General features: G+C 69.6%; 44 protein-coding genes and 1 pseudogene (1 of these 45 running past the window's edge). 20 read left to right on the top strand and 25 right to left on the bottom strand.

Going from position 1 to position 57,671, the window contains the following annotated elements; all coding sequences use genetic code 11:
• On the bottom strand, positions 1–572 hold the 5' portion of the coding sequence (locus AB0M47_RS01840; protein ID WP_363406721.1) for a hypothetical protein. 331 nt of this gene lie to the left of the window's left edge; 572 of the gene's 903 nt are visible here — the first part of the coding sequence; it begins with the start codon at positions 570–572; its stop codon lies beyond the left edge, outside the window.
• Between the two features lie 208 nt (positions 573–780).
• Here AB0M47_RS01840 and AB0M47_RS01835 point away from each other — a divergent pair, with 208 nt between their 5' ends.
• The 3 genes from AB0M47_RS01835 to AB0M47_RS01825 all read left to right on the top strand — a co-directional run bounded on the left by AB0M47_RS01835 (position 781) and on the right by AB0M47_RS01825 (position 4,731).
• The gene (locus AB0M47_RS01835) at positions 781–2,940 is read left to right on the top strand and encodes a metallophosphoesterase (protein ID WP_363406718.1); all 2,160 of its coding nucleotides are present in this window, start codon (positions 781–783) and stop codon (positions 2,938–2,940) included.
• A 61-nt stretch (positions 2,941–3,001) separates the two neighbouring features.
• On the top strand, positions 3,002–3,943 hold the full coding sequence (locus AB0M47_RS01830) for a hypothetical protein (RefSeq protein WP_363406715.1): 942 nt from the start codon (positions 3,002–3,004) through the stop codon (positions 3,941–3,943).
• A gap of 104 nt (positions 3,944–4,047) precedes the next feature.
• The gene (locus AB0M47_RS01825; protein ID WP_363406712.1) at positions 4,048–4,731 is read left to right on the top strand and encodes a hypothetical protein; all 684 of its coding nucleotides are present in this window, start codon (positions 4,048–4,050) and stop codon (positions 4,729–4,731) included.
• Positions 4,732–4,735: 4 nt separating this feature from the next.
• On the opposite strand, the gene AB0M47_RS01820 is transcribed toward AB0M47_RS01825, so the two are convergent.
• The 3 genes from AB0M47_RS01820 to AB0M47_RS01810 all read right to left on the bottom strand — a co-directional run bounded on the left by AB0M47_RS01820 (position 4,736) and on the right by AB0M47_RS01810 (position 7,059).
• Entirely contained in the window at positions 4,736–5,278 is a 543-nt protein-coding gene (locus tag AB0M47_RS01820; RefSeq protein WP_363406709.1) for a hypothetical protein, read from the bottom strand.
• A 76-nt stretch (positions 5,279–5,354) separates the two neighbouring features.
• Positions 5,355–6,152: a methyltransferase domain-containing protein gene (locus tag AB0M47_RS01815; protein ID WP_363406706.1), complete on the bottom strand. Its 798-nt coding sequence runs from the start codon at positions 6,150–6,152 to the stop codon at positions 5,355–5,357.
• A gap of 67 nt (positions 6,153–6,219) precedes the next feature.
• Positions 6,220–7,059 (bottom strand): LysR family transcriptional regulator, encoded by an 840-nt coding sequence (locus tag AB0M47_RS01810; protein ID WP_363406703.1) that lies wholly within the window; start codon positions 7,057–7,059, stop codon positions 6,220–6,222.
• A gap of 105 nt (positions 7,060–7,164) precedes the next feature.
• Here AB0M47_RS01810 and AB0M47_RS01805 point away from each other — a divergent pair, with 105 nt between their 5' ends.
• On the top strand, positions 7,165–7,890 hold the full coding sequence (locus AB0M47_RS01805) for an SDR family oxidoreductase (protein WP_363406700.1): 726 nt from the start codon (positions 7,165–7,167) through the stop codon (positions 7,888–7,890).
• 12 nt (positions 7,891–7,902) lie between these two features.
• Here AB0M47_RS01805 and AB0M47_RS01800 read toward each other — a convergent pair whose 3' ends face one another.
• Both AB0M47_RS01800 and AB0M47_RS01795 read right to left on the bottom strand, forming a co-directional pair.
• Positions 7,903–8,319 carry a hypothetical protein gene (locus tag AB0M47_RS01800; protein WP_363406697.1) on the bottom strand — a complete coding sequence of 139 codons (417 nt, stop codon included), beginning with the start codon at positions 8,317–8,319 and terminating at the stop codon, positions 7,903–7,905.
• 64 nt (positions 8,320–8,383) lie between these two features.
• A complete protein-coding gene (locus AB0M47_RS01795; protein ID WP_363406694.1) occupies positions 8,384–8,854 on the bottom strand; it encodes a hypothetical protein in 471 nt (156 codons plus the stop codon).
• Positions 8,855–8,946: 92 nt separating this feature from the next.
• On the opposite strand from AB0M47_RS01795, the gene AB0M47_RS01790 reads away from it, so the two are divergent.
• A complete protein-coding gene (locus tag AB0M47_RS01790) occupies positions 8,947–10,209 on the top strand; it encodes a vanadium-dependent haloperoxidase (RefSeq protein ID WP_363406691.1) in 1,263 nt (420 codons plus the stop codon).
• A 12-nt stretch (positions 10,210–10,221) separates the two neighbouring features.
• Here AB0M47_RS01790 and AB0M47_RS01785 read toward each other — a convergent pair whose 3' ends face one another.
• Positions 10,222–10,695: a hypothetical protein gene (locus tag AB0M47_RS01785; protein ID WP_363406688.1), complete on the bottom strand. Its 474-nt coding sequence runs from the start codon at positions 10,693–10,695 to the stop codon at positions 10,222–10,224.
• A gap of 103 nt (positions 10,696–10,798) precedes the next feature.
• Between AB0M47_RS01785 and AB0M47_RS01780 the strand changes: the two genes are divergently transcribed.
• The 3 genes from AB0M47_RS01780 (at position 10,799) to AB0M47_RS01770 (ending at position 13,365) form a co-directional block, all read left to right on the top strand.
• Positions 10,799–11,515, top strand: coding sequence for a response regulator transcription factor (locus AB0M47_RS01780; RefSeq protein ID WP_363406685.1), 717 nt, complete (start codon positions 10,799–10,801; stop codon positions 11,513–11,515).
• Positions 11,512–12,792 (top strand): HAMP domain-containing sensor histidine kinase, encoded by a 1,281-nt coding sequence (locus tag AB0M47_RS01775; protein ID WP_363406682.1) that lies wholly within the window; start codon positions 11,512–11,514, stop codon positions 12,790–12,792. The genes AB0M47_RS01780 and AB0M47_RS01775 overlap by 4 nt, the downstream gene beginning before the upstream one ends.
• A 78-nt stretch (positions 12,793–12,870) precedes the next feature.
• Positions 12,871–13,365: a PepSY domain-containing protein gene (locus tag AB0M47_RS01770; RefSeq protein ID WP_363406679.1), complete on the top strand. Its 495-nt coding sequence runs from the start codon at positions 12,871–12,873 to the stop codon at positions 13,363–13,365.
• Positions 13,366–13,459: 94 nt separating this feature from the next.
• On the opposite strand, the gene AB0M47_RS01765 is transcribed toward AB0M47_RS01770, so the two are convergent.
• Positions 13,460–14,074 carry a TetR/AcrR family transcriptional regulator gene (locus tag AB0M47_RS01765; RefSeq protein ID WP_363406676.1) on the bottom strand — a complete coding sequence of 205 codons (615 nt, stop codon included), beginning with the start codon at positions 14,072–14,074 and terminating at the stop codon, positions 13,460–13,462.
• 57 nt (positions 14,075–14,131) lie between these two features.
• Here AB0M47_RS01765 and AB0M47_RS01760 point away from each other — a divergent pair, with 57 nt between their 5' ends.
• Entirely contained in the window at positions 14,132–15,010 is an 879-nt protein-coding gene (locus tag AB0M47_RS01760; RefSeq protein ID WP_363406673.1) for an alpha/beta hydrolase, read from the top strand.
• Positions 15,011–15,093: 83 nt separating this feature from the next.
• Here AB0M47_RS01760 and AB0M47_RS01755 read toward each other — a convergent pair whose 3' ends face one another.
• Positions 15,094–16,131, bottom strand: coding sequence for a hypothetical protein (locus AB0M47_RS01755; protein ID WP_363406670.1), 1,038 nt, complete (start codon positions 16,129–16,131; stop codon positions 15,094–15,096).
• Between the two features lie 58 nt (positions 16,132–16,189).
• On the opposite strand from AB0M47_RS01755, the gene AB0M47_RS01750 reads away from it, so the two are divergent.
• Entirely contained in the window at positions 16,190–16,786 is a 597-nt protein-coding gene (locus AB0M47_RS01750) for a TetR/AcrR family transcriptional regulator (RefSeq protein WP_363406667.1), read from the top strand.
• A 181-nt stretch (positions 16,787–16,967) separates the two neighbouring features.
• Here AB0M47_RS01750 and AB0M47_RS01745 read toward each other — a convergent pair whose 3' ends face one another.
• Positions 16,968–17,660, bottom strand: a complete 693-nt coding sequence (locus AB0M47_RS01745; RefSeq protein ID WP_363406664.1) for a hypothetical protein — start codon at positions 17,658–17,660, stop codon at positions 16,968–16,970.
• A 291-nt stretch (positions 17,661–17,951) separates the two neighbouring features.
• Complete coding sequence (locus tag AB0M47_RS01740; protein WP_363406661.1) at positions 17,952–18,170, bottom strand: hypothetical protein; 219 nt, start codon at positions 18,168–18,170, stop codon at positions 17,952–17,954.
• A 165-nt stretch (positions 18,171–18,335) separates the two neighbouring features.
• Here AB0M47_RS01740 and AB0M47_RS01735 point away from each other — a divergent pair.
• A pseudogene (locus tag AB0M47_RS01735) lies at positions 18,336–20,927 on the top strand (BTAD domain-containing putative transcriptional regulator); the annotation flags it as partial.
• 209 nt (positions 20,928–21,136) lie between these two features.
• Here the strand turns inward: AB0M47_RS01735 and AB0M47_RS01730 are convergent.
• Genes AB0M47_RS01730 through AB0M47_RS01720 form a run of 3 tightly spaced genes read right to left on the bottom strand, consistent with a single transcriptional unit; the run spans position 21,137 to position 24,047 of the window.
• Complete coding sequence (locus AB0M47_RS01730; protein WP_363406658.1) at positions 21,137–21,652, bottom strand: S26 family signal peptidase; 516 nt, start codon at positions 21,650–21,652, stop codon at positions 21,137–21,139.
• Positions 21,649–23,508 carry an ABC transporter ATP-binding protein gene (locus AB0M47_RS01725; protein ID WP_363406655.1) on the bottom strand — a complete coding sequence of 620 codons (1,860 nt, stop codon included), beginning with the start codon at positions 23,506–23,508 and terminating at the stop codon, positions 21,649–21,651. The genes AB0M47_RS01730 and AB0M47_RS01725 overlap by 4 nt, the downstream gene beginning before the upstream one ends.
• On the bottom strand, positions 23,505–24,047 hold the full coding sequence (locus AB0M47_RS01720) for a TlpA disulfide reductase family protein (RefSeq protein WP_363406652.1): 543 nt from the start codon (positions 24,045–24,047) through the stop codon (positions 23,505–23,507). Before AB0M47_RS01720 ends, AB0M47_RS01725 begins: the two co-directional genes overlap by 4 nt.
• Positions 24,048–24,404: 357 nt before the next feature.
• Between AB0M47_RS01720 and AB0M47_RS01715 the strand changes: the two genes are divergently transcribed.
• From AB0M47_RS01715 to AB0M47_RS01700, 4 genes are all read left to right on the top strand, one after another.
• Positions 24,405–33,758: a carboxypeptidase regulatory-like domain-containing protein gene (locus AB0M47_RS01715; protein WP_363406650.1), complete on the top strand. Its 9,354-nt coding sequence runs from the start codon at positions 24,405–24,407 to the stop codon at positions 33,756–33,758.
• 150 nt (positions 33,759–33,908) lie between these two features.
• Positions 33,909–34,118 (top strand): hypothetical protein, encoded by a 210-nt coding sequence (locus tag AB0M47_RS01710; RefSeq protein WP_363406647.1) that lies wholly within the window; start codon positions 33,909–33,911, stop codon positions 34,116–34,118.
• Between the two features lie 63 nt (positions 34,119–34,181).
• Positions 34,182–34,412 carry a hypothetical protein gene (locus tag AB0M47_RS01705; protein WP_363406644.1) on the top strand — a complete coding sequence of 77 codons (231 nt, stop codon included), beginning with the start codon at positions 34,182–34,184 and terminating at the stop codon, positions 34,410–34,412.
• Positions 34,413–34,562: 150 nt separating this feature from the next.
• Positions 34,563–35,336 carry a hypothetical protein gene (locus AB0M47_RS01700; RefSeq protein WP_363406641.1) on the top strand — a complete coding sequence of 258 codons (774 nt, stop codon included), beginning with the start codon at positions 34,563–34,565 and terminating at the stop codon, positions 35,334–35,336.
• A gap of 7 nt (positions 35,337–35,343) precedes the next feature.
• Here the strand turns inward: AB0M47_RS01700 and AB0M47_RS01695 are convergent, their stop codons facing one another.
• Entirely contained in the window at positions 35,344–35,820 is a 477-nt protein-coding gene (locus tag AB0M47_RS01695; protein WP_363406638.1) for a MarR family transcriptional regulator, read from the bottom strand.
• 41 nt (positions 35,821–35,861) lie between these two features.
• On the opposite strand from AB0M47_RS01695, the gene AB0M47_RS01690 reads away from it, so the two are divergent.
• Together AB0M47_RS01690 and AB0M47_RS01685 are read left to right on the top strand one after the other, a co-directional pair.
• Positions 35,862–36,785 carry an alpha/beta hydrolase gene (locus AB0M47_RS01690; protein WP_363406635.1) on the top strand — a complete coding sequence of 308 codons (924 nt, stop codon included), beginning with the start codon at positions 35,862–35,864 and terminating at the stop codon, positions 36,783–36,785.
• A gap of 71 nt (positions 36,786–36,856) precedes the next feature.
• A complete protein-coding gene (locus AB0M47_RS01685) occupies positions 36,857–37,561 on the top strand; it encodes a hypothetical protein (RefSeq protein ID WP_363406632.1) in 705 nt (234 codons plus the stop codon).
• Positions 37,562–37,615: 54 nt separating this feature from the next.
• Here AB0M47_RS01685 and AB0M47_RS01680 read toward each other — a convergent pair whose 3' ends face one another.
• From AB0M47_RS01680 to AB0M47_RS01650, 7 genes are all read right to left on the bottom strand, one after another.
• The gene (locus AB0M47_RS01680; RefSeq protein WP_363406629.1) at positions 37,616–37,966 is read right to left on the bottom strand and encodes a hypothetical protein; all 351 of its coding nucleotides are present in this window, start codon (positions 37,964–37,966) and stop codon (positions 37,616–37,618) included.
• A 111-nt stretch (positions 37,967–38,077) separates the two neighbouring features.
• Positions 38,078–38,617 carry a GNAT family N-acetyltransferase gene (locus tag AB0M47_RS01675; RefSeq protein ID WP_363406626.1) on the bottom strand — a complete coding sequence of 180 codons (540 nt, stop codon included), beginning with the start codon at positions 38,615–38,617 and terminating at the stop codon, positions 38,078–38,080.
• 62 nt (positions 38,618–38,679) lie between these two features.
• Positions 38,680–39,861, bottom strand: a complete 1,182-nt coding sequence (locus tag AB0M47_RS01670; RefSeq protein WP_363406931.1) for a sigma-70 family RNA polymerase sigma factor — start codon at positions 39,859–39,861, stop codon at positions 38,680–38,682.
• Positions 39,862–39,905: 44 nt separating this feature from the next.
• Positions 39,906–40,256, bottom strand: a complete 351-nt coding sequence (locus AB0M47_RS01665) for a YciI family protein (RefSeq protein ID WP_253761976.1) — start codon at positions 40,254–40,256, stop codon at positions 39,906–39,908.
• Between the two features lie 167 nt (positions 40,257–40,423).
• A complete protein-coding gene (locus AB0M47_RS01660; RefSeq protein WP_363406623.1) occupies positions 40,424–40,813 on the bottom strand; it encodes a hypothetical protein in 390 nt (129 codons plus the stop codon).
• Positions 40,814–40,884: 71 nt separating this feature from the next.
• Entirely contained in the window at positions 40,885–45,474 is a 4,590-nt protein-coding gene (locus AB0M47_RS01655; protein WP_363406620.1) for a carboxypeptidase regulatory-like domain-containing protein, read from the bottom strand.
• Positions 45,471–48,050, bottom strand: coding sequence for a M4 family metallopeptidase (locus AB0M47_RS01650; protein WP_363406618.1), 2,580 nt, complete (start codon positions 48,048–48,050; stop codon positions 45,471–45,473). The genes AB0M47_RS01655 and AB0M47_RS01650 overlap by 4 nt, the downstream gene beginning before the upstream one ends.
• A gap of 244 nt (positions 48,051–48,294) precedes the next feature.
• Between AB0M47_RS01650 and AB0M47_RS01645 the strand changes: the two genes are divergently transcribed.
• Complete coding sequence (locus tag AB0M47_RS01645) at positions 48,295–48,735, top strand: hypothetical protein (protein ID WP_363406615.1); 441 nt, start codon at positions 48,295–48,297, stop codon at positions 48,733–48,735.
• An 8-nt stretch (positions 48,736–48,743) separates the two neighbouring features.
• On the opposite strand, the gene AB0M47_RS01640 is transcribed toward AB0M47_RS01645, so the two are convergent.
• Together AB0M47_RS01640 and AB0M47_RS01635 are read right to left on the bottom strand one after the other, a co-directional pair.
• Positions 48,744–49,967 (bottom strand): hypothetical protein, encoded by a 1,224-nt coding sequence (locus AB0M47_RS01640; protein WP_363406612.1) that lies wholly within the window; start codon positions 49,965–49,967, stop codon positions 48,744–48,746.
• Positions 49,968–50,088: 121 nt separating this feature from the next.
• Positions 50,089–51,975: a hypothetical protein gene (locus tag AB0M47_RS01635; RefSeq protein ID WP_363406609.1), complete on the bottom strand. Its 1,887-nt coding sequence runs from the start codon at positions 51,973–51,975 to the stop codon at positions 50,089–50,091.
• A gap of 501 nt (positions 51,976–52,476) precedes the next feature.
• Between AB0M47_RS01635 and ileS the strand changes: the two genes are divergently transcribed.
• Complete coding sequence (ileS, locus tag AB0M47_RS01630) at positions 52,477–55,590, top strand: isoleucine--tRNA ligase (protein WP_363406606.1); 3,114 nt, start codon at positions 52,477–52,479, stop codon at positions 55,588–55,590.
• A 207-nt stretch (positions 55,591–55,797) separates the two neighbouring features.
• Here ileS and AB0M47_RS01625 read toward each other — a convergent pair whose 3' ends face one another.
• The gene (locus AB0M47_RS01625) at positions 55,798–56,457 is read right to left on the bottom strand and encodes a hypothetical protein (RefSeq protein WP_363406603.1); all 660 of its coding nucleotides are present in this window, start codon (positions 56,455–56,457) and stop codon (positions 55,798–55,800) included.
• Between the two features lie 324 nt (positions 56,458–56,781).
• Here AB0M47_RS01625 and AB0M47_RS01620 point away from each other — a divergent pair.
• Positions 56,782–57,671: DUF1906 domain-containing protein (locus AB0M47_RS01620; RefSeq protein ID WP_363406600.1), on the top strand; the 890-nt coding region annotated here is incomplete at its 3' end.

The raw sequence follows: 57,671 nt of genomic DNA, 5'->3' as shown, positions 1-57,671 counted from the left end.
GAAGTGGGCACATCGGCACGGAACCGGCCGGGGTGGCAGCCTTCGGTGAAGGTGACGGCCGGTGGTTGCGGCAGGGTCACGCACCGGGTGAGGAACAGGAATCGGCGTAAGCCGTCGCGGCGGGCTCGGATCAGGCGATGGACCCGGATCGCGGCCTCATGACCGTGCTCGTCGACCCGGTACGTGAAACTCTGCGAGAGCTTGACCGGATCGGCCAGGTCGGCCCGCGTCGCGTCCAGCTTGGCCAGAGCACGCAGAACCGCGTCGGGCTGATGCCAGAACAGGTTCGGCGGCCGCACGTCGGGCGGCAACGCCACGGCCCGGCGGCCCCGGGGCAGGCGCGGCCCGAGCAGCGCCGCGAGCGCGCCCGGCGGCTCGCCGAGGACTTCCTCCAAAGTGGCCAGGGCGGCCAGGGAAGAGACCCGTTCCGGCCGGTTGCCGCCGTTCTGCCAGTAACTGAGCGCGCTGGCGCTGACCGGCGTCCCGCGCTCGCGGAGCACCTCCGCCAGCTCGTCGAGGCTGCGGCCGCTGCGCTGGACGGCGACCCGCAACGCATCCCCGAACGCGGTCAAGCCGGCCTCCATCCCCATCAGGACGGTACATCCAGAGTTATCCAGATGGCTATGGCCGTTACTCGTTGACGTTTGCCGATGTCTGGCTAGGGTCGGTGACACCGATCGCGACACGTGGCGCCACGCCGGGCGCGTCGATCGATGCGCCCGGACCACACTTCGCCGCCGCCCGGCCCACCGGCCGCGCGGTCCCACCTTGCGAGGAGCCATGCCTAGTCCTCACCTGCGCCGCCGCCGTGGTGGCGCGGCCGCCCTCGCGGCCCTGCTGACGATCGCCGGACTCGTCCTGGCCGCCGAACCCACGGCCGCCCGGCGCGCTTCCGGCCCCGACACCGTCGCCGAGATCGCCGAGCCGTCCGACCAGACCCCGCAGATCGCCGAGGCGGGCGCGGTCACCCACCGGCTCGCCCTGTCCGGGCGGGCGGGAGCCACAGCCCAGTCGGTCTGCCAGGACGGCGCCGCGTGGCTGCGGCTGCGCTTCACCGAGCTGACCCTGCGGGGCGGCGACACGATAACCCTCACCGGGCAGGACGGCCGGTCGCTCACGCTGGGCGCCCGCTCCTGGCCCGGCCGCGCCTTCCACACCCGGGCCTTCGCGGGCGGCTGCGTGCGAGTCGCGCCCGCGCTCCGCGATCCCACCAGCCGGTACGCCGTCGACGCGGTCCAGTCCGGCAGTCAGTCGCTCGCCGCCGCGACGGTGACCGTGGCCGCGGCCGGTGACATCTGCGGCACCGCCTGCAACCAGACCGACGACCTGGTGGCGGCCATGAATCCGACCGCCGTGATCACCATGGGCGACCAGGCCTACGAGAGCGGCACCCTCAGCGAGTACAACACCAACTACAACCCGACGTGGGGCCAGTTCAAGGCGATCACCTACCCGGTGCCGGGCAACCACGAGTACAACACCTCCGGCGCGGCCGGGTACTTCGACTACTTCAACGGCGCCGGCAATCAGACGGGCCGGGCGGGGGACCGCAGCAAGGGCTATTACAGCTTCGACGTCGGCGACTGGCATTTCGTCGCGCTCAACTCCAACATCTCCACGGCCGCCGGATCGGCGCAGGAACAGTGGCTGCGTACGGATCTGGCGGCCACCACGAAGCCGTGCACCGCGGCGTTCTGGCACCATCCCCGCTTCGCCAAGGGCAATTACGGCGACAACACGGCCGTCCGGCCGCTGTTCCAAGCGCTGTACGACAATCGCGCCGATCTCGTCCTCAATGGACACGACCACAACTACGTCCGGTACGCGATGTCCCGGCCGGACGGCGTCAAGGACACCGTCAACGGCGTACGGGAGTTGCTGATCGGCACCGGTGGCCGGGCGCTCTACACCAGCACGAGCACGACCTCCGCGACCGTGGAGGCGAGCAACAACGCCACCTTCGGCGTCGGTCGGCTGACCTTGACCGCGACCGGCTACACCGCGGCGTTCGTGCCCGTGGCCGGCCGCACCTACACCGACTCGGTCACCGGCACCTGCAAGAAGGCCGCCGCGACACCGGACTTCGCGGTGACGGCGAACCCGGCGTCGCTGACCCTCACCCGAGGCGCCAGCACGTCGACGACAGTGAGCGTGTCGAGCACCGGCGGCTTCTCCGCGGCGACCGCACTGTCGGTCTCCGGCCTGCCGACCGGGGTCACCGCATCCTTCTCGCCCAGCAGTGTCACCCCGCCGGCCAACGGCGCGGCGACCGCGACCTTGACCCTGACCGCGTCGTCGGCCGCGACCACCGGCTCGGCGACGCTGACCGTCTCCGGCGTCTCCGGGGCGACCACCCGCAGCGCCACCCTGCCGCTCACCGTCAGCGCGAGCAGCACGACGGTCTTCTCCGACGACTTCGAGACCGACAAAGGCTGGACGGTCAACCCGTCCGGCACCGACACCGCCACGGCGGGGCTGATCGAGCGCGGCGTCGCGGAGCAGACGACCTCCACCTACAGCAACCAGATCAAGCAGCTGGGTACGCCGACCAGCGGAACCGGCTGCCTGGTCACCGGCCGGCTGGCCGGATCGTCGTACGGCGCCAACGACCTCGACGGCGGCGTCACCTCCATCCGTTCCCCGTTGATCACGCTGCCCGCCGGATCGTCGACGCTGAGCCTGAAGTACAACCTGGCCCACGGCGACAACTCCAGCGCCGACGACTATCTGCGGGTGTCCGTCGTCGACGGCACGACCGTGACCGTCGTCGTCCAGCGGCTCGGCAGCGCGACCGAGGTCGCCGGAGCCTGGCAGACCGCGACCGCCGACCTCTCGGCGTACGCGGGACGGTCGATCCGGCTGCTCGTGAGCGTGGCCGACGCCGGCACGGGCAGCCTCCTGGAAGCCCAGGTCGACGACATCGCCATCGCCGGCAGCTGAACACCGGTCCGGCCGCCTGCCATCCAGCGGGCGGCCGGACCCCTTCCCTCCGGAGGACACGATGCGCATCAGGCACACCGTGAGCGCGGCTGCGCTCGCCGTCGTCATCAGCGTCACCGTCGGGTACGCCGGCTGGCTGTCATCCGACCATCGCTCCGCTGCCGCGCCACCACGAGTGGACCCCGGCCGCGGCGACACGATGATCTACCTGGACGCCGAGGCGCGAGTACGGCAGGCCACCCGGGCCGACCCAGCCCACCCGTTCGCCGAGGGTCCCACCTGCCATCGGGCGTACGCCGCCGCCGGGACGCTGATCTGCCTGCGCCCGGCCGACGGCGTGCCGGACGCGTACGAGGCGGCGATCTTCGACCGGGACCTGGTGCTGCGCAAGCGAATCGACCTCTGGGGTACGCCCAGCCGAGCCCGCGTCTCACCGAGCGGCCACCTGGTCGCCTGGACGGTGTTCCACTCCGGCGACTCCTATCTGCTGGCCGGACAGTTCTCCACCATCGCCGGCATCTACGACCTGACGACCGGCGAACACCACGGCTCGCTCGAAGACTTCACCGCCCGCATCGACGGCGTCACGGTGACCTCCACCCACGTGAACTACTGGGGGATCACGTTCGCCGCAGACGACCACACCTTCTACGCCACCATGGGCATCGACGGCAAGACCTGGCTGGTCCGCGGCGACCTTCGCGACCGAACCCTCACCGCGCTCCAGGAGAACGTCGAATGCCCGTCGCTGTCACCGGACGGCACGCGAATCGCGTACAAGAAGAAGAGCGGGGGACACTGGCGCCTCCACGTGCTGGACCTGACGACGGGCCGGCAGACGCCCTTGGCCGAGCAGCGCGACGTGGACGACCAGGCCGCGTGGCTGGACGCGCAGACCGTCGCCTACCGGCAGAACGGCGGGGTCTTCGCGGTGCCCGCCGACGGCACCGGAACCGCCCGCCTGCTGCTGGCCGGCGCATCCTCCCCAGCCTCGCTGCCCTGATCCCGGGACGCCACTGTGTCGCGAGTAGACAGATCATCGGGCGAGCATCGGCGTGGCACTATCGCCGCATGACACGTGGCAGGCTGTCCCGGCGGGCGTTGTGGGTGCTCCTCGGCGTCGGCCTCACCGTCTGCCTGCTCATCTGGCAGTCGGTGGGAACAGACAGGTTGAACGTGCTGCTGGCGCTCGTGGGCGCGCTCACCGGCGTCGCCGGCATCCTTCTGCCGTTCACGGCCCCACCTGCCGAATCTCGCGACCGCCAAGCCGGCGTCGTACCCGAGGCGGCCGGCCAGGGAGAGAAGGAGTTCCGCGCCGGCATCCTCCATCACGGCTGGGCGATCCTGGGAAGCGGCGGCATGGCAGTCGCTTGCTTCCTCGCGGTGGCGAACGACGCTCAGGATATGGGGGATGATCCGACAGCCGGTCAGGTCATCATGCTCTGCGGGGGCCTCGGTGTGTTTCTCCTGTTCCTCTATCTGGCCGCGGACGCGGTCAACCAGGTGCTTCGCGGCTATCCGCGGCTGCTGATCGGACCGGCCGGCGTGAAGATCCTCCCCGAGTTCGAGAAGAAGGATCCGATCGAGGTGCCCTGGGAGGACGTCGATTCGGTTCAGGTCGTCCGCCAGCAGTGGAAAGCCGAGCTGACCTTCACCCTGAAGGCCGGATCAGCTACGCGGAGTTACTACAACGGCGATGAACGCGTGCACCCGTTGCGCCTGGTGGCATTCGACATCGATGGCATCGAACGCTCTCTCGCCAGCTTCGCCGCCGACAAGTACATCCCCTAGGCGGTCATGGACGGCCGAGCACCAGCATCGCGGCCCACAGCAGCGCCACGGCGATCACAGTCAAGAAACTCGACCAGCGCAATCGACGTACGACCTGGGCCTCCTCTTCTCCCGACGGGTGGCTGGCGGCGGCCCGATCAATGCACTGCATTCGCTGGGTCGCCCACAGCTCGTGGTCATAGGCGTCCATGATGGTCTTGTTGAGGTGGAACGCCTGGACCGGCAGCGGCCTGTACATGCCGTCAACATGCAGTTGCGGCCGTTGCCAGCCACTGTTCCGGTCCCAGCCACGGATCCGGTGGACCGGCACGATGTATCGCTCGAACGGGTTGACGATGATGACTTCGCCGGGTGCGACGATCACCCGGGCGCTCGGCCCGCTGAGGTAGATGGCGGCGGCAAGCGACCCGAGTCCCGATGGCAGGATTGACAAGGCACCCGGATCGTTTCTGAACAGGATCAACCCTCCGATGGCAAGCGCCGGCCACACGACGAAGAACAGCCTCGTCACCGAGTCGACCCGCCATAACGTGTACCGATCCTGCATTCCACGCAGCGTACGAGATCGCCGCAGGTCATAGATTCCGCAGATCGAGCGACCCCACCGACGGTCGATGGGGTCGTCAGACCGTCTTCCTGGGCGGCGGCTTGCGGCCCGACCAGACGGGGTTGACGCGTCGGAGGACGAAGTCCTTCGCTTGCAGCGCAAGCATTCGGTCGTGGAACTCGGCGCGGCGGGCGTCCGGCAGGTCGTCGATGAAGGCTCGATATCCGTGCGTCAGCGACCAGCGCCAGAGCGCCTCGGCGTCGTCGAACGGGATGGCGACCTCGGCGAAGTCCTCGCGCAGGTCGACGAAGCCCGCGTCCTCCAGCATGTCTGCCGCGTCGTTCCACGTGCCGATGCTGCCGTTGGGCGGCAGGTAGGCGGTGAACTCGGCGAACAGCTCGTTGAGGCGTACGCCCAGCTCGTCGGGGGCAGACACGGTCGGCCCGCCCTTGCTTCGTTCACTCGCGCCGGTGAACGCGAATCGGCCGCCGGGTTTGAGGACCCGGTACGCCTCGGCCACGCCGGCCGCCGGATCGTCGAGCAGGTGGATGACGAACGCGGAGGCCACAACGTCGAAGCTGTTGTCCGCCAACGTGAGCGCCTGGGCGTCCATCGTGTGCACCTCGGCGTCCGGATATGTGGCAGCCAGGCGGCGCACCATGCCGGGTGCGGCGTCGATCGCGGTGACGTGGCAGCCTCGGGCGAGCGCGGGTGCGGTCAGCGCTCCCCGTCCGGCGCCGAGATCCAGTAGCCGGGTGCCCGGCGGCGGGTCGATGGTCGCCATGATGGCCGCGCCGAAGGAGGCGAAGAAGGGTACGACTTCGTCGTAGTCGGCCGAGAGGCGATCGAACAGCTTCCACGTTGACCCGTTCATGGTCGGAGATGGTGGTGGATCCGGGCCGTCCCGGCAACCGGTATTTGAACCCCGCGTTCGGTGGCGGTTAGAGGCGTGTCGCGGTGCGGACGAGGTCGGCAACCGCTTTGGACCGGCTGTGTGGTGGCCAAGCGATGACGGTCGTGACGGCCGGTGCGTCCGGCACGGGCAGGGCCGCATGGCCCTCGCGTAGCTGGGTCCGCAGCGACTCGGGCACGACCGCGCAGGCCAGTCCGAGCGCGATCAGCTGGAGTAGTTGGGTATGGTCGCGCACCTGCGGGCCGGGGCCGTCGGGATAGCTGCCGTCCCGGCCGGGCCAGCGCGGCAGGGGCAGGTCCGTCAGGGCCTTGACCTCGGCCAAGGACATATTCGCCCGGCCGGCGAGGGGATGACCCGCGGGGACGACCACGATCTGCTGTTCGGTGTGCAGATCCTCGGTGTCGAATCCGGCTGTCGTGTCGTAAGGCCGATGGAGCAGCGCAACGTCGGCACGCCCGGTGCGCAGCAGACCCTCCGGCTGGCCGGGCCCGCACAGCATCACCTCGACGGCCACGGCGCCCGGTTCGGCGGCGTAGGCGTGCAGCAGTTTCGACAACAGTTCGGTGGACGCTCCGGCCTTGGTGGCCAGCACCACGCCGGGCTGGCCGGCGACGGCACGGCGAGTTCGCCGCTCGGCGGCTTCGACCGCGTCGAGCGCGGCCCGGGCCTCCCGCAGCAGCACCGACCCGGCCTCGGTCAAAGCGATGGCGCGCGTGGTGCGGTGCAGCAGGACGACTCCGAGTTGCCGTTCGAGCTGCTGAATCGCCCGCGACAGCGGTGGTTGCGCCATCGCGAGCCGTTGTGCCGCCCGCCCGAAGTGCAACTCCTCGGCCACGGCGACGAAGTATCGCATCTCCCGGGTCTCCACCCGGGCATGGTATCCCGCGATGACCACGACTTATACCCGTGCGGTATCACCGGCCACCCGATCGGTCTTGGACGCCGTACCCGGAGTCGCAGCAGGATCGGCGGTGTGAGTGAACAGACGATTGCGCTGGTGACCGGCGCGAACAAGGGAATCGGATACGAGATCGCCGCAGGACTGGGCGCGCTCGGCTGGCGAATCGGTGTGGGTGCGCGGGATCAACATCGCCGCGACACCGCGGTGGAGAAGCTGCGTGCGGCCGGGATCGATGCGTTCGGTGTGCCGCTCGACGTGACGGACGACGCAAGTGTGGCCGGGGCGGCTGAGGTGATCGCCGACCATGCCGGCGGGCTCGACGTCCTGGTCAACAATGCCGCGATCACCGGCGGGATGCCGCAGACGCCGACCACGGTCGATCCTGCGACCGTGCGGGCTGTCGTGGAGACCAACGTGATCGGGGTCATCCGGGTCACCAACGCCATGCTGCCGATGCTGCGCGCCTCGGCCGCGCCACGGATCGTCAACATGTCGAGCAGCGTCGGCTCGCTCGGCCTGCAGACCACACCCGGCATCGACATGGGCCCGGTTCCGGCCGCCTACTTGGCCTCGAAGACCTTCCTCAACGCCCTCACCATCCAATACGTCAAGGAACTGGGTGATACCAACATCCTGATCAACTCCGGCTGTCCCGGGTTCACCGCCACCGACCTCAACGGCTTTCGCGGCGTCCGTACGCCGGAACAGGGTGCGGCCATCGCGATTCGCCTCGCGACCCTGCCCGACGACGGGCCGACCGGCGGATTCTTCGACGACGCCGGAACGGTGCCCTGGTGACGGGCACCCCGGTCACCGCTGATCTGCGCTCAGGTACGCCTTGACGACGCTGGGCCGCAGCAGCAGGCCCAGCGCGGCGACCAGGGAGATCGCGGGGAACAGGACGATCCGCCCGGCCTCGCCGAACAGCCCGTACCCGAGCACGACCAGGGTCATCACCGCCGTGACGGCGACGGTGGCCAGCCAGGCCCAGGGGCGGCGCTGGGCCAGGACGTAGAACAGTGCGGGACTGATCGCGGCGATGGCGATCAACAGCAGCACGAACGGCAGCATCTCGCCCTCGTCCGGGCCGTCGTCGAGCAGGAGGATCGCGCCGCCGATGAGGGCGGGGAAGAGTGCAGCGGGGGCGGTCAGGATGAGGCAGCCGCCGCCGGCCTGCCAGGTCGTGGCGAATGAACTGTCCGAAGTGGTCTGATCATCGGATGCCATACCGGGAGTATGGCTTACGTGTCAACGACTTCGGCCGCTGATCGGCGGCTGATCACCAGTGCGGTCAGCGGATGACGTAGAGCCGGTCCGACGGGTCGACCACGGCGCCCAGCACGACGCCGGGCACGAGCGCCGCGTCGTCGGGTTTGGTGGTGTCGGCTTCGAAGGTGACGAATCCCGGCCCGCTGACGCGTACGCGGAGCATCAGTCCGGGGTCCTCGCCGCCGAGGTGGTTCGCCACGGTCAGGATCTCCGCCGTCGCGGCGACACCGGCGGCCTCGAGTTGCCGGGCGTCGCGACGCGAGCGGTTGACGATGCGAAAGCCGAACACGCCGAAGCCGACGCCGACGATCGTCGTCAGCACGTCGCCGGCGAGCAGGCCCCAGAAGTCCTTAGTGGACAGATCGCCGCCCTTGGCCACGGTGAAGGCGAGCATGATCGGCCCGGGCAGGCAGATCGCCAGAAAGCACACCCGGCAAAGGAATGCGCCGACCGGGCCGATGCGACTCTCGGCCTCGCGGGGCGTACTCGTCATGGGAGCAATCTACTGCCTCCACTTGGCGATCAAGGAGTGCGAATGGTTCGATAGTGAACGGCTAGCTCATCGAATCCGGACGGGGAGGATTTATGACCAGGCGTACGCTCCTGCGCGTCGGCGTATCCGCAGCTCTGGCGCTGACATCCACGGTCGCGGTCAGGCCGGCGATCGCCCAGGCCGCCGCCACCAATCCAGTCGTCACCTGGGACGCCAACGCCCAGCAGGCCATCTGGGACGTGGCCCAGCAGCAGCCCAACGAGCAGGCCCGCAGCTTCGCGATGGTGCACGGGGCGGTCTACGACGCGGTGAACGCGATCGCGGGCAAGCCGTACCAGCCGTATCTGGTCGCGCCGGCCGCGAACGGCGCCGAATCCACCGACGCCGCGGTCGCTGCGGCGGCGTACCAGATGCTCGTGTCCTTGTTCCCGGCGCAGCAGGCCCGCCTGCAGGCGCAGTACGACGAAGCCCTGGCGGCGATCGCCGACGGTGCGGCCAAGCAGGGCGGCATCGCGGTCGGTACGCAGGCGGCGGCCGCGATGATCGCGGCGCGGCAGAACGACGGCGCGTTCGGCCCGCAGACCTGGGTGATCGGTACGCAGCCCGGGCAGTGGCGCCCGACGCCGCCCACCTACGCGTCGGCCGGGGCGTGGACCGGGCACGTCAAGCCGTTCCTGCTCCCCAGCGCATCGATGTTCCGCACGTCCGGCCCGCCCGCGCTCACCAGCGCTGCTTATGCTCGCGACCTCAACGAGGTGAAGCGGATCGGCGGGGTCAACAGCACGGTGCGCACCGCCGACCAGACCGAGGCCGCGATCTGGTGGCACGACCGGCATCTCGCCGAATGGGAGATCAAGCGGCAGATCGTGGTCAACCAGGGGCTGAGCCCGCTGCAGGCCGCGCGCATGTTCGCCATGGTCGACATGACCGAGGCCGACGCGCTGATCGCCTGCTACAACGAGAAGGAGTACTGGGGCTTCTGGCGGCCGGTGACCGCGGTCCAGCTCGCCGACACCGACGGCAACAAGGCGACCGCGGGCGACCCGAGCTGGATGCCGCTGCTGGTCACGCCGGCGTTCCCCGAGTACACGTCGGGCCACACCTGCTTCACCTCGGCGTCGATGACGACTTTGGCGTACTTCTTCCACCGCGACGACATCTCGTTCAGCGCCTACAGCCCGGCCGCGAACGCGACCCGGCACTACAGCAGCTTCTCGCAGGCGTTGGCCGAGGTCGTCGAGGCGCGCATCTGGGGCGGCGTCCACTTCCGCTCCGCCGACAACCAGGGCGTGCGGATCGGCCTGTCGGTGTTCGCGTACATGGCCGCCGGACCCTACTTCAAACCCCGCCGATAGCAGGCACGGGCGCTAGTCGTCCTTGGTCTCCGTGACGGTGGCGGTGCTGCCGTCGCAGGTCACGGAGACCAGGAACTCCTGGCCGCGACCGTGGCCGCCGCCGTCCTGCTTGAACTTCACCCAGGCCGTACGCGCGGGGCCGCGTTGCGACTCGTCGAGCCGGAAGCCCGTCTTCGGCGTGATCCCCTCGACGGACGCGAGACCGTTGCGGCAGGTCGCCCACAGGCTGCCGCCCGACCCGGTGAAATGCCGCCGGGCCGACGAAGCCGAGGGGGATGCCGTCGGGGAGGCGACGGCGGACGACGACGGGGATGAGCTGGGCTGCGCCGTCGGCGTGGTCTGCGCCAGCCGGTCCTCGACCTCCTGCCGCGACAACGGCCGGCCGGGGAACTCGTCGCCGAGTGAGCTGACCGCCGTGAAGCCGAGCACGGTCGCGGTGGCCACCGCAGTGACCCAACCGGCCGTGATGAGAAGCCCTCGCCGCATCGGCCCAGTATCCGGGTGCGAAGGATAACGGGAGGATAAGGGCGGCTCATGATGCCGCAAACGGGGGTCGCGGGCGTACGCGGTCGGCGGCTAGCGTGGCCGCGTGACGAAGGTCCTGCTGGTGGAGGACGACGCGACCATTCGCGTCGCGGTGGTGCGCGCGCTCGGGCAACGGGGCCATGCGGTGGCGACCGCGCCGGACGCGTTGACCGGGCTGCAACTGGCGGTGTCCGAGCGGCCGGAGATCGTGCTGCTCGACCTGGGGTTGCCGGATCTGGACGGCCGCGAGGCGCTGCGGATGCTGCGGGCGGTCAGCGCGGTGCCGGTCATCGTCGTCACCGCCGCCGGGGCGGAGAGCGACATGGTGCGCGCGCTGGACGCCGGGGCCGACGACTACATCGTCAAACCGTTCGGCGCGGACCAGCTCGACGCGAGGATCCGGGCGGTGCTGCGGCGGCTGGGCAGCGAAGCGGCGGCCGGGCCGATCGTCGTCGGCGGGCTCGTGGTCGACGCCCGGGCCCGGCAGGCCAGCGTCGACGGGCGGCGACTGGAGCTGACTCCGCGAGAGTTCGACCTGCTGCACTATCTGGCGCAGCGGCCAGACCAGGTGGTCAGCAAGGCGGACCTGCTGACCCACGTGTGGCAGATCCCCTACGCGCGGGCGGACAAGACGGTCGACGTGCACCTGTCCTGGCTGCGACGCAAGCTGGGGGAGACCGCGCTGGAACCCCGCTACCTGCACACCGTGCGGCGGGTCGGCGTACGGCTGTCCGCGCCGGAGGCGCTGGAGACACTGCCGGAGCAGGGGACGGCCGCGTGAGACTGCGGCAGGCCGCACTGCTGATAGCGGCGATGACCCTCGTGCTGGCTGCGCTGCTGCTGCCGTTGGCCCGGCTGGTGCAGGTGCTGGCGGCCGACCGGGCCCTGTCGGCCGCGGTCGACAAGGCTCGCAACCTGGAGTTCCTCGTCACCAGCGTCAGCCAGGACGACCTGGCCGCTGCCGTCGACCAGGCCAACGCCGACCTGCCGCGATATCCGGCCACCGTCTACCTGCCCGACGGCACGGTCCTCGGCTCGGCCCAGCCGCGTACGGCGGCGGTGGAACTGGCCGCACGCGGGTCCAGCCTCACCGCCGAAGGAGACGGCGGCTGGGAGGTCGTCGGCCCGGTCGCCGGCAGCGCGTACATCGGGATCGTGGTGGTCCGCGTGTTCGTCGGCGACGAAGAGCTGACCCGGGGCGTCGCCCGGACCTGGACCGTCCTCAGCGTACTGGGGGCGGGGGCGCTGCTGCTCGCCGTGCTCGCGGGGGACTGGCTCACCCGCGCGGCGGTCCGCCCGATCCGGGAACTGGCCGCGCTCTCGCACCAGCTCGCCTCCGGCCGGCTCGCGGCCCGCTCCCGCGTCCACGGCCCACCCGAGGTCCAGGCCGTCGCCGAAGGCCTCAACCATCTCGCCGGCCGCATCGAAGACCTGCTCCGCGCCGAGCGCGAGTCCGTCGCCGACATCTCTCACCAGTTGCGTACGCCGTTGACGGCCCTGCGCCTGGAAGTCGAGGCCACCCCGGGCACGGCTGCGATCGCCGAACACGTCGCGAGCCTGGAAGCCGCCGTCACCCGGGTCATCGAGCAGGCCCGCCGTTCCGGTGCACCGGTGGCCCCGGCGGCCTGCGACGCGGCCTTGATCGTCGCCGAGCGCGCCGAGTTCTGGGCGGCGCTGGCCGAGGACCAGGCCCGGCCGGTCACGACGGAGATCGCGGCCGGTCCGGTGCTGGTCGGCGTCGCCGAGGCGGATCTGCGTACGTGTGTGGATGTGTTGCTGGGCAACGTTTTCGCCCACACGCCGGACGGAGCCGCGTACGCCGTCACGCTGACCGGTGGGGGACAGCTGACCGTCGAGGACGCCGGACCCGGCTTCAGCTCCCCCGACGTACGCCGTGGTGAAAGCGGCGGCGGGTCGACCGGGCTCGGCCTGGACATCGCCCGGCGGACCGCCCAGTCCAGCGGCGGCGACCTGACCATCGGCCCGTCCCGGCTCGGCGGCGCCCGGGTCGTCGTCGATCTCGGCCCGCCCCGGCAACCATCCTTTGCCGTTCGTTAGCCGTCGCACTGCCCGCCCATAGGCGCCCTCCCGGCAAAGTCAGGTCCATCGAAACTGACGCTGACAAGGGAGGGCGTTGTGCGTACCAAATGGATTGTCGTGGCCGGGGTGACCGCCGGAGTGCTGGTCAGCGGAACCGCGGTGGCCGCCGCCACGGACCGGGTCGTGCCCACGGTCGCGAGCAGCCCGAGCGCGAGCCCGGCCGGCATCAGCCGGGCCGAGGCTGAGCGGATCGCACTGGCGAAGGTGCCGGGCGCGCGGGTCGTCGAGACCGAGCGGGACGTCGAGGGCGGCCGCGCGGTGTGGAACGTGCACCTGATCACCGCGAAGGGGGCGAAGGTCGAGGTCAAGGTCGATCTGAGCACCGGGGCGGCTCGGATCGACGACCGCCGCGAGACCGAGCCCGGCGACGACCGGGGTCGGGACGACTCTGGGACCGACGACCACGGTGGCCGGGATGATTCCGGGACCGACGACCACGGTGGCCGGGATGATTCTGGAACCGACGACCACGGTGGTCACGGCAACGACGACTCCGGTTCCGACGACCACGGCGGCCGAGGCCGTCACTGACTCCCCGCCGTTGTCGTGATCATCGCGCCAGCCATGTCGTCTCCGGCGGCGGAATGTCCGCCGAAACCGCTTGGCGGGCGCGATGATCACGCTGCTAGTGGGGACTCTGGTACGTGAACAGGCGGTCGAGGTGGTAGGTCAGAATCGCCTCGGCCGCCGCACCGTCGCGTTGACCGCCGAGCACGCTGGAACCGAGCCCGTTGGTGAGCGCGAGCAGCGCGGCGGCCACCGTCGGCGCCACCAGGTCCGGATCGACTTCGCCCTGCTCCTGCGCGGTCTGTAGTTGCCGGGTCAGGAATCGTTCGAGCGCGTCGGGATAGGTGCCGCCGTGCTCCGCGCCCAAGGCCGGCTCGGCGAGCACGAGCGTGTAGTAGGCGGCGTAGGTTCGCGTCAGCCGACGGCTCTCGTCGTCGGTGGGCAGGATCGCCAGCAGTGTGCCGTAGACCGTCGATTGTGGAGTCGGTGGCAGGCCCCGTGCGCGGATGTGCCGCTCGACCCGGGCCGACAGTTGCTCGCCCAGATAAACCATCGCGCCGAGCAACAGTTCGTTCTTGCTGTGGAAGTAGTACTGCACCAGCCGTAGCGACACGCCTGCCTCGGCGGCCACCTCCCGCATGCTCGCCGCCTGGAGACCTCGCGACGCCGCGATGCGCAGCAGTGCTTCACCGATCTCGCGACGGCGTACGTCGTGGTCCACCCGCTTCGGCATGCGGCCAGCTTACCTCATCGTGATACAGTCGTATCATCAAAAGCGAGGAGGCACCTCATGGGAACCAGCTCCTTCACCAGTGACCAGGCCCGCAGCACCTTCGCGCTCGCGTACGACGAGGCGATGCAACGCCTCTGGCCGGCCGGGTGGACCTCGATCGACATCACCACGGCGTACGGGCCGACGCGGGTCAACCGGTTCGGGCCGGCGGACGGCGTACCGGTTGTGTTGCTGCCGGGCGCGGCCGGGAACTCGCTGATGTGGTACCGATACGTCGCCGACCTCGGCCGCGACTACCAGGTGCTCGCGGTGGACCCGGTGGGCGAGCCGGGCGGATCGCGGCAGGACAAGCCGATCGACAACGCCGACGACCTCACCGAATGGCTCGGCGAAGTGTTCACCGGGCTGGGCGTCGCCCAGGCGCACCTGATCGGCTGCTCCTACGGCGGCTGGACCGCGATGCAGTACGCACTACGCCACCCCGATCGCGTCGCGACGATGACGCTGCTGGATCCGGCCGGCTTCGGGAAGGTCGGCGGGCGCTTCCTCGCCTGGGTCATCCTCGGCGGACTCGCCGGGCTCGCTCCTCGGGGCGTACGCCACCGGGCCGCCCGGTGGCTGCGCAACGCCACCCTGTTGGACGACGACCTCATGGGGATGGCTCGCGTCTCGATGAGCTTCCGGCGACGGCTGCCCGTCCCGCCCTCGTTGACCGACGACGAGCTGCGTACCTCGTCGACGCCCGCACTGGTGTTGTTGGGTGCGAACAGCCAGCTCTACGACGCTGCTTCCGTTGCTCAGCGGTTGCGTACGGTCGGCTCTTTCCACGTGGACGTGGTGCCGGATGCGGGGCACGACCTGCCGGTCAGCTGCCCGTCGCTGGTCGTCGAGCGGGCGCTCGCCTTCATGGCGCCCTCCACCACGCTTCTTTCGTGAACGTTGCGCCAGCCATGTCGTTTCCGGCGGCAAGATGTCCGCCGAAACCGCGTGGCTGGCGCAATGATCACCCTCTTGTTTGGTCAGCGGCGTTGCTTTGCGCGGGCGCGGCCGTAGTCGGCCAGGGCGTGGAAGGCGGCCTTGGGCTCCCACGGCATTCCTGGATAGACGGTCCCGGTACGCCCAGCCGGAAGGACCTTCACGATCCCGAAGCTGCCGAGGTCGAAGTCTCGTTCGGGATCGTCGGACGTGGGCAGATGCCGGGACGCGAAGGTGTAGACGAACGCGGTGTCCACCCCGCCGGCGTCGTAGATATCCAAAAGCTCACGCACGTACGCCGCCTGCTCGGGTTCGTTGCGTTCCACGACCTCGGTGAGCCGGACCGCCTGCGCGGTGCGCTCGTCGTAACCGATGATCTCCCCACGGCTGCCCCGATCCGCCGCACCGGTGAAGGGCGCGCAGCCGAACTCGGTGACGGCGAACGGCTTGCCCTGCGCGGTCATCCTGGCAAGGTTCGCGGGCAGGTCTGCCGCGTTGCTCGCGTCGCGGTAGGCGGCGTCGGTGGCGATGAAGTCGAACGGGGTCCAGTCCACTCCTTCCATAGGGAGCGATGCGTACCCTATGGGGCCGCCGAACCGCTGGCGGGCGCCGGCTGCGGCCTGGGCCAGCAGCGCGTTGACGTCTCGCTGAAGGCCGGGGAGGATCTCGCGGATCCGCGTGGGGTCGGTGAGGGCGGCGGCTCGCTCGGTCAGGGTGTCGCCGGGCAGGAACCCGATCGTCATGATGCTGATCTCCGAGCCGGTGAGGAACCGGATGTTCGCCCCCTCCAGCCGAATCCGCTCGGCCCGCTCGGCGGCATCCAGCAGGAATTCCAGCAACTGGCTGGTAGTCAGGTCGTTGGTGAACGGGCAGTACCAGACTTCGAGCCCGGCTGCGGCCGCGTGCCGGGCGGCGATCTCCAGACGGTCGGCGACTCCGCCGGTGACGCGTACGGCGTCGGCGTGCAACTCCTCGCGGATGATCCGCATGTCCTCGGCGACGATGTCGGGGTCGAAGGGTTCGTGCGTGGTACTGCCGAGATTGGTGAAGCCGGTGTCGTAGGTGACGCCCCAGGCGCGCATGACTGCCTCCTTTAAGGTACTCGCAGTACCGTACACCAAATAGCGTACGATGCGTACCGTGGCGGAGGGGCAGCGGCGGCGCGGCGCGGAACTGGAGCAGGCGATCCTGCGGGCAGCCGCAGAGGAACTCGAGACCTCGGGCTACGCCGGCATGACCATGGACAAGGTCGCCCAGCGCGCGGGCACCAACAAGAACGCGATCTACCGCCGCTGGCCACAACGTGCCGCGCTGGGCATCGCCGCGTACAAGTTCCTGGCCGATGCCCGCACGCCCGCGCCCGACACGGGCAGCCTCCGCGGTGACGCGCTCGAACTGTTGAGACAGGCCAACGCGACCTGGTCGTCACCGCGCGGCGCGATCCTGCGCGACCTCCTGGCCGCCGCCGCGGACGAGCCCGCTCTGCTTGACCTGCTTCGCGAGCAAGCCGGCGGCGGCGCGATGAACGCGGCCTGGTTCACCAGCCTGAGTCGCGCGGTGGCGCGCGGCGAAGCGCCTCCCGAGGCGGTCCAGCCTCGCGTGGCGGCGCTGCCGATGATGCTGCTTCGCGGCGAGTACGCGCTGCGAGGCGTCCCGTCGGTGTCGGACGAGACGCTGGTCGAGATCGTGGACGAGATCTTCCTGCCCCTGGTACGCGGGCGAGGCGTGGCCGCCTAAACCACCGACGGGGCGTCGCGATCTCCGGACGGCTACGCACGTTTCCGCGTCGCCGATGGGTGCCCGCTTTACCGGAGATCACGCGTCGGCCCTTCAGGCCCAGGCCATCGACACGAGGCTGCGCCGTAGCCTGAGAAGCGGAGCTGAACGGGCCGTGTCGTCCTGCGACACGGCCCGTTCGTCAGCGGACCTCGTCGAAGGCGAAGCTGCTGCTGGTCGACCCCATCGTGATCTTCAGGGTGACGTAGCCCGGCTTGCCGTCCTTGGCGTGCTCGCCCCAGTACTGGCAGGTGTAGCCGGTGTCGGCACGGAACTCGACCACCTTCACGGCTGGGATCTCGTCGCATGCGAGCTTGCTGGCGTCGGTACGCCCGGAGTCGCTGCCGTACCGCTCGTTCATGAGGTTGTAGATGACCTTGGCGACGAGGACGCCCTTCGTAGGCTTCTTCGTGTACGAGAAGACCATGCTGCCTTCGGTGTAGCGGTCGCTGATCTTCACCTCGTAAGGGATGTCGATGCCCTGATAGGTCACCGTGCACTGGCTGGTCGCACCGGCCCGCATGGTGATGCCGTCAGCGCAGTTCGCGCTCGTCGTGCCGAGCACGCGGACGGTCGCCAGGACGTCCTCCCGTAGGGCGTGCTCAATCTTGTCCTTGACCGGAGCGTTCACCGCCGGGGCAGGCTTGATCCGCAGGACGTCCCCGTCGCCTCTCCCGACGACATCCGCCTGAGGTCCGCTGATGCTCACCGGCAACGTCTTCGCGTCATCCCCGGCGTCACCGGCCACGGAATCGGCAGAACTCTTCAGGGCACCACAGCCGGCCGCCAGCAATCCGGCCAGCACTACACAGAAGACAGACTTGGTTTTTCGCATGGCCGTGGACTGTAGCGAGCCCGCTTCATCGCACTGGTCCTGGCCAAAGCGGTTGATTGTGGATCTGACCTGCGGAAACGATGCCGGGAGTCGGCTTGTGATCGGCGCTCCGCAGCGGCGTGCTGTGCGTGTTTGTTCTCACTCAGTAGCCGATGCCTTAGCTGCCAACGCTTTGCGCGAGGCCGCGAATTTTCGCGGTTTCGTTGGGTTGCCCCGGCCGTCGGCAATTCAGAGACGACGGTGATCCGGCGAGCCGCGCGAGGCGCGGCCCGCCGGTTCCATGCGATGCGATCAGACGCAGGTGTTGCCGGCGTACCGGCAGTAGTAGCTGCTGTCGACGCAGTTGGAGCTGCAGGTGTAGTAGCGGCGGTACGCGGCTGCTCCAGAGCAGTAGCAGTGCGCGCCCCACCAGTGCGAGCCCGGGTCGCAGGCGCACGGACCCGCCTCGGCCTTGACCTTGGGCACGATCCTGGTCAGCAGGCGATCAGCGACGGTGTTGAGCAGTGTCACCGGTCTCTCCCCTCCCTCAGCGGAATGATTCGCACCGACGGTAGGCAAGCGGGATACAGTCGGGCGCACATCGCCGGCACATCCTGCGCGTGACCTCCCGTTCGAAGTTGATCGTTGTTACGATGTCGCTCTGCACCGGGAGGATCGATCCGATCTGGAGCACGTGTGGCGCACATATTCAGCCTGCTGGGCCCACTCTCCATCCGCCATGACGGCGGCGCCGTCACGGTCGCCGCTGCCAAGCCTCGTGCGTTGCTCGCCTACCTGCTGCTGGAAGCGAACCGGCAGGTGCCGACCGAGCGACTCGTCACCGAGCTGTGGGGCGAGTCGCCGCCGAGGTCGGCTACCGCGAATCTGCGCACCTACATCGCCGGTCTGCGGTCCCGGGTCGAGCCGCAGGGTGCCGAGATCGAGACCGTCCGGGATGGCTACCTGTTGCGCTGCGACACCGACGCGTGCGACGTGGGGGAGTTCCGGCGGGCCGTCAGCGACGGTCGGCGCGCCCGAGCCGCCGACGACCTGCCTGCCGCTCTGTCGAAACTCGATCAGGCCATCGGCATGTGGCGTGGGCGTGCGCTGGAGGATGTCCCGCTCGGACCACGGCTGGCCTGGCATGCGGAGCGGCTTGAGGCCGAACGTGTCGAGTCGTTCGAGGACTCGATGCAGCTGCGCCTGGATCTCGGCCGCCATGCGGAGGTGCTCACTGCGATACGGCGGCACGTTCAGGTCTATCCGCTCCGCGAACAGGCCCACGCTCTGCTGATGCTCGCGGCGTACCGGTCGGGGGACGTCGCGGGCGCGCTGAAGTCGTTCCTGGCAGCTCGTTCTGTGCTGCGCGAGCAGTTGGGTATCGAACCCGGCCCGGAGCTGTCCGCTCTGCATCAGGCGATCCTGCGTCGAGACCGTGACCTGGCGGCGCCGCCCGTGGCGAGCGGACGCCGCGAGGCGTCGCCGCGTGAGCTGACGCCGCCGCGGCAACTGCCCGTGGCGCCGGGGACCTTCGTCGGCCGCCGCCAGGAGATCGCGACCGCGTTGCGGCTGGCGCGAGCGGTGCCGGCAGCGGGGCGGCCGAGGTTGCTGGCGATCTCCGGCCGGGCCGGAGTCGGCAAGTCGGCCTTGGCCCGCCATGTCGCGCATGAGCTGGCCGGCGATTTCCCCGACGGGCAGCTCTATCTCAATCTGCAGGGGGCGAATCCGGATCTGCCACCGCTCCCGGGCATGGTCGCCGTCCACCGCCTGCTGCAGGGGCTCGGCGTTCCGGCCGGGAACATCCCGTCAGCACCGGCGGAAGCTGAGGCGCTGCTCCGGTCGACGGTCGCCGACCGCGCCCTGATGATCGTGCTGGACGACGCGGCCTACGCGCATCAGGTGGCGCCGCTTGTGCCGGCGGCACCCGGTTGTCTCGTCCTGATCACCAGCCGGGCGATGCCGATCGAGCTTGATGGTGCGGCGCACATCCGGCTCTCGCCGTTGGACCCCGAATGCTCGGCTCAATTGCTGAGCGAGATCACCGGCGCGGAGCGGGTCGACGCGGACATGACGTCGGCCCGAGCTGTCGCGGATCTGTGTGAGCATCTGCCGTTGGCGCTGCGCGTGACCGGTGCCCGGCTGGCCGCTCAGCCGCACCGGACCCTGGCCGATCTCAGCGTCCGGCTCGCCGACGAGCATCATCGCCTGGATCTGCTCGAGCTGGGCGACGCAGGGGTGCGTTCGTCGCTTCGGGTCACACTCGACCAGCTGCGCACGTCAGGCGATCCGCTGGACACCGCCGCCGCGATCGCGTTCACCCGGCTCAGCGCGGCGCACCTGGCCACCTTCTCCGATGTGCTGGTGGCACGGGAACTCGGGCTCGACTCGGTCGCCGCCGAGGGCGTGGTGGATCGGCTGGTCACCTTGCACCTGCTGGAGTCGGCCGGCGCGGGCCGGTTCCGAATCCTGGACCTGTTGCGGCTGGTCGGCGCCGAGGCATGCGCGGACGGTGACGCGGTCATGGCCCGGATCTACGGCTTCTACGCCGCGACGGCCTGGCACGCGGTGCATCTGTTGCGGCCCGGCATCCCGTCGCCCCGTACGCCGCTGGACAGCGGTGTACGGCCGGAAGACTCGGACGCCGCGGCGGCCTGGCTGAGCGCGGAGATGTTCACGATTCTGGGCATCGCCCGGCGGTGCGCCGATCGGCCGGACTTGGCCCACATCACCGTGGATCTGGTGCACTGTCTCACCAACTACCTCCCGTCGCGAGGGCACTGGGCTGTCCTGGCCGACCTGTCGGATGCCGGCTTGATCGCAGCGGAGGCCCTCGGCGACGCACGCGCCCAGGGGCTGGCGCTCTCGGCGTTGGCTTCCGTCGACCGCTCTCGGGGCGACTTCGAGCTCGCGCTGAACCGGCTGGTGCAGTCCTACGGGATCTACGTCGAGGTGGGCTATCGGCCGGGAACTGCGGCCACACTCGACTGGCTGGCGCTCGTACTGTCGAATCTGGGACAGCCGCGGGCGGCGATCGGCTGCCTACGCAGGAGCCTGCGCATCCATCTCGACCTCGGCCGGACCGCGCAGGCGGCGACGACGCTGCACAACATGGCCGAGGCGTACGCCCAACTGGGCCGCTATCCGTCTGCGGAACGGCTGCTGCGTCGCAGTCTGCCGATGCGCCGGAACGCGTCGGACGTCCTCGGCGAGGCCTGCACGACCGTGGTGACCGGCGTCGTCCGGGCCCTGCGGGGTGACCTGCGAGACGCGGCGGCATGGTTGGACGCGGGCCTGGAACAGGCCACCAGCAGCGGCTACTCAGAGATGGAGTGGGAGGCCGCCATCACCCGAGCCTGGGTACGCCTGGCTGCCGGTGATCCGTCCGGGATCGACGACTGCAAACGGGCGACCGACGTCGCCCACCGACTCGGTGATCGTTACCGGGCGACGCTGGTGGACGCGGTGTACAGCGAGACCGTTCCGGGCATCGTCCGCGCCTACCGGGGTCCGCGGTCGTTCCTGGTGGAAAGGCTGATCCTGGGCGCGGATCCGTCGGCCACCGGTGGGCGGGATCGGATCGCGACGCCGAGCACGTGGCCGACTGGAATGAAACCGACCGATCGTGAGTCGTAACCGCGGATCGGCGAGTCGCCGAGGATGACCACCGTGCCCGCCGGGACGATGGCGTCGTCCGCATGCCCCGCCAGGATGGCGGTGGATTCCCGCATCGCCGCCGGCAGCGGATCTCCGGCCACCGCCGCCACCCGCTTGATCAGCCAGCGCTGCTCGGCCTGGTCGGGGTCAGCCGCCGCTGGTGGACGCTGCACCACCACGACGTCGCCCACGCGCAGAACGCGGTGAGATCGCCGGATCACGATGACCTCACCAGGGGCATAGGTGGGGCTCATCGACATGCCCTCCACCCGTACGGAGACATAGCGCCGGCGCAGCACGGCGACCACGGCCGCGCTGAGCGTCACGGCTGTCAGCAGCGCTGCCGCGTACGGATTCATGTGCTGGTGCCGATCATGTCGGCCGGCTCGCCGTCGGCGAATCCTTGGGCCTGGAGCCGGAACAAGTGAGCGTAGTGCCCGTCGTGCGCCATCAGCTCGGCGTGCGAGCCCTGCTCGGCGACGACGCCGTCGGCGAGCACTGCGACGAGGTCAGCGCCGCGGAGAGCGTTGAGACGATGCGTGATCAGCAGGCTCGCTCGTCCGGCGCGCAGGCGCTGGAGGCGCTCGTGGATGGCGTGTTCCGCCTCGGCGTCCAGGCCGGAGCTGGGCTCGTCGAGGATGAGCAGGTCACGGTCGCCGCGCATGAGCGCGCGGGCCAGCGCCACGCGTTGCCACTGCCCGCCGGACAACACGACGCCGGTCGCCGGATCGTCCCGGTCGGATTCCGAGGTGAAGATCCGGGTGAGCAGCGTGTCATATCCGCGCGGCAGGCGGTCGAGCGCATCGTGCACACCCGCGGATGCGGCGGCGCGCTGAATGCGTGGGCGGTCCGCGATCGCCGCGACGTCACCGAGCCCGATGTTCTCCGCCGCCGACAACTCGTAACAGGTGAAGTCCTGGAACACGGCGGCGAGCCGAGCCCGCAGGCCGTCGACCGGCAGGTCGCGCAGGTCGACACCGTCCCACAGGATCCGGCCGCGTACGGGATCGTAGAACCGGCACAGCAACTTGACGACCGTGCTCTTGCCCGCTCCGTTGAGCCCGACAAGTCCGGTCGAACGCCCTGCCGGGAGCGTCAACCTCAGTCCCTTCAGCACCCACGGCTGCTCCTCGCCGTAGCGGAACCACACGTCCTCGAACACGATGCCGTCGCCCAACGGCGGAACCGGGCGAACCACCGGTGCGACTGCCAGATCCGGTTCCGCCTCCACCACCTCGCGGTAGTGGCCGAACAACATCAGCGCGCCGTGCCCAGCGCCGAGCCCGCCGATCACGGACCCCAAGCCGCCCTGCACCCCGGCGACGGCCGCGACGAACAAGGTGAAGTCACCGATGGTCAGGTTGCCCGACCGCGCGGCGAGAATCGCCCACACCGTGCCCGCGCCACCGGCGAGCGCACCGACCAGGGCGACAGTGGTGTGGCTGCGCAGCTCCCGGCGGTCCATCGCGCGGTTGTGCGCGTTGATGCCACTCAACTCGGCGGTCATCCGGGAGCGAAACAGTGGGCCGAGACCCAGCAGGCGTACCTCCTTGGCCACGGTCAGACTGGTGAGCAGGTTCGCGAAGAAGAACTCCCGCCGAATCGGCTGCCCGAGATCGAACGCGAGCCGGCTGCGCGCACGGCTCAGCCGTAGCTCCGCCAGCAGGGTCGGCACCGTGGCGACCACCATGATCAGCAGTGCCCAGGGGCTGATCGCGCTCAGCGTGGCGACGAACCCCGCAGTCACCAGAAGTCCCTGGACGACGGTCAGAAGTCCGCCCAGCACCTGGCTGGGGCCGCTCGGACCGGCATCGGCCGCCAGCTGCAGCCGGTCATGGAAACCCGGATCCTCCAGCCGGCCGAGCCCTGTCAGTCGTTCCACCGCCCCGAAGAGGCGGTCGCGGGCGAGCAAGGCGACCCGGCGCCCGAGCTCAGCGTCGGTGTACTGCATGACGCGGGGCAGCAAAGCCAGGAGGATGCCGCAGACCGCCAGGCCTACTGCCGGCGGGACCATGGATGTCGCCGTGCCCGCTGGTCTCGCGAGGGCGTCCACCACCGTCTTCGTCAGCCAGGCTGCAGCCAGGGGCACCACCGACGCCACCCCGGCAAGGGCCAGCCGCAGCAGGACGGCATGGGGAGCCGCACGCCAGGCGACCGCGGCCGCAGCCGGCAGGTGCCGCACCGGGGCCGGCTGACCCGGCACCGTCTGGCTCACACCGGCTCCGGCAGTGGAACACCCCGCAGATCGAAGCCGCTGAACACGACCAGCGACGAGTCGAGCATCGCGAAGGCGGGATATCCCTCCACGCCGAAGGCCTGGCCCAGCGGACCCCGATCCGGCTCGGCGACGACCCGCGCCACCCCGGTCAGCTTGGCGCGCAGATCCGCAGTCTCCGCGAGATCGCCGACAGCCACGGCCACGACCTGGTCGGCACCGCCGGGCATCCGGGCGGCGAGCGCCGCGAACTCCGGCAGACGCTCGGCGCACGCCGGGCAGCTGGGCGTGAAGAAGCCGATGAGGGTCGAACGGCCCTCCCGGCCGACGGCCACCTGCTCTCCGTCGGCGGTCGTGGCCGTCAGCGCCGGCAGCGCCGTGCCTGCCGGATGCATCACCGCACTGGAGCCCGACTGGCTGGTCAGCTTGGTCAGCATCTCGGTGTGTTCGCGCAGCCGGCGGATGACACCGAAGTTGAGCAGCAGGCTGAACACGCACAGGACGGCGGTGATCACGACGGCGACGGCGAGCAGCGTCATCGAATCTCCTCCAGGTGACGATGGATGCCGCGACGGGCATCGGACGGAAGAGGTGGACCTCGAATTGCGCCCATGACGTTAGGCATCGGGCGTACAGCGGCTGCACATTGCGCGCACATCGATCCACTGGGCACATCCAGCCGTCGCCGAAAAGAAGACGAGGTCAGAAGGCCTGTGTGCGGCGCTCGGATGAGGAAGGCAACCGGCGTGGAGCGAGTTAATCGCACACCGGGAAGATCTAGTTGATCGTTACATCTTTACGTATACGAAGATCGAATTTACGGTGAGGGGCATTCCCTCGAGCGGCCATCGACACTTCCACAGTCGGCTGCTGGTCCCGCACCGGAGGTTCGAGACATGCGCGTCGCCCGAAGCTGGTTCACCAGAGCGGCGCTGCCGCTGCTCGCCATCACCCTGGTCGGCGCGCCGGCACCGGTCGCCGCCATGGCGTCACCGTCCGCGTCGCCGGCGGCATCGGGGGCAGCGACGTCCACTCAGCCCGCCGGGGTGCTCGACCTGCTGAGCGGGCTCCCGGTCGAGGCGACGGACTTCGGCGCGGAGCCGACCGCCAAGGGCACCCAGCCGCCGAGCGGTGTGGCACCCGAGGTGCGCGCGGCGCTGGCCGGTGGCGGCACGGCCAACGTCATCATCCGGTTGCGAGCGCAGCCAGACCTGACGGCGATCACGCGGCGGGCGGCGGACGAGGGCCGGACGGCAGCCGGCACCAAGCGCCAGCAGCTGACCGTGGCCAGCACGTATCTCGGCCGGCAGGCGGTGGAACGGCAAGTCGCCGACGCGGCCCAAAGCGCACGAGCGCGCACCGTACGCGACGGCATGCGGCAGACCGCCGACGCCTCCCAGCCGGCAGTACGCGGGCTGCTCGCCAGCCAAGAACAGGCGGGCCACGTTCGCGCCGTCAAGCCGTACTGGATCTTCAACGGCTTCGCCGCCACCGTCGACCAGCAGGCGCTCGACGCGCTCGCCGGCCATCCCGACGTCGCGAGCATCACTCCCGACGTCGAGATCCGGCAGGAGGAGCCCATTGAACCGGCGTCTGGTGAACCGCTGCTGCCGACCTGGAGCCTCGAGTCGATCAACGCACCGGAAACCTGGGGCGAGTACGGCGTACGCGGCAACGGCGTCGTCGTGGGCATCATGGACGGTGGCGCGGACGGCGGCCACCCGGCGCTGCACGACTCGTGGCGCGGTGTCACCGGCGATCCGGCGGCGAGCTGGTATGTGCCGACCGGAGAGAACTATCCGACGCCCGGCGACGGCGGCGGCCACGGCACCCACGTCACCGGCAGCATCGTCGGCTCCGCACCTGGCGAGCTGACGGGCGTGGCGCCTGGCGCGCAGTGGATCGCCGCGAAGATCTTCCGGGACTCCGGCAGCACGACCGAATCGATCATCCACGACGCGTTCCAGTGGATGATGGCTCCCGGTGGCGACCCGTCCGCAGCGCCCGACGTCGTCAACAACTCCTGGGGCGCCGACGCGCCGAACGCCACGACGTTCTGGAACGACCTGCTCGCCTGGGAGGCCGCCGGAATCGTCGCGGTCTTCGCCAACGGCAACAACGGCCCCGGGCCGGGCACCGTCGGGTCGCCCGGCAGCTATCCGCACGTCATCGGCATCGGCGCGACCGACCAGCAGGACCGCATCGCCGGGTTCTCCAGTCGCGGACCGGTCACCTGGGACGGCGTCACCCACATCAAGCCCGACGTCAGCGCACCCGGCCACCTGATCCGCTCGACCTGGCCACGCCAGCTGAGCGCGTCCGGGTACAACACGATCTCGGGCACCTCGATGGCCACGCCCCACGCCACCGGCGTCGTCGCCCTCATGCTCTCGGCCAATCCGGAGCTGACCGTCGCCGAGGTGCGCCAGATCCTCACGGGCACGGCGAGAGTCGAGTCGCACATGGGCGCGGTGCCCAACAACGCCTACGGCACGGGGATCATCGACGCGTACGCCGCCGTCACCCGGGCCGCGTACTCCGGCACCGTCACCGGCCGGGTGACCGGGCCGGACGGCAAACCGCGAGCGGCCACGGTCACCATCGCGGGGACCTCGACGACCGCCGACCCGCAGACCGGGGCGTACTCGCTGGTGGCACCGGCCGGCGCGCAGGACGTCACGGTCAGCGCGTACGGGTTCGTCACCCACCACGGCAAGGTCGCCGTCACCATCGGTCAGTCGCTGACGCACGACGTGTCCCTCGCCGTCGCGCCCGACCGTAAGGTCGTCGGTACGGTCACCGGCCCGTCCGGTGCGGTCCGGGGCGCCCGGATCACCGTCAGCGGCACCCCGCTCGACGTCGCGACGACGGACGCCGATGGACGGTTCGAGCTGAGGATCGCCGAGGGCGTCTACACGCTGCGGGTCGCCGCGGCCGGGTTCAAACCCGCCACCATCGAGACCACTGTAGACGGTGACGAGAGCGTCCGATTCACCGTGGAGGCCTTGAACCAGCCGACCGCGGCGGGCTGGGCGCAGTACCAGAACAACCCGAGCCGGGCCGGCCTGTCCGGTGATCGGATCGCGGGCCGCACTCTGCAGCCGGCCTGGAACGCGGCCACGGGCAGCTCGGTGGTCTTCGCCAGTCCGGTCATCGCCGACGGCCGGGTGTTCCTCGGCTCCGACGCCGGGCGGCTGACCGCGCGCGACGTCGCAACAGGGCGACAGCTGTGGGCCTTCCAGACCGGTCAGGCATTGCGGGGCAGCCCGGCGGTCGCGGACGGACTGGTGTTCACCGGCGGGGGGTTGAGCGGCGGCATCTATGCCCTCGACATCACTACCGGCAAGGTGCGCTGGCAGGTGCCCACCCCGGATCGCTTGACCGTCTACACCGCGCCTTCGGTCGTGAACGGCGTCCTGTACGCCGCGACCGGGCCGACGCAAGGACGCGCGGACACGGTGTTCGCGCTCGACGCCGCCACCGGCCGGCAGCTCTGGGCCACCGACGTCGGCACGTCGGTCTTCGCCGGCCCAGCCGTCGGCAACGGCCTGGTCATCGTCGGCAACGCCGACGACGGCCAACTCATCGCGCTCGACGCGGCCACCGGAACTCGCAAGTGGACCTACACCCGCACCGGCGACTACTTCATCGGCGGGGCGAGCATCGTCGGCGGCACTGTCTACGTCACGACGACCGACGGCAACAGCGGCGGCAGCATGCTCGCCCTCGACGCCGCCAGCGGCGCGCTGCGCTGGGAGAACAACACGCACGGCGACGGTCAGGGCAGCACCCCGGCCGTCTACGGCGACCTCGTCATCGCCGGGTCGCACGGGCTCGGCTTCGTCGCCGCCTACGACGCAGCGACCGGCAAAGCGGTGTGGCACTACGGGCTCAACGGTGCGGTCAGCGCGTCGGTGCTCGTCAGCGACGACGGCTACGTGATCGGCGGCGCCCAGCTGGATCGGCGGATCTGGGCGCTCGACGCGGCCACCGGGGACCTGGTCTGGCAGGCCACCACCGGCGCGAACGTGACCGCCTCCCCGGCGTACGCCCAGGGATTGCTGGTCACCGCGGACGTCGACGGGAAGGTCTACGCGTACCACCCGACCGGCAAGATCACCGGAACCGTCACCGGGCCGTCCGGCCCGATCGCCGCTACCGTGCGCGTACAGGAGACCGGTGCGCAGGTCGCCACGGATCCGGCCACCGGCCGGTTCGAGCTGACCCATCAGCCCGGGCGGGTCACGGTCGCCGTCACTGCGTACGGCCTGGCCGGTCAGACCCGCGAGATCGACGTGGTCGCCGGCGAGACCAGCACGCTGGACGCCGCTCTGGCCTCCGTCGGCACCGGCGCGATCCACGGTGTGGTGCGCGACGAGGCCGGGGCGCCCCTGCCCGGCGCTACCGTCACCTTGGAGTCCACCCCGGTCGGCCCGGCCACCAGCGGTGCTGCGGGCGAGTTCACGTTCGCGGACGTGGCGGCCGGCACGTATCGCGTCACGATCGCGCGCACAGGCTACGCGCCGCAGTCGCGGTCCGTGACCGTCGTGGCCGGCGAGACCGTCGCGGTCGACACCACCCTGAAACGGTATGACCTGGCGGTCGTCGGCGACTACGAGGGGCGCATCGCCGCCGAGCTCACCGCCCTCGGGTACTCCGTCCAACCGGCGACCTACGCCGAGGTGACCGCCCGGCCAGGTGATTTCCGCGCGGTCGTGGCCAACGGCACGAGCGGCAGCGATCCCGGACCAGACGCGTTCCGGGCCTTCCTCACCGCGACGGACGCGGCGGGCACCAGTGTGGTCTTCCTCGACCAGTGGTCGCTGGGCTACGGAGCGATCAACCAGTTGAGCAAGCACACCGGCGATCCGCAGGGACTGCCGGGCGACCTCAACACCACCGGGCGCATCTCCGTCGTCGCCACGACCGCGCACCCGCTGACCGCGGGCCTCACTCCCGGCGCGCGCACCGAGATCCTCGCGCCGCGCGGCGCGTGGTCGGCCTTCACCGGCTACTCCGGCACCACGGTCGCCACCCTGAACACCGACGAATCCGGCGACGTAGGCAGCGCCATCGCCTTCGACCCGCGCGGCACCGAAAGCACCCACGTGCTGCTCGGATCGCTGGCCGCCGCGGCCAGTTGGGGGGTCCCGTCCGACGACTGGCTGCCCGCCGCGCGCACCATCCTCAAGAATGCCATCGGGTGCGCCATCGACGCGCGCTACGGCGCTGTCGAGGGCACGGTCACCGATCCGTCGGGTACGCCGCTGGCGGGAGTGACGGTGGCGGTGCCCGCGACGGGTGAGCGGACCACGACGGCCGCCGACGGCACCTACCGGCTGCTCGTCACCCCCGGCACGCCGACGCTGCGGTTCACCCGGGTGGGCAGCACACCGTTCGAGCAGACGATCACGGTGACGGCGGGCGACTTGGTCACCGTCAACCCCACCCTGGCGGTCTCGGGCGCCGGCGGCGTACGCGGCATCGTCACCAGCGGACGCGACGGCTCACCGGTGAACGGCGCGTCCATTGTGGTCGAGGGCACCGATCTCGCCGCGACCTCAGCCGCCGACGGCGCGTTTGCCATCGACCTGCCGGCCGGCACGTACCAGGTCCGGACGAGCGCAGCCGGTCACCTGAGCACGACGGCCACGGTCGAGGTCCGGGCCGGTGCCGAAACGGTGTCGAATGTAGAGCTGGCTGCGGCGCCCCGGGTCGCGGTGCTGGGCGACTACTCCGGCGACAGCGTCGTCGCCCTGATGCGCGCCAACGAGATCGCCGCGGAGCCGATCGACTGGACCGACGCCGGGCGGCTGCCGCAGTTCGACGTCGTGGTCTTCAACGACCCGACCGACCCCGGCGCGACCGTGTTCACCGGCTTCCTCGCGGCCATGGACGCCGCCTCGGTGAGCGGAATCTTCCCCGACGACCGGTACTCCGGCGACGGCGGTGCGCGCCTGCTGCGCAAGTACCTGGCCGATCCGAGCGGAACGCTGCCCGTCAGCGGCGAAGGCATCATCTCGTACGCGCCGACCGTCGCCGGGCATCCGCTGTTCGCCGGTCTGCCCGAGCGGCCGGAGATCTTCCGCGCCGGCCGGACCGCCGCGGCGATCGTGGGTTACTCCGGTACGCCGCTGGCCGACGTGCACTCCGAGACGGGCGGCCGGCGCGGGGTCGCCGCCGCGTACTCGGTGCGTACCACCGGCAGCGTGCACCTGGTGCTCGGCGGCTTCGCCGGTACGACGCTGCAAGGGCCGAAGGACGACTGGACGCCCGACGGCGTCAAGCTCTACCTCAACGCGATCCGGTGGACCGCCGCACCGGGGCTGGCGGGCGCGACCGGCCGGGTCGTCGGTGTCGACGCCGCAGCACTGCCGGCGACCGTCGAACTCGTCGGCGGCACGCGCCGGGTGACGACCGACGCCGCCGGTGAATACACGTTCCCGCTGGAACCCGGCACACACCGACTGCGGTTCAGCTCCTTCGGCTACACCCCGGTCGAGCGTGAGGTGACCGTCGAGCGCAACGGAACCGCCAGGGTGGACGTCGAGATGCAGCCGGGGACCGTCGGCGGCATCGCCGGGACGATCACCGCGCTGACCGACATCGAAGCCAGCGGCCAGCAGGCGAGCACCGCCGGGCCGGTCGACGGCGCGACGATCGCCCTGCTGGGCACCACCGCGCACACCGTCACCGACAGCACGGGGCACTACCGGCTGCCGCTGGTCGAACCCGGGTCATACGAGCTGGAGGTGGCCTCAGACGGATACGTCCGCACCCGGATACCGGTGACCGTGACCGCCGGCGGTGAGACCAGCGCCGACGCCGCATTGCGCCCGTCGCCGGTCGTCGGCGTCCTCGACGACTTCGAGGGCCGGCTTGCTGCATACCTCGCGTACTGGGGCTACGAACCGCGTCCCGTCGGATGGACCGACACGGCGGCACTCGGCGACCTCGACCTGCTCATCGGCAACATGGCGACCTACTCCGGGACCGACCCGGGCGCGGCGGGCTGGGCCGCCTTCGACGACGCGCTCAACCGCTCGGGCGTACCGGCCTTGTGGCTGGACCAACTGGGGCGCGGATCGTTCCGCTACCTGAAGGCGTACGACCGGGATCCTGGTGTGGAGGGTGAGGGCCGTAACGACGGGACGGTGACCGCGCACGCGACCGTGACCGGCCACCCGCTGCTCGCGGGCCTGCCGGCGTCGTTCGAGCTGGTGCCGCCGAACAAGGAGTACTCGTGGTTCGGTGAGTTCAGCGGGACCACGATCGCGACCGTGACCTCAGACGACCCGGCGGCAGGCGGCGGGCTGGTGGGCGTGCGGCACCGCGGTGCGCGGGCGGTCGACGTCCTGCTCGGCGCGCTGTCGGTGAGCACCTACGGATACCCGGGCTACGGCGACCATCCCGGGCTCACCTGGACCGGCGGCGCGGAGCGGCTGCTGCGCAACGCGCTGTCCTACGCGCTGGACACCGACGGGCTCGGCGGCGAGGTGCGCGGCACCCTGCGCACCGCAGCCCAGGCGCCGCTTGCGGGCACGGTCAAGGTCGTCGAGACCGGCGACACGGTGCCCGCGCGGTCCGGTGACGGCACCTTCGTCGTGCCGCTGCCCGCCGGCCGGTGGACGCTTCAGGCGTCGAGCTTCGGGTACGCCGACGCCACGACCGTCGTCGACATCACCGCGGGCGGCGTGGTGACACTGCCGCTGACCCTCACCGGCGACCCGGCCGGGACGATCAGTGGGATCGTCACGGGACCGGCAGGCCCCATCGCGGGGGCGGCCGTCGCCGTCACCGGTACGCCGCTGAGCGCGACCACCGGCTCCGACGGCTCGTACACGATCGCCGGTGTGCCGGCGGCCACCTGGACGCTGCGGGTGACAGCCGCGGGCCACCAAGTCGCCACGCGTACCGTCACGGTGCCCGCCGACGCGACCTTGCCGGTGAACGTCACGCTGGTGGCCTCGCATCGGATCGCTGTCATCGCCGACTCGTCCAACGCGATCACCGGGCTGCTGCAGCGCGAGGGCTATGCCGTCGAGCAGTTCACGGCGGCCCAGATCGGCACGCTCGTCCCCCGAGTGAGCGAGTTCGACCTGATCATCGTCAACGGGTCGGTGAGCAGCTCGTACCGTCCGGCACTGCTTCAGATGATCAACGAAGCGGCCGCCCGGAGTGTATCGACACTCTATGGTGGACAGTGGGGCGGCGCCGCCATCGGTGCGCTCTCCGACGTACGCCACGATCCCACCGCCGTCGCCTACGACTTCGAGCCCACCGACATCGCGTACGTCGTCGGCAAGCCGCACCCGATCTTCGCCGGGTTCCCGGCCGGCGAGCCGGTCGTGGTGCTCACCAACCCCGGCGACAACCAGCAATGGATGACGTACTCGGGATACAGCGGCACCACCGTCGCCGACGCGCATTCGGCGACGACCGACCTCGGCAACGCGGTCGGTTACCGGTTCACCTCGGGGTCCAGCGTCGAGGTGCTGCTCGGCGGCTTGTCGGCCGGCTCCTACGGACGACCTGGCACACGATGGACACCGGCGGCCGAGCAGATCTACCGCAACGCGGTCGCGTGGGCGGTCGACGCGCGACAAGCCGCCGTCGCCGGCGTGGTGACCGGCGCCGAGGGCACCCCCATCAGTGGGGCGCGGGTCACCGCCGTCGAGGCCGGCGCCAGCACGGTGACCGCGGCGAACGGCGCCTACACCCTGGGCCTGGCCGCCGGCACGCACACGATCCGGATCGAGGCGTTCGGCTACGAGACGACCGAGCGTTCGGTGACCATGCCGGAGAGCGGGACACTGACGCTCGACATCGCACTGGTGCCGCTGCCCCGAGGCGTCGTCACCGGCACCGTCCGGTCGGCGGACGGCACGGTCATACCAGCCGCCACACTGACGGCCCACGGCGTACAACCCTGGTCGGCGACCACCGGCGAGGCAGGAACGTTCACCGCGGAGCAGTTGCTCGAGGGTGACTACACCGTCGACGTGTCCGCGCCGGGACACCTGCCGGCGACGGCGTCGGTGACCGTCACCGCCGGCGCGATCGCCCGGCTCGACGTGACGCTGCGGCCCTACGACGTCGGCGTGCTCGGCGACGCCGACGGAACGCTGGTGGCGTTCCTGCGGGCGAACGGCCTGGCAGCCACGGAACTGCCCTGGTCGCGCGGCCTCGATCTCGACGGCTACGACACCGTGGTGGTCAACGGCGGAACGCCGGACAAGGCGACCTACGACGCCGTGGTGGCCGCCGCGGACGCAGCCCGGACCAGCCTCGTCTACACCGGCACCTGGGGTGCGGACCGAGGCGGCCTGCGACTGCTCGAACGTCACACCGGCAGGATCTCCGTCACCGGGCAGGGCTACGGCGAAGGCGCCGTGACGCTGGCCGGCTTCGACCCCGGGCACCCGCTGTTCGCCGGGCTCGCCGATCCGGCCGAGTTGATCGTCGCGGGCGGCTATTACAGCGTCGCGGGCGGCTACGCCGGGAAACCGCTGGCCGAGCTGTCCGTTCGCCGCCCAGACGGGTCGGTGGTACGCGGCCTGGGCGTCGGCTTCGACTGGCGAACGGCCGGCAGCGTCGAGGTCGTGCTGTCCGCCAGCGCCGTGACCGAAGCGGTCGGCCCTGACCTGGGCTGGACTGAAGCGGGTCGCCGTCTGCTGCTGAACGCGGTCTCCTGGACGCGCACCGTCTCCATGCCACGCCCGGCGCCCCCGGTCGTGAGCGCACCGGCGGTGACCCTCGACGACTCGATCACGGTGTCGGGCACCGCGGACTGGCCCTCGACCGTGCGCCTGCGTATCGGCACGAAAGACGTGGCCACCGCAGTGACCGCGCAGGACGGCACGTGGACGGCCAAGGTGCCGCTGCGGCTGGGCCGCAACGCGCTGACCGCGACGGCGACGAACGCGGCCGGCACGTCCGCCGCGACCACAGCCGTCGTCATCGAGCGCTGGCATCCAGACTGGACACTGCCCGGCAGCGGCCGATCGCGCCCAGTCCAGCTCCGGCTCGACGGCATCACACCGGGCGGGGCGCCGGCGGACAACGCGATCCTCGTGGTCCGCAACGCCCTCGGCGTGGAAACGGCGCGCCTGCCGCTGAAGTGGACGAAGGACCAGTTCTACCTGGTTGTTTTGAAGAACCTGCCGGCCGGCACGTATTCGCTCAGCGCGGAGCTGACCGTCGGCGGCACCACCGTCGTGGCCGACGGCCCGGAGGTGGTGATGGGTTGACCCGGCGAACCGGGGGTCGGGTCGCACCGTGAACGCGACCCGACCCCCGTGGGGTTCTACCTCACGGGGGTCGCGGCCGCGTCGCCGTAGGACTCCGGGCTAAGCTGCGCCAGACGGTATGCCGCCTGTCGCCACAGCTGAGGAGGCCGGTTGAGCAACTCGCTTCTCCACATGACGACGCTGATGGGCGGCGCGTTGTGCGCGGGCTACAACTTCGCGACTCGGTTCGGCGACGTCGATGAATCGGACATGCGATGGCGTCGTGTATGCGGATCGCAATGGAACCTGCTGGCCGGCACGACGCTCTTCGCCGGTTCGGTGATCGCCGGCCTAGCTTCGGCGATCATCAACGGATCATGAGGTGCCGTAGACCTCGACGTGCATCGCTGGCCCGTGCGGGAACGGAAAAGCTATTGTTCGCCGATGCCGACCTCCGAACAGCCTGACCCCGACGACGAGGGCCTCAGTCTGTCGCAGCGGTGGGCCGCCGAGCGCGTCTCCGGCCGAGAGACGCTTCTGCTGGGCGCGATGGCAGTGGTGGCCTGGCCGTTCATCATGATCGGCAAAGTTCTGTACGCGTTGCGCTGGATCGTCCTGGGGCCGTGGGAGCTGATCCAGATCCTTCGCTATCTGCGCCGCAGCCGCGACGAATAGCATGCGCCCGCGTAACTCCGGCTGATGCCGACTGGGTTTGGTTGCTCTACCTGGTGGGTTGGCTGAGCTGGTGATGGGCTACCTTGGTGGCCACGAGCGGACTGCCGAGGTGGCCGCACGTTCTATCGCCGGCTCCGGAAGGTTGCTTCGATGACTTCGTACACCGTGACGATCGCGCCGGACGATCCGGGTCTGCCCACGACGACCATCCGCCTGGACGTCAGTGGCGCGGCGGCGTCGATTCGTGAACTGCGGCTGGTTCCTGGCGCGGCCGGTGGCCTCAAGCCCGGCGAGCTGCCGGTGCTCGACCTGAACCAGCTGGTCGCGGCGGTGGTTGCCTCGGTTGCTCCCACCGCCACTTCCGAAGGCGGCACCGGTGCGCGGCGTACGCGGACGAGCCGAGCTACAGCGAGCAACACGGCAGATGAACCTGCTACCCAGCCGACCGAAGTAGGTGCTCCTTCGGCCGCCCGGCGGAAGAAGCCGACCCGTAAGTCCCCAGCTGCGACGGCGCAACCGGCGACCACGCCGACCGTGCCGTCCGCGCCGACCACGCCGTCCGCGCCGTCGGCGAAGTCCGCGCCGGCAACAATGGGCGCCGTCGACAAGGCGACTGCCGCTAAGCCGTCGAGCCGGAAGCCGTCTGCTCGCAAGGCTGCGGCCGCAAAGGCTGCGACCGCGAAGGCACCGGCCGCAAAGGCGGCGACCGCAAAGGCGCCAGCCGCGAAGGCACCGGCCGCGAAGCCAGCCGCAGCACCGAAATCAGGCGGCCGGACGTACCGCAAGATGCCAGAGGACTTCACCGAGGTGCTCCGGCAGGCGGGGGAGAACGCGAGCATCATCGCCGACCACTACGCCGTCCCGCGGCACACCGCGTACGGATGGATTCGTAACGCGCGGGCGAAGGTTGCCGCTACCGCTTGAGTGCCCATCATCCGGTGGGCGTGCCGACCTTGTCGCGTTCCAGTGCGGATCGCAGCTTCGCGAAGGCCTGTGCGGCGGCGGACGCGGAGGAACTGTCGAGCGTGCCTCCGATCAGTTCGGCCAGCGTTTCGGTGAAGGTCTTCTCCGCTGCTTCGACGAGCTGCGAGCCCGCGTCGGTCAGTGCCAGCAGGGAGGACCGGCGATCCGATGGATTCGGCTGCCGGATCGCCCAGCCCTGCTTCTCTAGCCGGTCGATGCTCTTGCTGGTCGCCCCGATGCCGATGGCGTACGCGGCGGCAAGGTCGGCCACCCGGGCCTCGGGGTGGTCGCGAAGGTAGCGGAGCGCCTCGAACTGTGAGGTGACGATCCCGTGCTGCTCACGTAGGCGGTCGTTGAGGGCGTTGTACAGCCGCGTTTCGCATCGGACCAGGTCGGAAAAGAAGATCGTGAGGTCGACCACGTCTCCGCGCGATTTAGATGCCACGGCATATAGTGTAGTGGAAGCTATTTCGTGAGGAGCACCCCGTGAGCAAGGAACAACGTGCCCGGGTCGATGCGATGATGCGGCAGCCGCGCCCCGAGGGACCTCGATCGGTCGAGGAGATCCGAGCCGGGTTCGAGGAGCTGATGGCCCACATGATCGTGCCCGGCGACATCCGTACCACGCAGACGACACTCGGCGGCCGACCGGCGCTGCAGGTCGATCCAGACAACGGACGACGTGCCGGGACGATCCTCTACTTCCACGGCGGCGGCTGGGTCTTCGGCTCTCCGGAAAGCGCTCTGTCCCTGACGGGCCACCTCGTGGCCAAGACCGGCTTCGCGGCGTACTCGCTGGACTACCGGCTCGCCCCCGAGCACCCGTTCCCGGCCGCGATCGAAGACACCCTCAGCGCCTACCGGGCGCTGCTCGACCGAGGCGAGGATCCGTCGACGATCGCCTTCGCCGGGGACTCGGCCGGCGGAGGCCTCGCAGTCACCACGTGCCTGGCGGCTCGCGATGCCGGCCTGCCGCTGCCCGCCGCCATCGTGGCGTTCTCCCCGGGCCTCGACGCCACCCGAACGGGCGGAAGCATGGACACCAAGGAAGGCATCGACCCGATCTTCACTCGCGCCTCCGTGGAACGCACTGGAGCCATGTACCTCGCGGGAGCAGATCCGCACCAGCCGCTGCTCAGCCCGGCCGTCCTCGCCGACCTGACCGGCTTTCCGCCGATGCTGATCCAGGTGGGCACCAACGAGATCCTGCTGGACGACTCGACCCGCCTGGCTGCGCGTGCGAGGGCAGCCGGCGTGGACGTCATCCTGGACATCACCGCCGACGTGCCGCACGTGTTCCAGTCATTCGCCGGCGTCTTGGACGAGGCCGACGAGGCGCTGGACCGCGCGGCGCTCTTCCTCAATCAGCGCATCCGCCCGAGGGCCGCTGCGCACACCTCGGCGGGCTAGGGCAGCTTGGGTCGCCGGTGAAACGGCGTCCGTGGCACTACCGAAGGCTGGCCGGAGATAGGTTCTGTGTCGTGAGTGAGCCGCAGTCCGTCGCCGAAGCGCTGCAGCAGGCGGTCGAGGGTGTGTACGCCGCCTTCGCCCATCACCGACTGCCTGCGGCCATCGAGTACTGCGATCACTGTGTCGGCGCCGAGGAGAACGAGATCCTCATGACGGTGCCGCTGCGGCAGTTGAGCAGCGAGCAACTCCGACGGTACGCGTGGAAGGCGATGACGACGTGGGGCGGCGACGCCGACTTCCGACACTTCCTTCCCCGCATACTCGAGCACTTGGTCGCCGGGGAAGTCTGGGATACCGACGGTGCCATCCGCAAAGCCGCGAACTATGGCCGCGGATGGCCGCCGGAGGAGTGGGCGGCGATCGACCGGCTGCTGGGCGCTTGGTGGGCGGCCACGCTAGCGGCCTTCCCGGCGCCGGTGTCCGCGCCCAGGGTGCTGGAGGTGCTGGCGGAACGGGGCGGCGACCCTTGGCGATATCTGACGCTGTGGAACGACCGCGCCGATGAGTCGAGCGTGCGGCACCTGGCCGACACGATTGGAGATCATGCTCAGTCGATGGAACCGGACGACGAGTGGTCACGCCGAGTTCGCGAATGGATCACCAGCGGCGTACCGACCCGCATCCTCGAAGCAGCCACGCTGAACGCAACGGACCCGGTGGTCGCGGCCGAATACTCGCAAGCGCACGAGTACGCCTCCTGGTACGAGTCCCGGTAGCCCATTCCGGCCGGCAACGCCCCGAATCGGGGGTCGTTGCGGGACGCGGGGCGGCTACAGCGTCATCATGTAGCCGAACGCGCAGAGGACGGCCGTGAGCCCGGCTATGGCGAACGCGAGCAGAGGTGCCCCGACGCTGGTGACCCGGCGAATGACCAAGACTGCACCGATCAGTGTCATCACGGCGGCGAAGACCATTCCGTACCAGAAACGCGGTTGGATGTCCTCGAGGAAGATCTCCTCCGTATAGCCGTGTCTCGCGCGGGCCAGTCCGTCCACGAGCGCGCCGCCCGTCAGCCAGAACCACAACGCGATGTCACTGGCGATTCCAATGACGAACCCGGCGAACAGCCCGCCCGGAGATCGGATCGAGGCGTTCCGTGGGCTGGGCTGCGAGTCCGACACGCCTCATCACCTCATCGACGTATACCGATCACGTATGTCTGAGGGTAGAAGGACCGCCGACGCCGAAGCAAGGCCGAGACTCGGCCGGAGCCTCCCGGTCCGGTTCGCGGCTTACCTGGAAGGCGTGACCGGGGACCGCATGCCGAGCCATTGTTCGGCATCCCAAGCCTCGAACCGTTCTACCTCAACGAATCCCAGCTTCTCCGCCAGGCGCATCGAGGCGACGTTGGCGCTCTGCGTGGTGAGCACAACCGGCTCGCCGGGAAGGGCGCCCGCGAGCCAGTCGAGTGCCGCCGTGCAAGCCTCGGCTGCGTACCCGAAGCCCCAGGCCTGTGGCAGGAACAGGTAGCCGAGATCGGCTTTCCCCACGGCAGCCGGGCTACGGTGCCCGGTCGCTCGCCTGAGCAGGATCTGGCCGATCATCGTCCCGTCGAGGTCGACGACGAAGTTCCCGGGCCATCGCCTGGGCACCTCGGGAATCGCACGCTCAAGTTCCGCACGCGGCTGCGGACCACCGACGTACATGGTGACCTCTGCCGAGGCGTACAAGTCGATGAACGCCGCACGGTCTCGCGCCTCGGGCTCGCGGAGCACGAGCCGCGCGGTCCTGATCGGCTCAGGCGGCCACGCCACGTCTCCCAGATCGTCCATCCGCGCAGACTAACCCGATGCCTGTGGTCGTCCGGAATCAGTCATGCTGCGGCAGCAACGGGCTACCCGTCCACCTGCTCCGCGAGGAACGCCCGCTCCGCCTCATTGGTCGTCAGAGCCAACGCCTGCGCGTACGCCTCCCGGGCCTCAGCGTCACGGCCCATCTGCCGCAACAGATCAGCCCGAACCGCGGGCAGATACTGATACCCCGGAAGGTCCAGCTGCGAGATCTCGGCGAGCGCAACCTCCGGCCCGGCCACCATCGCCAGCGGCACCGCCCGGTTCAACGCGACGACCGGCGACGGCCAGATCTTCAGCAGCGTGTCGTAGAGCTGCACGATCTGGGCGAAGTCCGTCTCCGCGTACGACGGCGCTTCGGCGTACAAGGAGGCGATCGCGGCTTGCACCACGTAACGCCCGATCCGGCCGTCGCGCAGCCCGGCCACGATCAGGTCGTGCGCCTCGGCCATCGCCGCGCGATCCCACAGGGCGCGATCTTGGTCCGGCAGGCGCACCAGCCGGCCCGCCGCGTCCACGCGGGTCGCCCGGCGCGCGTCGGTGACCAGCAGCAACGCGAGCAGGCCGGCGGCCTCGGGCTCGTCGGGCATCAGTTCGCGCAGCATCCGCGCCAGGTGCAGCGCGCGGTCCACCAGGTCCGCGCGCACCAGGTCCGCGCCCGACGGCGCGGTGTGGCCCGCGGTGAACAGCAGGTGGATGACCGCGAGCACGCCCCGCAGGCGGTCGGGCAATTCAGCACCATGTGGTACGCGGAAAGGAATGCGAGCGCCCGAGATCTTCTTCTTCGCCCGCGTGATCCGGGCCGCCATCGTCGGTTCCGAGACGAGGAAAGCGCGCGCCACGTCCGGTGTGGGAATGCCGCATACGAGCCGCAACGTCAACGCCACCTGAGCCTCCTGCGCGAGCGCCGGGTGGCAGCAGGTGAAGATGAGCCGCAGTCGCTCGTCGGGGATTTCGTCGTCGTGATCTTCGGCCGGCGGGTGATCCATCACCGTGTCCTCAACGGTCGCCTCGGGCTCCACCAGCAAGGGAAGTTTCGACCGTAATGTGCGTTCGCGCCGGATCGCGTCCATCGCGCGCCGACGGGCGGTTGTCGTCAACCACGCCAGCGGTTGATCCGGGACGCCGTCGCGCGCCCAGCTCTGCAATGCTGCGGCGTACGCCTCTTGCACGCATTCTTCGGCCAGGTCCAGGTCGTTGGTCACCCGCATCGTCGCGGCGAGCACGAGTGCCCAGCCGCGACGATGCGCGTCGGCGACCGCCTCTTCGATCATCCGCGCTGGATGGGTCCGCCACCGGCGACCGGGCGTACCTCGACGCCGCCGCCCATCTGGCAGACCGGGTTGAGCTTCGCGATCGCCAGCGCCGCGTCGAGGTCGGGCGCCTCAAGGATGTAGAACCCGGCGACGATCTCCTTCGCCTCGATGAACGGGCCGTCAGTGATCGCGTCACCACGCACAGTGGTGGCCAGGTCCCTCGGCGTCAGGGCGTACGCGGCCAGCAGCGCGCCTGAGCGCTCCAACTCCTCGGCGTGCCGATCGTGCGGTGCGGTGTCCTGCGGGGTCGCGTCCGGTCCGTGCGCGGCGTCGCCGGCGTAGATCAGCACTGCGTACTGGGCCATGATTTGCTGCCTTCCTCGTCGAAACATCGTCGGTACGCCTACTTGTCGAACGGGCTCCGCGAAATCGACAACCGGTCCAGCAGATTCTTCTCGAAATCCTTCTCGAAGTTCTGAGTCAACTTCCGCACCGTACCGTCGTCCCTGCTCAGGCCGGAAGTGGTTGTGGCTCAGCTTCCGTATTTGCCGCGGGGGCGTTGATGAGCGCCGGGGACCTCATTGCCGTCCTGGTCGGAGACCGTCGCGCAGAAGGATGTCACCCAGATCGCGATGCAGTAAGGTTCGTGGACGGTCTCGAAGGGATGGTCGTACCAGGGGCCGTACGACGTGACGACGACGGACTCGCCAGGCTGCAGCCAGTAGTCCTGCCCGAAGGGTTCGAGCCACAGTTCGAGCAGTTCGCTGCCGTCGTTCTTCACGAGCATCGGCACGGGGTTGCCCAGCGCCTGGACCGCCTCGAAGCTGAAGTCTCCCGCCGGCGGCATGTTTTTGATCAACGGCGCCGTGACCTTCGCTGCCCAGGTCTGGCCCGGCTCGTCTGCTGATCCGTGCTCCGTCATGGTGAGAGCAGGCGCGCGAGTATGTGACCGCGTCGGTGCGGGGAGAAACACCCGCACCGACGCGGCCTCGCTCAGGTGGTCGGTGGCACGAACCGCACGGTGATGCCTGCGCGGGCGTACGCGCCGTTGAAGTCGTTGACGTATTGCAGGAACCGCGAACCGGTGGCGTCCTCGATCCCCACGTTGGCGGGATAGGTCGCGACCGTCTGGTAGCCGGTCGCCACCTGCCCGTTCTCGTAGAGGGTGACGGAGAACGTGTTGTGTTGGCTCGTCCACTTGTCCTGCACGTTGCGCCACTCGATGATCAGCCGCCGGTTCGTCCCGGTCCCGGCCACCGAGGTGCGTACGCTCGCCGAACCGTCGACGACGAAGTCACCCCACAGTGCGTAGACCGCCGCGTTGGGCGTACCGGTGCTCGGCAGCCACGACATCACCGGCGCCGGGACGGCGTCGGTGAAGCTGACGAACCCGTTCGTCGAGACGTAGACGCTGCTGTACTGCGTACCGTAGAAGGTGAAGGTGAAGGGGAGCGGCACCGTCGCGACCGCGTCGTCGCCGGTGAGGGCGAGCACGGTCTCGCCGGTCTCCCACGTCGATGCCTCGGTGCGGCACGTGTAGCCGTAGCCGTCGGCGTAGCGGGACATGGTCGTGTCGATGACCTGATCCGTGGTGATGACCACCTCGGTGGTGCGGGAGCGCAGGCAGCCGTCGCCGTAGGCGGCGAGCAGCAGGGTGTGCGTGCCGTCGCCGACCCCGTCGAGCCGGTAGGTGCCGTCCGCGGCGGTCGTGGTCTCCACGGTCAGCCCGTTGGCCCTGATCTTGGTGTTGACCCCGGCCAGTGGCACTCCGGTGGCGTCGGTGATACGCCCGGTGACCGTGTTCACCGGCAGGGCGAGGTCGGCGGTCACCGTGGTTCCGACGCCCGGCACCGTGACCGCCCGGCTGGTCGTCGAGGTGCCCTTGACGACCTCGACCGTGTAGTCCCCGGGTTGCAACGGCAGGACGTAGTGGCCGGTCGCGTCGGCGTGGACTTCTTTCACCTTGCTGCCGTTGCGAAGCCCGCGCACGATCGCGTCGGCGACCGCGGTGCCGTCGTCCGCGTCGGTGATGGTGCCTTGGACCTGGCCGGGGGGCGTGAACCGCACGGCGAGCCCGTCGCGGATCGGATAGAACGTGTCGTCGTAGCGGTAGCCGACCGTCCCGGTCGCGTTCTCGATGCCCAGACGCGCCCGGTAGCTGCCCAGCGAGTCGCGTACGCGGATCTCGACGGTGCCGTCCTCGCCGAGCACGATCTCCATCGACACCCGGTCGAGGGTGAGCTCGACGAGCGCGTTGCGCCACTCGACGACGAACCGGCGGTTGGGGGCCTGTCCGGTGACGGCGGTGCGGACGCTGCCCGCGCCGTCGATCATGAGGTCCTGCCAGAGGGCGTAGATCGCGGCGTTGGGCGTACCGGGTGTGGGGAAGCTGTCGCTGATCTCGCCGACGTCGTTGTCGGTGAAGCTCAGGAACCCGTTCGTCGACACGTACGCCGATGTGTAGGCCGTGCCGTAGAGCCGGAACGGGAACGGCAGGGTCACACTGGTGGTGGCCTCGTCGCCGGTCAGCGGCAGCACCCCGGTCGCGTCGACATACGCCGCGGTCACCGGCCGGCACTGGTAGCCGAAGTCGTCGTACCGGGTGGTCACGGCGAAGTCGGCGGACTCGTCCCCGTCGACGGTCATCGTCGAGGCGCTGCCGAACACGCATGGGCTGCCGACCGAGACGTTGTACGAGCCGAGCGGCACGTTCGTCATCCGGTACGCGCCGGTGTCGTCGGTGGTCGCCGTGAAGTCGGCCAGCCCGGTGAACAACCGCACTCGCTGCCCAGACGCCGGGTTGCCCCGGTCGTCCCGGACGATCCCGCTGATCGTCTTGCCGGACCCGGACATCGCCAGATCGCGTACGGCGACCTCGCCCTCCGCCGTCAGCGTCACGTCCGCACTGCCCATCAGATAGCCAGGCAAGGTGTACGTCAGGCTGTAAGCGCCCGCCGGCAGCGCGACCGCGTACTTCCCAGTGTCGTCGGTGGTCTTGGTCGCGACGAACTCACCCGCCCGATACGCCGAGACCGTGACCCCGCTGAGCGCGTGGCCGTCCTCAGCGTCGGTCACCGTGCCGGTCACGGTCGCCGGCGGCCGGAACACCAGCGTCGCGCCGGGCTCCAGTGCTTCTTCGTTGTACGCGTACTGCAGGCCGACTGTGCCGGTGGAGTCCTCGACGCCGATCGACGCGCTCGCACCACGGGCCTGCGATTCGGCCGACAGCGACTGGTAGCCGAACTGGACCCGGCCGTTCTCCGACAACACCGCCTCGAACGTGACCCGCCCCGGCAACCCGTAGAACGTGGCATTGCGCCACTCGACCACGAATCGGCGATTCGGGGCGGTGCCGACGACCGTGGTGTAGATCCCGGCGGCCGAGTCGACCACCAGGTCGTCCCAGAACGGATAGAGCCCGGCGTTCGGGTACGCGGTGGACGGGATCGGACGGTTCGTCGAGGAGGAGACCGCACGGTCGAACGTCAGGAAGCCGTTCGTAGTCACCGTGACCGTCGTGTAGGTCCGGCCGTAGAGCGGGAACGGGAACGGCGTCGCGATCGTCGTCAGTGCCTGGTCGCCGGTCAGCGCCAGCAGATCCGTGCCGGGCACCCATTCCGATGCCGTGGTCTGGCACGTGTACCCCGAGACATCCGGTCTCGGCGGCACCGCCAGGTCGGTGACCTCGTCGCCGTCCACCACAACTCGTTGCAGGGTGGCCGCGGTGCAGCCGCCGTTGGTCACGCTGACGTCGTAGGCGCCGTCCGGCACCCCGGTGAAGTGATACGCCCCGTCGACGCCGGTGACGACGGACGGAATCGGCGTGCCGTCGAGGCGTACGGTGACGCCGTGCACGGGCCCGCCGCCGACGTCCCGGACGACACCGGTGACGGCGTGCCGGGGCGCCTGCCCTAATGCGACGTTGACCACGACGGTGTTGCCGGTGGTGATCTGCACGGTCCGCTGCGCGGTCAGGAAGGCGAACTTCGCATACGTCATCTGGTACGCGCCGACCGACAGCACCATCCGATAGGTGCCGTCCGCCGCCGTGGCGACTCCGTAACGCGACGACGATCCGCTGCCGACGTTCACGCTGACCCCGCCGAGCGGCAACCCGGTCACCCCGTCGGTCACCACGCCGGACAGGACACCGGTCGGACCACGTGGTGAGCGTTCGACTGCGGCGTACGCGTCGAGGCGGCCCTCGCCCCACACGTTGTTGTCGGCGATGGTGCCGCCGCACGAGGTGTCGGCGGTGTCGATGGCACTCTGGTCCAGCAGGCTGCGGGTCAGTCCGACGTCACCGCGTAGGGCGGGCGCGGCCGACCACATCAGTGCGACGACTCCGGCGACGTGCGGGGTCGCCATCGACGTGCCGCTCCACGATTCGTACTTGCCGCCCGGAACGCTGGAGCGGATTCCGGAGCCGGGGGCGGCGATGTTCGGCTTGATCTCGCCGTCGAACACTGACGCGCCCCGGCTGGAGAACGGTGCGATCGAGTTCGAGCTGTCGAACGCGCCGACGGCGTACGAGTTCTGGTAGTCGCCGGGCGACCCGGCGGTGCCGCAACCCGGACCCGAATTACCGGCCGCGAACGCGGGGAAGATGCCGACCGACGTCCATGCGTTGATGATGTCCTGGTAGAAGTCGTCGCCCGGTCCGCCGCCCCAGGAGTTGTTCACGATGTTCGGCGCCAGGTCAGGGCGCGGATTGTTGCCAGAGAGATCGGTCGGGGCCATCACCCACTGCCCGGAGCGGATCAGCGCCACGTCGGAGCAGGAGTCGCTCTCACAGCCCTTCGCCGAGATCCACTTCGCACCGGGCGCGACGCCGATCACCGTGCCGGCGCCGTCGTCACCGGTCATCGTGCCGGTCACATGCGTACCGTGACCGTTGTTGTCGCACGGCACAGGACTGGGACAGATGTGGCTGGGGTCGAACCAGTTGTAGTTGTGGTTGAACGCGCCGCCGAGGTTGCCGCGATACTGCCGTGTCACCGCGGGATGGGTGAAGTCGACCCCGGTGTCGATGCTCGCCACGACCACGCCCTCGCCGGACACGCCGAACTGCGCCCAGGTCTGCGGTGCACGGATCCGGTCGAGGTTCCAGTCGACCGCCGCGTCAGCGGAGACACCGGTGATCGGCGTGGGGATGTGCCGCTCGCCGGCCAGGCGTACGCGCCGCACGTCAGCGCGACCGGCCAGCTCCCGGATCACCTCTGCCGAGGCACTGCGGACCAGGACGGTGTTGACGATCCAATACGGCTCGTACGCCACTTTGCGGCGGGCCAGCGCTGTGCGTACCCCTGCCTGAGTGTTCTCCGCAGTGGTGATGAGCGCTTGGCGGCCCCGGGCCACCTGCTCGCCGTGAGTGCGACCGGCAACCGGACCACTGAGCGTCGCCTTCGCGCGGAGCATGACGAACACGTCGGCGCTGTGCTCTTGCGCCAGGCGTGTCGTCACGGCGGCGTCGACCGTGGCGGGGAGTGGGCGGCTGGTCGGTGCTGCGCCGGTCAGCCCGCTCAGCACGAGCAGCGGGACCAGCATCCCGGCGAACGGGAAACGACGACGGCCCCGCATCATGCACCGAAGGCGGTGTCGAGGAACTGCCGGGCGTGTGCGGCGTCGAGCCCGACGAGATCATCGAGATCGACCTGCGCGCGCTCGACAGCGAGCAGGTCGGCCAGATCGTGGCCGCCGGCCGCCAAGTCGGCCGCCGCGAGCGCGTCAAGCAACGCGTTGACCTGCGCCACGTTCTGCGCGGTGACAGTCGCTTGCGGCGACGAATCGTCCGCCAGGGAATTCACGACCGGTTGCATGGCGTAGAGCACCGCCGCGAACTGATTCTTCAGAGCCGCGTTCGCCAGCATCAGCTCACTCATCCGGTCGCTGCCGGCCAGGAACGCCTCCGCATAATGCCGCAGCGAGACGGACACGTCGGTGCCGGCGACCGCCAGCAGCCGGTGCAGGTCGAGGTAGAGCTGCTGAGCGAGCGGGCCACCGCCCGTTCCGCCACCGGTGGTGCCGAGGCTGGTGGTGGCGGCGCAAGTGCACTCGTCGGGATGGATGAGCACCGTCGTGTCCTCCACACCGACCGCGCTCCACGCGTCCTCTACCGTCTGCGACCACGGCGAATTTCGTCCATACAGAGCCTCGGCCGCGGCGATCTGCTGAATCCGGAAGTCGGCGAACGACGAGTCGGAGGCCAGCATGCCGAAGTCGCCACCGGCGATCGTGTACCAGAGCAGGTTCGCGGCGAACGAGATGCCCTGCTGCTGGGCGATCAGATAGAACGCGTGGTTGGGAATGCCGCTGTTCGAGTGGACACCGCCCGAGTCCTCCCAGTAGCACATCTCCTTGTAGTCGCGCACGTGCGCGGGCTGCTTGTACTTACCCGGATCCGCCATGCTGCGCAGTGCGCCACCCTTGAGCTCCGCGCCCATGAGCCAGTCGTTGGAGCCGCGCGTGTACGACTCGACCCGCTCGGCGAACGAGTCGGAGATGCTCTCGTTCAGCGCGCCGGATTCGAACTCGTAGGTAAGGCCACCGCCACCGGTGTTGCGCTGGAACACCATCTGGGTCAGCGCATGGGTCCATTCGTGGGCCACCACGTCGAGCTTGGTGAAGCCGTCGCCGAACGCGGTGAATCCGAAGGCGCCGCCGCCGGACCACTCCGCGTTGCGAACGTCCTCGCCCCACCGGACCTTGGCCAACATGTCGGCACCGTGCCCGTCGAAGCTGTCCTGGGCGAGCGCGCGGAGGAAGTACTGATACGTCTCGCCACTGTGGTCGTAGACCTCGTTGGCGTCGGCGATCGAGCTGGGCGGGCCGCTCTCCTGCCGCACCAGCACACCCGACGCGTACTCCCACTCCCGGTGCTGCAAGTCGTAGACGTATCGGCGGAGCACCGGCATCGCCTGGTTGCGTACCTGGACGATCCGCTCGGGCCCGGCCGCCGCCACGAGATACTCGAGCGACACACCCCGATCGCCGTCGACAAGCGCGACACTCCACACCGGAACCGCGACCACCTCGACTCCGGAACGTGCACGATCGAGCGGATGCATCACCAGCCGCGTCTCGCGCGTCGGCACACCCTTCGGCAGATCCTTTCCGGCACGCCGCCTCGCGGCTCCGGCGTCGCGGGCCACCGGCGTACGGTCCGGCAGCAGATCAGGTCGCAGGCCATTCCTCAACAGCTGCACCCGCCGCCCGGACTCGTCCAGCTGCACGCCCAGTTCGGCGTTCTCCACCGGAATCCCACCGACCACCTGCTGGAACCAGACATGCCGCCGGCGCAGGTCGTCGCGTCCGTCGAGGGTCTGCCGCAGCACCGTCGTCACGTCCCGGAAGCCGAACAGCCGGGAATTGGTACGCAGCCAGGTCAGCACATCGGAGCCGAGCGGAACGTCGAGCTGCACAGTCGACGGCACTCCACGGTCCGGCGAGTACGCCACCCGCCACGTCTCCGGGCTCGCCGCGTGCAGCCGCTCCAGCGCCATCTCGACCCCCGGCCGCCGGTACGCCACCACGCCCGCTGCACCCGGTGTGCCCTGCGCGGGCGCGAACACCAGCGCCGAACCGCCCACCAGAACCGACACCACCAGCGCCCTAACCTTGTGTCGAGTACGTAGTGGGCCCATCGACGGGCGGCGACGCACTACCGCCGCCCGCCACGCGGCTACTGCACCGCCCACGATGGCACTCCCGGCGAACGCGAGACCGAAAGCCGGCCAGATCCCCACGTGGTACGCGATGAGCCCACCGCCGGGCCGCCCGATCGTGCCGATCGCCAGCGCTACAGCGATCCCGAAAGCCAGCGCTGTCACCGGAACGGTCAGAACCACTGGGAGCCGCTGCCGAGCCGAAGCCCCGGCAGCGAGCCAACCGACCGTGACGGCAGCCGTCAGCGGGCCGAGGAGAAGAAGCAGCGCCGGAACGAGATGGGCGGAGTCGACTGGCAGCGCCACCGGAACACCGGCGACCTCCACTCTCAGTGGAGCACCAGACGCAGCGCCGAACGCGGTCAGCACGCCCTGCGCAGAGGCCGCGAGACGGCCGGACACGGCACCGAGAACGTCGCCTCGCTCGGACAGCACGATCAGGGCGCCCCAAGCGGCGGCAAGGCCGGCGGCCAACGCCGCGACACCAGCGAACACAGACGAAAACAGGAACCTGGCCACGCGACCCATCGAGTCTCCCAAGTTTGGCTGCGATGTTCCAGAAGGTGGTGGAGCTCCCGCGATCACATCCGGCGGGCGGTACGCTGCGGCGCGAGACGTGCCGCATCATCGTTTCCGCCGGGCCAAACATTGGACAGGAGCGGAACCGGAGATTGACCGGCATCTTCCACGCCGCGTGGAGTCCCGGGGTGCAGCGCATCTGTGGGCTACGGTGCCCGACATGTATGAGCAGGCCAATGCGGATGTGATCGGGCGACGGGAACGCGTCGCAGCCCGCGTACGCGACGAACTCGCCGCCGCCGGCATCACGGTATGCCCACAGACCACGAACGCGCTGATGCAGCTACGACAAGGCGCAGAGGTTCACGTCGACACCGGAGCCGACGGCGGCGTCCTCATCGCCTGGCAGACCCATCCGCTTCTCCGCGATCGGGCCGTCGAGGCGGTGTCGACGAATCGTCTGGACGACGCGGCGTTGTGGCACAACGGTGCCGTGCAGGAGGCGATGCTCGCTGCGATCACCACGATCCTGACGTCGGCCGGGTTCACGATCTTCGAGAATCCCGACGACATGAACCCACTGACGCTGAAAGTCGAGTCCGCCCCGGCCTGGGATACTCCGCTGACCTGGGAATCCGTGGCGGCCGATGCAGGCTCGTAGGCCCGGGGCTACCTGTTGGCCCCGACGGTTTCGGCCGCAGGTAGGGGGAGTGTTCGATAGGCAGGGTAGACCGGCTGAGCCACCGGCAGATGCGGCCAACGGCGCCGCAGCGCGGCGATGCTCTCCTCGAACCAGGTACACAGCTCCGGCAGTGTTCCCGAGGTGCTCGCGGCGTCGACGGCAACCTGGAGCGTGTCGAGCAGTTGGCCGCGACGGGAGTAACCCATCGGATGCGGTCGATCCAGCACGAGTAGCTTCGGCAGCCCCGTCAGCCTGACGATGGCCCAAGCGGCGGTCGCCCCAGCCATACCAGAGGCGTAGGTGTCGGCGTCGAGCAGATTCGGGTGCGCGGCTACAAGTTCGTCGTAGTAAGCGCGTTCGACGGCGTTTCCGACCTCGGCAGGGATGCGCGACCAGCAGGGTGCTCCGTAGAACGGCAGGCGCAGGTGGGCCGCGTCCAGGAGAAGGTGCTGGAACTGTGCGCTTTCGAAGTCCAGGAGGCGAGCCGAGCGAGCGCCGATCCGGCAGTTCTGCGGCGCAAGGTCGCCATTGGACAGCGCAAGCAGCGAGTCCTGGCCGGCCAGCTGCGAAATCACCACGCCGACATCCCCGGCCACGGTGCCGGTGGCGGGGAGGACATCTTGACGCTCGGCGAGGTCGCGTACCGCCGACCACCACTGCGTCAGCGGCCGGTTGGCGATCTGAGCTCGGTCCTGTTCCAGGCTGATTCCCTGGTCGCGAAGGCGACCGTAGAACGAGTCCTGGTGGCCGAGCGTGTCGGCGTGCATCCGAGCCAGGGCCTTCGCCAGCGCGACGAACCCGGCGGTAGCGGTATGCGGGTCATCGCCGACGAGGAGATCCTCCAGTGCGTTGCCCGTCCCGAGGTCTTCGAGCACGACCAGACCCAGGCCGTCGTCGTGGGCCAGCACTCGCGGGCCGGCGTCGGAGCCGATCTCTTGGAGGAACGACAGCGCCGCCGGTTCACGGCCGAACGCGTCGTTCGCCCGCGGATGGTTCGCCGGTCGCCGGGTCTTCACGACGACCGAGGCCACGTCCCATCCTGGCGGGGAGTCGACGACGCATCGTGCGACCCACGGGTACTCGGCAAAGGCGGCCGACCATCCGTCGGTGATGGCGTACACGGACCGGATGGTCGTCGGCCCCCCGGCGGCCTGGCTGAGGATGCCTTCGACCGTACGCAAGTGGGAGTCCGTCATGAACGTTGATGCCACGGTTGGACGATAGAGCGATACGTGATCGTCGACGCCACCACCAGTCCGCCCGCCCGGGATCAGCCAGGTGCCGCGGCCTGCTCGCTGCGAAGCCGCGACACCCTGACAGAGCCATTTCGCCCTATGACCTGGGCACTTCCCAGCCGCTCAGCAAGGTCTTGGTCTCGTCGTTCTGATCGGGAACCATCGCGATGAGCTGGCTGGGCATGGGGATGCTCCACGTCAGATTCGAGCAGTCCCCGGTGATGGGTCCGCCAGCGGCGAACGGCGCGCTCAAGGCGTTCCCGCCAAGGTCCTTCTTCCCGATCCCCGGTGTGTCGATGGTGTAGACGAGCTTCGTGATCATCGGTGCGGCGACGGTGCCCCCGATCTGCCAGCCGACTTCGATGGATCCGCCCGGCCCGGCGTCGGTGAAGGTCACCACCTTGCCACCGACCGAACCGTCCGAGCTGACCTGGAGGTCGAGGATCTGCTGCTGGGACGTGCCGTCGCCGAGATCCTTCTTGTTGCGGCCGAGTCGGTAGTGGCCGGGCGCGACGTCGTTCGGGCCGCAGGACAGCCCTTTGCCGCCGCCCGTCTTCGCCGTCGAGGTGGGCTGCTTGTCGGCGTGATACAGGATGCCGACATAGGTGACGGCTTTGACATCAGTGAGCGCGGCCAGGCGCCGGGTCGCCAGGTCGAGGACCGGCTTGGCGACCGCCTCCACCAGGTCGCGGACAGCCGCCGGGATCTGGTCGAAGACGAGCTTGGTGAACAGGCGGCGTACTCGCTCGATGTCGTTGCGCTGGACCGACGCGGTCAGCTGCAGCAGGCCGCCGCGCTCTTGCTCCTTGCCTCCGGCGGCGAGCTTCGCAGTCTCCTGGCCGGTGGCGTAGGTGTAGTCGGCGGTCTGGTTCTTGCCCAGCTCGCCATCGGCCGACTTCTTGCTGCTCAGGTCCGGCCGGCCCTGATTGATCGCGTCCCAGGCCAGTTTCGATCCGGCCGCCGAGCCGACCTCGCGTAGGTCGACCCCGAACGCGTCGGCGCAGTCGAGGATCAGCTCCGGGATCGGGAGCTTGTTGTCGCTGATCGTGAGCTTGACCTGGCCGATGACGACCTCGGCGTCCACGCCGAACCGGTTCTCCTCCGGGTCCGGGCTGAGGGCGGCCCGCCACACGGTCAAGAAGGTGGAGACCTGTTCGATGGTGGCGATGACGCCGAACACGCTGGCCATCAGGTTCACCACCGGCTGGGTCACCGTCTCGATGAGACCTTTGACCAGCCCGGCCGCCAGGTCGACAGCCGCGTTCCAGATCTTGCCGAGGAAGCCGAGGAAGCCTCCCTTGGACGCGTTGACCTTCAGCACGTTCGCGACTGAGTAGATGGCGCGCTGGACGAAGTTGGTCACGGCGGTGCACGGACCGGCGAGCTCTCCGGCCAGGACCGGTTGTCCGGCAGGTCCGATCGCCGGCGACGCCGCGCTGGCACCGTCGGCGGCCGCCGCCGTCGTCGCGTCGGCGAGGAACAAGGTGAGCACCGCGTTCGGGAAGACGATCTGCTCCGGCCGGTGGAAGTCGCGCTCGCCGAGCAGGGCGTACGCGAACCGTGCGCCAGGGCTGTCGTAGGTGGTGGCCCATGCGCCGATCAGATACCCGAGCGGTGGTGCTCCTTGCGGGGTCGGCGCCGTCGTGGCAAGCAGATCGCCGCGTACGCCGCCGCCGTTGGCGGCCTCGGCCGCCATGTTCTGCAGCTGCCATCCGGTCAGGCGAACCGTCTGCAGCTGGAGCGTCGGTCCACTCGGCGTCGTCGGATCCCGTGTGATCCCAACCCCGGCGGCGGCCAGCTCGTCGGCCAGCACGCTCACCAGGTCGGAATCGAACGGCAGTTGGCGTAGCTTGCTCACCTTGGCCGCTGACGCCGGGTCGATGGACGGCCGTACCGAGTCCGGCTTGTCGTCGCGCGAACACGCGGGGACGGTGGCGAGCAGGGTGACGGCGACCACGGCGGCGATCAGGCGCGACGATCTCATGCCTTGATGTTCACGAATACGGCCGCAGATCACATCGTGGCTACCACCGAGAAAGTTGCCGCAGCGGCGGACAACCGCTTGCCATCGGCGCGACCTTCGCGAGCGAGGCTTCCTCCCCCCGTCGCGGTGGGCGAACACTTCCAGGGCGGCCTGACCGTCGCTGGCTCCCGGACGTGCAGGCCGAGGCCGGTGCCCGGCGGCGGCGGCGAGCTGCCCACCGCAGGCCGGGGAAACGGAGCGTCCGCGGACTGAGTTAAGGTACAACGGCGAGGCGTTGATGGGGACGAGTAGCTCCGGACGCAGCCCAGAGAGACCCGGGGACGGTGGAAGCCCGGGGGCGTGCCCGTTGCGAAGATCACCCCGGAGCCGTCGGAGGAAAGGCCCTCGGGCCGAGTAGAACCGACCGCATGAATGAGCGGGCCGCTTTTTGCGGCCAAGGAGGGTGGTACCGCGGGGTTCGCCTCGTCCCTCCGGGAACGTGTCAACGAGACCGGAGGAAAGATGCCGTACCAGCCCGTGCCCGCCCAGGTCGATCTTCCTGCACTCGAGCACGCCGTGCTCGACTTCTGGCGCGACCGCAAGGTCTTCCAGCGCAGCCTCGACCAGTCGCAGGGCAAGCCGGAGTGGGTGTTCTACGAGGGGCCGCCGACCGCCAACGGGATGCCCGGCGCCCACCACATCGAGGCGCGCGTGTTCAAGGACCTGTTCCCGCGCTACAAGACGATGAAGGGCTTTCACGTCGCCCGCAAGGCCGGCTGGGACTGCCATGGCCTGCCGGTCGAGCTGGCCGTCGAGAAGGAGCTCGGCTTCTCCGGCAAGCAGGACATCGAGGCCTACGGGATCGCCGAGTTCAACGAGCGCTGCCGGGCCTCGGTGACCCGGCATACCGACGCGTTCGCGCAGCTCACCGAGCGGATGGGCTACTGGGTCGACCTCGACGACGCGTACCGGACGATGGACTCGGACTACATCGAGTCGGTGTGGTGGTCGCTGCAGCAGATCTTCGACAAGGGCCTGCTCGTCCAGGACTTTCGGGTGGCGCCGTGGTGTCCGCGCTGCGGCACCGGCCTGTCCGACCATGAACTGGCCCAGGGCTACGAGAACGTCGTCGACCCGTCGGTCTACGTGCGCTTCCCGCTGACGTCCGGCCCGCTGGCCGGGACGGCCTCCCTGCTGGTGTGGACGACCACGCCGTGGACGCTGGTCTCCAACGTCGCGGTCGCCGCCCATCCGGACGTCACCTACGTCGTGGCCACCGACGGCACCGAGCGCCTGGTCCTTGCCGAACCGCTGGTGGGCAAGGTGCTCGGCGAGGGCTGGTCGGTCGAACAGTCCTTCACCGGCACGCAGATGCTGCGATGGGCGTACGAGCGGCCGTTCGATCTGGTGCCGGTCGAGGACGCGAACTTCGTGGTGACGGCCGACTACGTCACCGTCGAGGACGGGTCCGGCCTGGTTCACATCGCGCCGGCCTTCGGCGCCGACGACCTCGCGGTCAGCCGCGCGCACGGCCTGCCCATGGTGAACCCGGTACGCCCGGACGGCACGTTCGAGGACCAGGTGCCCCTGGTCGGCGGCGTGTTCTTCAAGACGGCCGACAAGGCGCTGGTGAAAGATCTCGCCGAACGGGGCCGGCTCTTCCGTGACCTGCCCTACGAGCACAGCTATCCGCACTGCTGGCGTTGCCACACCGCGCTGCTGTACTACGCGCAGCCGTCCTGGTACATCCGCACCACCGCCATCAAGGACGAGCTGCTGCGGGAGAACGAGAAGACCACCTGGCAGCCGGAGACGGTCAAGTACGGCCGCTACGGCGACTGGCTCAACAACAACATCGACTGGGCGCTGTCCCGCAGCCGCTACTGGGGCACTCCGTTGCCGATCTGGCGCTGCGAGGCCGGCCACCTGACCTGTGTCGGCTCGCTGGCTCAGCTGACCGAGCTGACCGGCCGCGACCAGTCCGACCTGGACCCGCATCGGCCGTTCATCGACGAGGTGACCTTCGACTGCCCGCAGTGCGCCGCCCTCGCGACGCGGGTGCCGGAGGTCATCGACGCCTGGTACGACTCGGGTGCGATGCCGTTCGCCCAGTACGGCTACCCGTACAAGAACCAGGACCTGTTCGAGAAGCGGTATCCGGCCCAGTTCATCTCTGAGGCCATCGATCAGACCCGCGGCTGGTTCTACACGCTGATGGCGGTCGGCACGCTGGTGTTCGACAAGTCGTCCTACGAGAACGTGGTCTGCCTGGGGCACATCTTGGCCGAGGACGGCCGCAAGATGTCCAAACACCTGGGCAACATCCTCGAGCCGATCCCGCTGATGGACCAGCATGGCGCGGACGCGGTCCGGTGGTTCATGGCGGCCGCCGGCTCGCCGTGGTCGGCGCGCCGCGTCGGCCACAGCACCATCCAAGAGGTCGTCCGCAAGATCCTGCTGACGTTCTGGAACACCGTCGCCTTCCAGGCGCTGTATGCGCGTACCGCTGGATGGTCGCCGTCGGCCGCGGATCCGGCACCGGCCGAGCGGCCCCTGCTGGACCGCTGGGTGCTCTCCGAGCTGAACACGCTGGTGGGTGTGGTCGACGCCGCAATGGAGGCGTTCGACACGCAGCGCGCCGGCAAGCTGCTGGCGGCATTCGTCGACGACCTGTCGAACTGGTATGTCCGCCGGAGCCGGCGCCGGTTCTGGCGGGGAGACCAAGCCGCCCTCGCGACGCTGCACGAGGTGCTGGTGACGGTGACCAAGCTGCTCGCTCCGATCACGCCGTTCCTGGCCGAGCGTGTATGGCAGGACATCGTCGTTCCGGTGACGCCGTCCGCGCCCGAGTCGGTGCACCTGGCCGACTACCCGACGGCGGATCCGGCTCTGGTCGACGACGGCCTGGCGGTCGGCATGGCTCTCGTACGCCGCCTGGTGGAGCTGGGCCGCACGGCCCGTGCCGAGTCCTCGGTCAAGACCCGGCAGCCGCTGTCCCGGGCACTGGTGTCCGCACCCGGCTTCGCCGAGCTGCCGGAATCCCTGATCGACCAGATCATCGACGAGCTGAACGTCCAGAGCGTGCAGTCGCTGGTTGACGTCGGCGGATCCCTGGTCGACACCACCGCCAAGGCCAACTTCCGCACGCTGGGCAAGCGGTTCGGCAAGACAGTCCAGGCGGTGGCCGCCGCGATCGCCGCCGCCGACGCAGCCGCTCTGAGCGCCTCCTTGCGTACCAACGGATCCGCTTCGGTCGAGGTCGACGGATCGGTCGTGGAGCTCGGCCCGGACGAGATCGTCATCACCGAGACTCCCCGGTCAGGCTGGGCGGTGGCCAGCGGTGGCGGTGCGACCGTCGCGCTGGACCTGGAGATCACGCCGGACCTGCGGCTGGCCGGTCTCGCGCGCGAGGTCGTCCGGCTGGTGCAGGAGGCCCGCAAGTCCAGCGGCCTGGACGTGTCCGACCGCATCACCGTGCGATACGAGGCGTCCGAGGAAACCGCGGAGGCGTTGCGGGAACATCGTGGCCTCGTCGCCGAGGAGGTGCTCGCCACCGACTTGGCGGCCGGTGCAGGCATCGGCGAGTCGTTCAGCGACGAGGCGCTGGGGCTGAGGTTCTGGATCACCAAGGCCTAGGGATTGCCTGGGGACTGCCCTGGCCGCCCCAGCACGACAGCCGCCGCGGCTGCCGGTCGACAAGAGACTGTCAGCCGCGGCGTATCGTCGGCCAGCCACGCCTCGCCGCCGTCTGAGCCGCTGGGCGGCTTTACCCGCGCTGGTACGGCGGTGCCTGCCCGTTCGCCTCACAGGGCCGCGCCCGTGCCCGGGAACGCCCAGGCGAGATCAGAACTTCTCCAGCTGCCAGGACGGACCGGCGTACGAGGGCGGATCCTCCCGGCCGCCCTGGATGCTGTACCACCTGGCGGGCCATCGCGCGGCCGGCTGGGCGAGCACGGCCCGCACCTCGGCGGCGCTCTCGTCGGGCCTTTTCTCGTCCCACGGCACGCTCACGAAGATCTGGTACTCGTCCGGCTCCTCGAGCCACACCTCGAGCTTGCCGGAGCGGTCGGCACGAACCTTGACACCCTCGATCCCTGATGGCAGGGCAAGGCCGGTCAGGATGAGTCGTCCGGCCCGGCGCTCGGCCGTCTCCCAGCTGTGATCGGCCCCGACGCGGGCCACCTCGGCGTCATAGGCCGCAGCGTCGAACAGCGTCGTGCGCCGCTCGCGTTCCCACTGCGCGCCCCTTCGGCCCCATTCCCACCGCACGAGGTCACCCTCGCGGCGGATGCGCGCCTCGATGGCGAAGCAATCCGGGCCGCAGCCCGGGCAGCACGCAATCGTTGCGGTCGTGAACTCCCCGGTGGCCACGAAGCGGTTCACCGGCACCAGCACGTGCCACGGATCGGGGCCGCCGTTGCCGTCAGCGCGGCTGACATCCTCGTCGTCGATACGGACGATCATCCGCAGGCGTTCAACGGTCAACGACAGTGAAGACGTCACGCCTGCCAATTTATCGCAGCCCACGCATCCGGAATATCCACACAGGTACTCGCCGTGACGATTTGGCCAACGGCTACCGCCCTCTGAACAGCCAATTCGCGATCTCTGCAACGGGGCCATCATTCACTGGCCGCTGGCATCCCCGGCCCTCGCGGTGGCAGTAATGCCTCTGACCTAGGGATTCAAGGATTCTGCAATCCGGATACAAGGCTCGCCTGAGACCCTTCCTCGTCACGCCGGACCGCTCCTCGGCGGCCAGAACGGCAGCGTGTCAACGGCTTTCGCCGATGTCCATTCCTCCCTACCTGCCATAAGGGGCATACGATGAAGAGACTCTCCCGCCGTAACCTGCTCGGCGTGGCCGCTGCGGCAGCCGTTGGCACCGCCACCGGCGTGTCACTTGCCGGCCCGGCGCACGCCGCGACGCGGCAAGGCATCGACTATTCGTGGGGCCGTCCCGATCCGAGCGCGATCGTGGCGGCCGGATACTCCTTCGTCTGCCGCTACGTCAGCTGGAGCACCACCGGCAAGAATCTCACGCGCGCCGAGGCCGACGCGCTGCGCGACGCCGGGCTCGGCATCGTCACCAACTGGGAGTACTCGGCGAACGAGGCGCTAAACGGGTACTCGGCTGGCGTCGAGAACGCCACCGAGGCGTACCGTCAGGCGATCGCCTGCGGCATGCCGTCGAACCGGCCGATCTATTTCAGTGTCGACTTCGATGCCACCGAGGCGCAGCAGTCCGCCATCAACAGCTACTTCGACGGCGTGGCGTCGGTGCTCGGCCGCAGCCGCGTCGGCGCCTACGGCGGTTACTACGTCATCAAGCGTCTTTTCGACGCCGGCAAGATCACCTGGGGCTGGCAGACCTACGCCTGGTCTGGCGGCAGCTGGGACAGCCGGGCACAGCTGCGCCAGGTGCAGAACGGCATCACCGTTGACGGCGCCGACTGCGATCGCAACGAGGCGCGGGCTGCCGACTTCGGCCAGTGGGGCGCAGAAAACCCGGCGGAGCAGCGACGCGGCCACAGCATCACCGGTGACCCCTATGCCGATCTGGTTGGTCGTAAGGCTGATGGCACTTTGTGGCTGCACTCGAACAATTTCGTTCGTGATGACGGTGAGCCGTTCTATGGTTCGGACGGTCGTAAGATCGGTAATGGTTGGGGTGGGTACAACCAGATCGTCGGGGCTGATATCACGGGGGATGGCTT

The organism is Hamadaea sp. NPDC051192, assembly GCF_040682475.1.
GTDB lineage: Bacteria > Actinomycetota > Actinomycetes > Mycobacteriales > Micromonosporaceae > Hamadaea > Hamadaea flava.
This window is presented reverse-complemented; position numbering and strand designations above follow the sequence as displayed.

What these genes read in the sequence shown, in the direction of transcription:
- AB0M47_RS01835 (WP_363406718.1), top strand. Translation starts at nt 781, where the DNA reads ATGCCTAGTCCTCACCTGCGCCGCCGCCGTGGTGGCGCGGCCGCCCTC.
- AB0M47_RS01830 (WP_363406715.1), top strand. Translation starts at nt 3,002, where the DNA reads ATGCGCATCAGGCACACCGTGAGCGCGGCTGCGCTCGCCGTCGTCATC.
- AB0M47_RS01820 (WP_363406709.1), bottom strand. Translation starts at nt 5,278, where the DNA reads ATGCAGGATCGGTACACGTTATGGCGGGTCGACTCGGTGACGAGGCTG.
- AB0M47_RS01815 (WP_363406706.1), bottom strand. Translation starts at nt 6,152, where the DNA reads ATGAACGGGTCAACGTGGAAGCTGTTCGATCGCCTCTCGGCCGACTAC.
- AB0M47_RS01800 (WP_363406697.1), bottom strand. Translation starts at nt 8,319, where the DNA reads ATGGCATCCGATGATCAGACCACTTCGGACAGTTCATTCGCCACGACC.
- AB0M47_RS01795 (WP_363406694.1), bottom strand. Translation starts at nt 8,854, where the DNA reads ATGACGAGTACGCCCCGCGAGGCCGAGAGTCGCATCGGCCCGGTCGGC.
- AB0M47_RS01790 (WP_363406691.1), top strand. Translation starts at nt 8,947, where the DNA reads ATGACCAGGCGTACGCTCCTGCGCGTCGGCGTATCCGCAGCTCTGGCG.
- AB0M47_RS01785 (WP_363406688.1), bottom strand. Translation starts at nt 10,695, where the DNA reads ATGCGGCGAGGGCTTCTCATCACGGCCGGTTGGGTCACTGCGGTGGCC.
- AB0M47_RS01765 (WP_363406676.1), bottom strand. Translation starts at nt 14,074, where the DNA reads ATGCCGAAGCGGGTGGACCACGACGTACGCCGTCGCGAGATCGGTGAA.
- AB0M47_RS01760 (WP_363406673.1), top strand. Translation starts at nt 14,132, where the DNA reads ATGGGAACCAGCTCCTTCACCAGTGACCAGGCCCGCAGCACCTTCGCG.
- AB0M47_RS01755 (WP_363406670.1), bottom strand. Translation starts at nt 16,131, where the DNA reads ATGCGCGCCTGGGGCGTCACCTACGACACCGGCTTCACCAATCTCGGC.
- AB0M47_RS01745 (WP_363406664.1), bottom strand. Translation starts at nt 17,660, where the DNA reads ATGCGAAAAACCAAGTCTGTCTTCTGTGTAGTGCTGGCCGGATTGCTG.
- AB0M47_RS01730 (WP_363406658.1), bottom strand. Translation starts at nt 21,652, where the DNA reads ATGAATCCGTACGCGGCAGCGCTGCTGACAGCCGTGACGCTCAGCGCG.
- AB0M47_RS01720 (WP_363406652.1), bottom strand. Translation starts at nt 24,047, where the DNA reads ATGACGCTGCTCGCCGTCGCCGTCGTGATCACCGCCGTCCTGTGCGTG.
- AB0M47_RS01715 (WP_363406650.1), top strand. Translation starts at nt 24,405, where the DNA reads ATGCGCGTCGCCCGAAGCTGGTTCACCAGAGCGGCGCTGCCGCTGCTC.
- AB0M47_RS01705 (WP_363406644.1), top strand. Translation starts at nt 34,182, where the DNA reads ATGCCGACCTCCGAACAGCCTGACCCCGACGACGAGGGCCTCAGTCTG.
- AB0M47_RS01700 (WP_363406641.1), top strand. Translation starts at nt 34,563, where the DNA reads ATGACTTCGTACACCGTGACGATCGCGCCGGACGATCCGGGTCTGCCC.
- AB0M47_RS01675 (WP_363406626.1), bottom strand. Translation starts at nt 38,617, where the DNA reads ATGGACGATCTGGGAGACGTGGCGTGGCCGCCTGAGCCGATCAGGACC.
- AB0M47_RS01665 (WP_253761976.1), bottom strand. Translation starts at nt 40,256, where the DNA reads ATGGCCCAGTACGCAGTGCTGATCTACGCCGGCGACGCCGCGCACGGA.
- AB0M47_RS01660 (WP_363406623.1), bottom strand. Translation starts at nt 40,813, where the DNA reads ATGACGGAGCACGGATCAGCAGACGAGCCGGGCCAGACCTGGGCAGCG.
- AB0M47_RS01655 (WP_363406620.1), bottom strand. Translation starts at nt 45,474, where the DNA reads ATGATGCGGGGCCGTCGTCGTTTCCCGTTCGCCGGGATGCTGGTCCCG.
- AB0M47_RS01645 (WP_363406615.1), top strand. Translation starts at nt 48,295, where the DNA reads ATGTATGAGCAGGCCAATGCGGATGTGATCGGGCGACGGGAACGCGTC.
- AB0M47_RS01635 (WP_363406609.1), bottom strand. Translation starts at nt 51,975, where the DNA reads ATGAGATCGTCGCGCCTGATCGCCGCCGTGGTCGCCGTCACCCTGCTC.
- ileS (WP_363406606.1), top strand. Translation starts at nt 52,477, where the DNA reads ATGCCGTACCAGCCCGTGCCCGCCCAGGTCGATCTTCCTGCACTCGAG.